The organism is Bacillus sp. FSL H8-0534 (genome assembly GCF_038005885.1).
Taxonomy (GTDB): domain Bacteria; phylum Bacillota; class Bacilli; order Bacillales; family Bacillaceae_G; genus Bacillus_A; species Bacillus_A pseudomycoides.
On sequence record NZ_JBBOUC010000001.1, the window covers coordinates 1730146 to 1787816 of the forward strand.

The 57671-nt window shown below is 36.3% G+C and carries 53 protein-coding genes, 1 tRNA gene and 1 pseudogene (1 of these 55 running past the window's edge); 12 read left to right on the plus strand and 43 right to left on the minus strand.

Going from position 1 to position 57671, the window contains the following annotated elements; translation table 11 throughout:
• The 7 genes from MHH71_RS09115 to MHH71_RS09145 all read right to left on the minus strand — a co-directional run.
• A protein-coding gene (locus tag MHH71_RS09115) for a phosphatase PAP2 family protein (protein ID WP_006094077.1) crosses the window boundary here: on the minus strand, positions 1 to 139 show its start. Its footprint begins 509 nt before the window's first position; 139 of the gene's 648 nt are visible here — the first part of the coding sequence; its start codon is at positions 137 to 139; its stop codon lies beyond the left edge, outside the window.
• Positions 140 to 364: 225 nt separating this feature from the next.
• Positions 365 to 1414 carry a polyamine ABC transporter substrate-binding protein gene (locus MHH71_RS09120; RefSeq protein WP_003196038.1) on the minus strand — a complete coding sequence of 350 codons (1050 nt, stop codon included), beginning with the start codon at positions 1412 to 1414 and terminating at the stop codon, positions 365 to 367.
• Positions 1415 to 1449: 35 nt separating this feature from the next.
• Complete coding sequence (gene potC / locus MHH71_RS09125) at positions 1450 to 2250, minus strand: spermidine/putrescine ABC transporter permease PotC (RefSeq protein WP_003206425.1); 801 nt, start codon at positions 2248 to 2250, stop codon at positions 1450 to 1452.
• Between the two features lie 6 nt (positions 2251 to 2256).
• Positions 2257 to 3102, minus strand: a complete 846-nt coding sequence (potB, locus tag MHH71_RS09130; RefSeq protein WP_018764143.1) for a spermidine/putrescine ABC transporter permease PotB — start codon at positions 3100 to 3102, stop codon at positions 2257 to 2259.
• A complete protein-coding gene (gene potA / locus MHH71_RS09135) occupies positions 3099 to 4082 on the minus strand; it encodes a spermidine/putrescine ABC transporter ATP-binding protein PotA (RefSeq protein WP_006094076.1) in 984 nt (327 codons plus the stop codon). Before potA ends, potB begins: the two co-directional genes overlap by 4 nt.
• Before the next feature lie 235 nt (positions 4083 to 4317).
• On the minus strand, positions 4318 to 5685 hold the full coding sequence (locus MHH71_RS09140; RefSeq protein WP_006094075.1) for an aldehyde dehydrogenase: 1368 nt from the start codon (positions 5683 to 5685) through the stop codon (positions 4318 to 4320).
• A gap of 328 nt (positions 5686 to 6013) precedes the next feature.
• Complete coding sequence (locus tag MHH71_RS09145) at positions 6014 to 8401, minus strand: immune inhibitor A domain-containing protein (RefSeq protein ID WP_006094074.1); 2388 nt, start codon at positions 8399 to 8401, stop codon at positions 6014 to 6016.
• Between the two features lie 367 nt (positions 8402 to 8768).
• On the opposite strand from MHH71_RS09145, the gene MHH71_RS09150 reads away from it, so the two are divergent.
• Both MHH71_RS09150 and MHH71_RS09155 read left to right on the plus strand, forming a co-directional pair.
• On the plus strand, positions 8769 to 8900 hold the full coding sequence (locus tag MHH71_RS09150; protein ID WP_003196032.1) for an anti-repressor SinI family protein: 132 nt from the start codon (positions 8769 to 8771) through the stop codon (positions 8898 to 8900).
• Between the two features lie 82 nt (positions 8901 to 8982).
• Positions 8983 to 9306, plus strand: coding sequence for a helix-turn-helix domain-containing protein (locus tag MHH71_RS09155; protein WP_003196031.1), 324 nt, complete (start codon positions 8983 to 8985; stop codon positions 9304 to 9306).
• 96 nt (positions 9307 to 9402) lie between these two features.
• Here MHH71_RS09155 and calY read toward each other — a convergent pair whose 3' ends face one another.
• The 9 genes and pseudogenes from calY to MHH71_RS09200 form a co-directional block, all read right to left on the minus strand.
• A complete protein-coding gene (calY, locus tag MHH71_RS09160) occupies positions 9403 to 9996 on the minus strand; it encodes a biofilm matrix protein CalY (RefSeq protein WP_003196030.1) in 594 nt (197 codons plus the stop codon).
• Between the two features lie 230 nt (positions 9997 to 10226).
• The gene (locus MHH71_RS09165) at positions 10227 to 10895 is read right to left on the minus strand and encodes a TasA family protein (RefSeq protein ID WP_033798749.1); all 669 of its coding nucleotides are present in this window, start codon (positions 10893 to 10895) and stop codon (positions 10227 to 10229) included.
• Positions 10896 to 10968: 73 nt separating this feature from the next.
• Positions 10969 to 11559, minus strand: coding sequence for a CalY family protein (locus MHH71_RS09170; protein ID WP_006094072.1), 591 nt, complete (start codon positions 11557 to 11559; stop codon positions 10969 to 10971).
• A 161-nt stretch (positions 11560 to 11720) separates the two neighbouring features.
• On the minus strand, positions 11721 to 12560 hold the full coding sequence (locus tag MHH71_RS09175; protein WP_033798748.1) for a DUF4047 domain-containing protein: 840 nt from the start codon (positions 12558 to 12560) through the stop codon (positions 11721 to 11723).
• Positions 12561 to 12801: 241 nt separating this feature from the next.
• Positions 12802 to 12985 (minus strand): annotated as a pseudogene (locus MHH71_RS09180) (TasA family protein); the annotation flags it as partial.
• Between the two features lie 67 nt (positions 12986 to 13052).
• Positions 13053 to 13628 carry a signal peptidase I SipW gene (gene sipW / locus MHH71_RS09185; protein WP_016113886.1) on the minus strand — a complete coding sequence of 192 codons (576 nt, stop codon included), beginning with the start codon at positions 13626 to 13628 and terminating at the stop codon, positions 13053 to 13055.
• Between the two features lie 135 nt (positions 13629 to 13763).
• Positions 13764 to 15032, minus strand: a complete 1269-nt coding sequence (locus MHH71_RS09190) for a D-alanyl-D-alanine carboxypeptidase family protein (RefSeq protein WP_033798747.1) — start codon at positions 15030 to 15032, stop codon at positions 13764 to 13766.
• Between the two features lie 160 nt (positions 15033 to 15192).
• A complete protein-coding gene (locus tag MHH71_RS09195; RefSeq protein WP_006094068.1) occupies positions 15193 to 15414 on the minus strand; it encodes a hypothetical protein in 222 nt (73 codons plus the stop codon).
• A 118-nt stretch (positions 15415 to 15532) separates the two neighbouring features.
• Complete coding sequence (locus MHH71_RS09200; RefSeq protein WP_033798746.1) at positions 15533 to 16075, minus strand: hypothetical protein; 543 nt, start codon at positions 16073 to 16075, stop codon at positions 15533 to 15535.
• Positions 16076 to 16379: 304 nt separating this feature from the next.
• On the opposite strand from MHH71_RS09200, the gene MHH71_RS09205 reads away from it, so the two are divergent.
• From MHH71_RS09205 to MHH71_RS09215, 3 genes are all read left to right on the plus strand, one after another.
• A tRNA-Val gene (locus MHH71_RS09205) sits at positions 16380 to 16452 on the plus strand.
• A gap of 171 nt (positions 16453 to 16623) precedes the next feature.
• Positions 16624 to 17544 (plus strand): tyrosine-type recombinase/integrase, encoded by a 921-nt coding sequence (locus tag MHH71_RS09210; RefSeq protein ID WP_006094066.1) that lies wholly within the window; start codon positions 16624 to 16626, stop codon positions 17542 to 17544.
• Between the two features lie 157 nt (positions 17545 to 17701).
• Positions 17702 to 18484, plus strand: a complete 783-nt coding sequence (locus MHH71_RS09215; protein WP_006094065.1) for a helix-turn-helix domain-containing protein — start codon at positions 17702 to 17704, stop codon at positions 18482 to 18484.
• Between the two features lie 790 nt (positions 18485 to 19274).
• Here the strand turns inward: MHH71_RS09215 and MHH71_RS09220 are convergent.
• The 8 genes from MHH71_RS09220 to MHH71_RS09255 all read right to left on the minus strand — a co-directional run bounded on the left by MHH71_RS09220 (position 19275) and on the right by MHH71_RS09255 (position 25189).
• Entirely contained in the window at positions 19275 to 19409 is a 135-nt protein-coding gene (locus tag MHH71_RS09220) for a hypothetical protein (protein ID WP_018781079.1), read from the minus strand.
• Entirely contained in the window at positions 19406 to 20500 is a 1095-nt protein-coding gene (locus MHH71_RS09225) for a response regulator aspartate phosphatase (RefSeq protein WP_006094061.1), read from the minus strand. The genes MHH71_RS09220 and MHH71_RS09225 overlap by 4 nt, the downstream gene beginning before the upstream one ends.
• 583 nt (positions 20501 to 21083) lie before the next feature.
• The gene (locus MHH71_RS09230) at positions 21084 to 21746 is read right to left on the minus strand and encodes an HGGxSTG domain-containing protein (RefSeq protein WP_006094060.1); all 663 of its coding nucleotides are present in this window, start codon (positions 21744 to 21746) and stop codon (positions 21084 to 21086) included.
• Between the two features lie 13 nt (positions 21747 to 21759).
• On the minus strand, positions 21760 to 22446 hold the full coding sequence (locus tag MHH71_RS09235) for a hypothetical protein (RefSeq protein WP_006094059.1): 687 nt from the start codon (positions 22444 to 22446) through the stop codon (positions 21760 to 21762).
• A gap of 75 nt (positions 22447 to 22521) precedes the next feature.
• Positions 22522 to 23199: a hypothetical protein gene (locus MHH71_RS09240; protein WP_006094052.1), complete on the minus strand. Its 678-nt coding sequence runs from the start codon at positions 23197 to 23199 to the stop codon at positions 22522 to 22524.
• Between the two features lie 95 nt (positions 23200 to 23294).
• On the minus strand, positions 23295 to 24035 hold the full coding sequence (locus MHH71_RS09245) for a phage repressor protein/antirepressor Ant (RefSeq protein WP_006094051.1): 741 nt from the start codon (positions 24033 to 24035) through the stop codon (positions 23295 to 23297).
• Between the two features lie 96 nt (positions 24036 to 24131).
• A complete protein-coding gene (locus MHH71_RS09250; protein ID WP_006094050.1) occupies positions 24132 to 24950 on the minus strand; it encodes a MarR family transcriptional regulator in 819 nt (272 codons plus the stop codon).
• Positions 24951 to 24979: 29 nt separating this feature from the next.
• Entirely contained in the window at positions 24980 to 25189 is a 210-nt protein-coding gene (locus MHH71_RS09255) for a helix-turn-helix domain-containing protein (RefSeq protein ID WP_018781086.1), read from the minus strand.
• 1622 nt (positions 25190 to 26811) lie between these two features.
• Here MHH71_RS09255 and MHH71_RS09260 point away from each other — a divergent pair.
• Positions 26812 to 27123: a hypothetical protein gene (locus MHH71_RS09260; RefSeq protein WP_033798745.1), complete on the plus strand. Its 312-nt coding sequence runs from the start codon at positions 26812 to 26814 to the stop codon at positions 27121 to 27123.
• A gap of 15 nt (positions 27124 to 27138) precedes the next feature.
• Positions 27139 to 27537, plus strand: a complete 399-nt coding sequence (locus tag MHH71_RS09265; protein ID WP_018781090.1) for a hypothetical protein — start codon at positions 27139 to 27141, stop codon at positions 27535 to 27537.
• A gap of 119 nt (positions 27538 to 27656) precedes the next feature.
• Here the strand turns inward: MHH71_RS09265 and MHH71_RS09270 are convergent, their stop codons facing one another.
• The 17 genes from MHH71_RS09270 to MHH71_RS09350 all read right to left on the minus strand — a co-directional run bounded on the left by MHH71_RS09270 (position 27657) and on the right by MHH71_RS09350 (position 44404).
• The gene (locus MHH71_RS09270; RefSeq protein ID WP_006094041.1) at positions 27657 to 27845 is read right to left on the minus strand and encodes a hypothetical protein; all 189 of its coding nucleotides are present in this window, start codon (positions 27843 to 27845) and stop codon (positions 27657 to 27659) included.
• Between the two features lie 93 nt (positions 27846 to 27938).
• Positions 27939 to 28274 carry a hypothetical protein gene (locus tag MHH71_RS09275; RefSeq protein WP_033798744.1) on the minus strand — a complete coding sequence of 112 codons (336 nt, stop codon included), beginning with the start codon at positions 28272 to 28274 and terminating at the stop codon, positions 27939 to 27941.
• Positions 28275 to 28717: 443 nt separating this feature from the next.
• On the minus strand, positions 28718 to 29842 hold the full coding sequence (gene grrM, locus MHH71_RS09280) for a cyclophane-forming radical SAM/SPASM peptide maturase GrrM/OscB (RefSeq protein ID WP_139358557.1): 1125 nt from the start codon (positions 29840 to 29842) through the stop codon (positions 28718 to 28720).
• Positions 29839 to 30042: a hypothetical protein gene (locus tag MHH71_RS09285; protein WP_018781094.1), complete on the minus strand. Its 204-nt coding sequence runs from the start codon at positions 30040 to 30042 to the stop codon at positions 29839 to 29841. Before MHH71_RS09285 ends, grrM begins: the two co-directional genes overlap by 4 nt.
• 2031 nt (positions 30043 to 32073) lie before the next feature.
• A complete protein-coding gene (locus MHH71_RS09290; RefSeq protein ID WP_006094033.1) occupies positions 32074 to 32646 on the minus strand; it encodes a recombinase family protein in 573 nt (190 codons plus the stop codon).
• A 584-nt stretch (positions 32647 to 33230) separates the two neighbouring features.
• Complete coding sequence (locus MHH71_RS09295) at positions 33231 to 33578, minus strand: hypothetical protein (RefSeq protein ID WP_018781095.1); 348 nt, start codon at positions 33576 to 33578, stop codon at positions 33231 to 33233.
• Between the two features lie 33 nt (positions 33579 to 33611).
• Positions 33612 to 35231, minus strand: a complete 1620-nt coding sequence (locus MHH71_RS09300) for an EndoU domain-containing protein (RefSeq protein WP_033798743.1) — start codon at positions 35229 to 35231, stop codon at positions 33612 to 33614.
• Entirely contained in the window at positions 35228 to 35590 is a 363-nt protein-coding gene (locus tag MHH71_RS09305; RefSeq protein WP_006094028.1) for a DUF3958 family protein, read from the minus strand. The genes MHH71_RS09300 and MHH71_RS09305 overlap by 4 nt, the downstream gene beginning before the upstream one ends.
• Before the next feature lie 40 nt (positions 35591 to 35630).
• Positions 35631 to 35906, minus strand: coding sequence for a TIGR04197 family type VII secretion effector (locus MHH71_RS09310; RefSeq protein WP_006094016.1), 276 nt, complete (start codon positions 35904 to 35906; stop codon positions 35631 to 35633).
• A gap of 593 nt (positions 35907 to 36499) precedes the next feature.
• Positions 36500 to 36769 carry a DUF1292 domain-containing protein gene (locus tag MHH71_RS09315; protein ID WP_006094014.1) on the minus strand — a complete coding sequence of 90 codons (270 nt, stop codon included), beginning with the start codon at positions 36767 to 36769 and terminating at the stop codon, positions 36500 to 36502.
• Between the two features lie 243 nt (positions 36770 to 37012).
• A complete protein-coding gene (locus MHH71_RS09320; RefSeq protein ID WP_033798742.1) occupies positions 37013 to 38257 on the minus strand; it encodes an anaerobic sulfatase maturase in 1245 nt (414 codons plus the stop codon).
• A 49-nt stretch (positions 38258 to 38306) separates the two neighbouring features.
• Complete coding sequence (locus MHH71_RS09325) at positions 38307 to 40529, minus strand: arylsulfatase (protein WP_033798741.1); 2223 nt, start codon at positions 40527 to 40529, stop codon at positions 38307 to 38309.
• Between the two features lie 445 nt (positions 40530 to 40974).
• Positions 40975 to 41628: a hypothetical protein gene (locus MHH71_RS09330; protein ID WP_006094010.1), complete on the minus strand. Its 654-nt coding sequence runs from the start codon at positions 41626 to 41628 to the stop codon at positions 40975 to 40977.
• A gap of 316 nt (positions 41629 to 41944) precedes the next feature.
• Positions 41945 to 43348, minus strand: a complete 1404-nt coding sequence (locus MHH71_RS09335; RefSeq protein WP_078211411.1) for a 3D domain-containing protein — start codon at positions 43346 to 43348, stop codon at positions 41945 to 41947.
• A gap of 220 nt (positions 43349 to 43568) precedes the next feature.
• The gene (locus tag MHH71_RS09340) at positions 43569 to 43754 is read right to left on the minus strand and encodes a DUF3976 domain-containing protein (RefSeq protein ID WP_006094007.1); all 186 of its coding nucleotides are present in this window, start codon (positions 43752 to 43754) and stop codon (positions 43569 to 43571) included.
• Between the two features lie 46 nt (positions 43755 to 43800).
• A complete protein-coding gene (locus tag MHH71_RS09345) occupies positions 43801 to 44127 on the minus strand; it encodes a permease (RefSeq protein WP_231398654.1) in 327 nt (108 codons plus the stop codon).
• Between the two features lie 70 nt (positions 44128 to 44197).
• Positions 44198 to 44404 (minus strand): helix-turn-helix transcriptional regulator, encoded by a 207-nt coding sequence (locus MHH71_RS09350; RefSeq protein ID WP_018764075.1) that lies wholly within the window; start codon positions 44402 to 44404, stop codon positions 44198 to 44200.
• Between the two features lie 881 nt (positions 44405 to 45285).
• Here MHH71_RS09350 and MHH71_RS09355 point away from each other — a divergent pair.
• From MHH71_RS09355 to MHH71_RS09375, 5 genes are all read left to right on the plus strand, one after another.
• The gene (locus MHH71_RS09355; RefSeq protein ID WP_006094003.1) at positions 45286 to 48171 is read left to right on the plus strand and encodes a 2-oxoglutarate dehydrogenase E1 component; all 2886 of its coding nucleotides are present in this window, start codon (positions 45286 to 45288) and stop codon (positions 48169 to 48171) included.
• Between the two features lie 156 nt (positions 48172 to 48327).
• On the plus strand, positions 48328 to 49572 hold the full coding sequence (gene odhB / locus MHH71_RS09360) for a 2-oxoglutarate dehydrogenase complex dihydrolipoyllysine-residue succinyltransferase (RefSeq protein ID WP_006094002.1): 1245 nt from the start codon (positions 48328 to 48330) through the stop codon (positions 49570 to 49572).
• Positions 49573 to 49929: 357 nt separating this feature from the next.
• Positions 49930 to 51849, plus strand: coding sequence for a putative thiazole-containing bacteriocin maturation protein (locus MHH71_RS09365; protein WP_018781104.1), 1920 nt, complete (start codon positions 49930 to 49932; stop codon positions 51847 to 51849).
• Entirely contained in the window at positions 51849 to 53798 is a 1950-nt protein-coding gene (locus MHH71_RS09370) for a TOMM precursor leader peptide-binding protein (RefSeq protein WP_006094000.1), read from the plus strand. The genes MHH71_RS09365 and MHH71_RS09370 overlap by 1 nt, the downstream gene beginning before the upstream one ends.
• Before the next feature lie 22 nt (positions 53799 to 53820).
• Positions 53821 to 55386: a SagB family peptide dehydrogenase gene (locus MHH71_RS09375; protein ID WP_006093999.1), complete on the plus strand. Its 1566-nt coding sequence runs from the start codon at positions 53821 to 53823 to the stop codon at positions 55384 to 55386.
• Positions 55387 to 55654: 268 nt separating this feature from the next.
• Here MHH71_RS09375 and MHH71_RS09380 read toward each other — a convergent pair whose 3' ends face one another.
• Positions 55655 to 56065, minus strand: coding sequence for a DUF3908 family protein (locus tag MHH71_RS09380; RefSeq protein WP_003203224.1), 411 nt, complete (start codon positions 56063 to 56065; stop codon positions 55655 to 55657).
• A 186-nt stretch (positions 56066 to 56251) separates the two neighbouring features.
• Positions 56252 to 57586, minus strand: coding sequence for an FAD-dependent oxidoreductase (locus tag MHH71_RS09385; protein ID WP_006093998.1), 1335 nt, complete (start codon positions 57584 to 57586; stop codon positions 56252 to 56254).
• Positions 57587 to 57671: the final 85 nt, after the last annotated feature.

Here is a 57671-nt window from a genome sequence, read left to right on the forward strand (position 1 = left end):
GTAATCCTCTTACAAGATCTTTCACATATATATCAAGTGTTGTTACACCATCTGCTTGTACTCTCCAAGCAATGAGAGCAAATGCAGCAAACAACAAGAGAATACAAGCAAGCCCATATCGATGTAATTTTCGTTTCAAATTTTTCCTCCTATTATGAAAAAATGCGGTTCCTATTTAGAAACCGCATTTTATTATATATCCAGTTTGTTTTTCCAACACATAAATCGCGGCTATGAAAATAAAAAGGAATCTCCACTCATTTTCTCCCTTTGTTTTCACGCGGCATGGGGCGAAAAAAGGATCCGACCGCTTCTATGCCCGGCCGTACCCTCTCTCCCACCTAAAAGATTCAGTTCTCTGTTTCTATTTTCCTTTTGTTTTTAACTCTGTCCAGTAACGATCATACTCTTTTAATTTATTGTCTACATCAACAAGCCACTCTGTACGAGCTAATTCGTCTTTCGATAAGAAAATCATATGATTATCACGATACTCTTTACTGTGAAGTTCCCATGCTTTTTCATTTGGATTACTATATCCAATGGATTCATAGTTTTTTACACTTACTTTTTCATCCATTAAGTAGTTCATAAACTTCTCGGCAAGATCTTTATGTTTCGCACCTTTTGGAATTGCTAATGTATCCGCCCAAATTGTACCGCCTTCTTTTGGAACAACATACTCTACATCTTTATTATCTTTTGCAATGAACGCTGCATCTCCAGACCAGACTGTTCCAATCCAAGCATCCTCTGTAATAAACTTTTGTTTAATATTATCTGTATCAAATGCAAGTAAGTTAGGAAGTAATTTTTGCAAGTCAGCAGCTGCTGTCTTTAACTCTGCATCATTTTGTGTGCTGTTTGAAAATCCATTCTTTTTCAGACCCACTCCTAACACTTCACGAGAATCATTTAATAAAGTAACATGTCCTTTATATTTCTCATTCCATAAGTCGCTCCAACTTGTTGGCGCTTCTTTTACATACTTTTTATTGTAAGCAATTCCTGTTACACCCCAAGTGTATACAAGCGAGTATTTATTCTCTGGATCAAATGAAGGTGTTTTAAAATTTGAAACAAGATTTTTTACATTTGGAATGTTCTTCTTGTCCAATGGCTCTAATAAATCCATTTTTGCCATCGTTTTAACCATGTAATCTGACGGTTGAATTAAATCATATTTTGCACCACCAGCTTGTAATTTCGCAAGCATTTCTTCGTTACTTGCGTATTTATCATAGTTAATTTTCACGTTATATTTTTTTTCAAAATCCTTTAACACTTGCTCATCAAAGTTATCAGCCCAGCTATAAATATTTAGCTCCTCTTTCTTTTCACCACAGCCAGCAAGTACACCGGCAACAAGGCTAAAGCTAATTGCTGCACCAGCTATTGTTTTCATCCATTTCATCGATTCATTGCCTCCTCGTTCTTTGTAATTCTCTCTTATAATGGAAGATGTCCTCCAGAGTTTTCTTCACCATCTGCACCTTTATTACGGAATATTTCCGATGCAACCATTAATCCAACAATAACAACAATTAATATTGTAGAAAGAGCATTAATTTCAGGTGTTACTCCGCGTTTCACCATACTGTAAATATATAATGGCAATGTTGTTGATCCTGGTCCAGACACGAAGAAACTAATCACAAAATCATCGATTGATAATGTAAATGTTAATAATGCCGCTGAAATAACCCCAGGTGCAATTCCTGGAAACGTTACATAACGAAACGTTTGCCATGGGGTTGCACCTAAATCATTCGCCGCTTCTTCTAAATCACGTCCCATACCAGAAAGACGTGCTGCTAAAATCACAACAACAAACGAAATACTAAATGTAATATGTGCAATAATAATGGTAACTTGTCCAAGTTCCATCCCAATTTGACTAAATAAAATGAGTAATGATAATCCCATTAAGATATCCGGAATTAGAATCGGTAAATATACAAGACCATTAATTGCTCCTTCAAAACGATATTTATAACGATGTAATGCAACAGCAAAAATCACGCCAAGAACCGTTGTCACAACTGTCGTCACGATTGCAATTGTAATACTATTTACAAATGCATCAATGACATCTTGCTTTTGAAACAAATCTGTATACCAATGGAAGGTAAATCCTTCCCATTCTGCGTTAATACGCGAATCGTTAAAAGAATATACCATTAGAACCATCATTGGAAAATACAAGAACAATAAAATCAACCAAGAATAAGATACTAAAAACTTCTTCATCTTTGTCTATTCCCCTCCGTTTCCGTATTTATATACTTTCGTCGCACGATAATATAAGTAAATTAACAGAACAGAGAACAGAACAACAATAATTGATAATGCAGATCCAAATGGCCAGTCACGCGCACCTAAGAATTGGTTTTGAATCACGTTTCCGATCAATGCTACTTTTGATCCACCCATGACGTCTGATACAACAAACATTCCGATAGATGAAACAAATACTAGAATCGAACCAGTAGCGACCCCTGACATCGTCATTGGCAATGTCACATTCCAAAATGCCTTCATTGGTGTTGCCCCTAGATCATATGCTGCTTCTAACTTACGTTTATCAAGCTGCTCAATCGCTGCATACACTGGTAAAATCATAAATGGAAGTAAAGAATATACCATTCCTAATATTACAGATGGTGTATTATATAATAAATTTAAAGGTTCATTAATAATGCCTAACTTCAGCAATAATGTATTTACAAGACCTTGTGAACGTAAAATAACAATCCATGCATATGAGCGCACAAGAAAGTTAATCCAAAACGGAATCGTTGCTAATAATAGAAGAATAGAACGATATTTACGATCAACAATTGTAATTGTATATGCAAATGGATAACCAATGAGTAAGCAAAGTACTGTTGTAATAACTGCAATTTTCACTGTTTCCCATAATGTATTCATATACAACGGATCAAACACGCGCGATATATTATCTAATGTAAATTGCATTTCCACTGTCCCGTATGCTCCACGCTGTAAGAACGCAAATGCTAATACGAATACAAGCGGAAATAAAAAGAAGATTAGCAACCATGTAACTGTAGGTAATGCGAGTAGTTTCCCTTTTTTCAATTTAAGGTCACCTCATCCTCTTGCTCCCAGCCTACATATACATTATCACCGATACTCCACTGCGCTGCTTCTTCGGCAGTTTGATATGCCATTAATAGTTCTGATGTTTTTTCATCGCGTACATAAAGCTTTTCCATATTTCCAACAAATTCAACATCTTCAATATGCCCAAGATGGTATTCTTTTAAAATCGGTTGCTCAACCGAACGTATTTTTACATTTTCAGGGCGCACTGCTACGTAGCTTTCCCCATTTTTTATAATATTATTTTCACCAATGAACGTCGCAACAAACAACGTTTTCGGTTCTTTATAAATTTCCTTTGGCGTTCCGATTTGCTCAATATGTCCTTTATTCATAACAACAATTCGATCACTCATACTCATTGCTTCTTCTTGATCGTGTGTTACATAAATGAACGTAATTCCTAAATTACGCTGCAAATTTTTCAATTCACGCTGCAAATCTTTTCTCAACTTAAAATCAAGCGCTCCAAGTGGTTCATCCAGTAATAACACACGCGGATTATTTACGATTGCTCTTGCAATTGCAACACGCTGTTGTTGTCCACCAGAAAGTTTTGCAGGCTTACGATTACGGAATTCAAGGAGCTGCGTTAAGCGCATCGCTTCTTCTGCACGTTCTTTTTGTTCTGCCGCTGATACTTTTTGCATCTTCATACCAAAACAAATATTTTTCTCCACCGTCATATGTGGAAATAATGCATAATGCTGGAACACTAGGTTCATATGACGCTTATAAGGTGGTAAATCGTTAATTCTATCCTCATCAAGTAAGAGATTCCCTTTTGTAGGAGTTTCAAAACCTGCAATCATACGAAGTAACGTTGTTTTCCCACACCCACTCGGTCCAAGAATTGTTAAAAATTCTCCTTCTTTAATATCTAAAGAAAGTGGTGGTATAATCACTTGATCTCCAAAATGTTTTTCTACTGCTTCAACTTTAATAATCTTTTTCATTTTCCCGTCCTATCTACCTCAAATTTTTAATCTTTATATTCATGAATAAATATTAGTTTTCTATCAATTCTTTTGTTTCGATCCAAACAAAAACGATTGTTTAACAGCGTCCTTATCTATTCTTTATGTAGTATGTTTGATTCATTTTCGCATGATACATATGTCGAACAGAAAAACCCCTTCAGGCGAGAAGGGGTTTTTATCATACGGCTACGCCTACTGATAAACACCATCATCATTTTAACAACTTTCGTATGAATTTTAAAGCACTTTTTGTAGAAGAATAACGAATTTTCATATCAAATACTGTAGATTGGGATAAAATGCTTTTATAGTGTGAAAATGTGCGAAAACTTTGTTTTCCATGATAACTTCCTAATCCACTGCTCCCAACACCACCAAAGGGTAGATATGGCGTAGCAAGATGATATACAACGTCATTTATACACCCACCGCCATATGAGACATTACGTGTAATTTGTCTTTGAATTTCTTTACTCTCTGAAAATACATATAAAGCTAATGATTTAGGTTGTCGCTGAATTCTTTCCACGATGTCTTCTATTTTCTCATACTCTATAATCGGCAAAATCGGACCGAAAATTTCATCTTCCATAACGGAATCCTGCCATGTAATATTCGTTATAATACTAGGCTCAATATGCAGAGTTTCCTCATTATATTTCCCACCAATTTCAACCCTACCATCTTGTAAGAAAGAACATAATCTTTCAAAATGACGTTTACTGACAATCCGAACGTAATTTTCATTTTGCAGTGGTTTTTCGCCATATTGATTTTTAATTTCAATTCGTAGTGCTTCAATAAATTGTTCTTTTACAGAAGAATGAACATATATGTAATCAGGTGCAACACATGTTTGTCCCGCATTCAAGAATTTCCCCCAAACTATGCGCCTTGCTGCTATTTCTAACTTTGCATCATTATGCACAATACATGGGCTCTTTCCACCAAGCTCTAACGTAAGGGGAATCAAACTTTTAGCTGCCGCCTCCATAACAATTTTACCCACTCCAACGCTACCGGTGAAAAAAATATAATCAAACGGCTCTTTTAACAGTGCTGTACTCTCCTCAATACCGCCTTCAACAACCGCAACAAGTTCAGCCGGAAATAACTCTTGTAACATATTTGCAAGAAGACTAGAAACATTAGGTGTCAATTCTGACGGCTTTAATACAACCGTGTTTCCAGCGGCTATTGCCCCTACAAGGGGTGCAACCGCAAGTTGAAAGGGATAATTCCACGGAGCCATTACAAGGGTAACACCATAAGGCTCTGGAACCACTTTTCCTTTCGAACCAACATGTGTAAGTGCGGTACGAACGCGCTTCGGCTTACTCCATGAAGAAAGATGTTTCACTAAAAATGAAATTTCCTTTAATACGTATCCAACCTCTGTCGTAAATGATTCATGATCTGATTTATTTAGATCCAATTTTAACGCTTGAAAAATATCAGATTCAAAACGCTGAATCCCTTCATATAATCTTTTTAAATGTTGCTTTCTTTCTTCTATATTTCTTGTGTGACCTTTATAAAAATATGACTTTTGCTCGTTCACAATAGAAGTGATATCCATCTACTATCCCCACCTTCTATATTTACATTGCCATTTCAACATATACATTACTGTTATGAAAACAAAAAGTGACCTACACTCATTTTCTCTCTTTGTTTTCACTTGGCATGGGGCAGGAAAAAGATCTGACCGCTTCTATGCTTGGACGGATCCTCTCTACCACCTTAAAAAAAGGTTGTATATTGATTCTTCAATATATATTCCACCTTTTACTTAACATTTTCCTATTCTTAAAGTTTAATTATATACGAGTTTGCATTTCATATAAAATACATTTGCTCATAAAAAAAGCTGTTGAAAGGAAAACCTTCAACAGCTTCTTCATAAATTAACGATATAAGCGAACTGCACCTGCAGACTTATCATCCGATTGGCCAACTACTTCAAATTTCAGGCCAAGTTTTGGTAAAATGCGTCCTGCATCTGGAATTTGCTTATTAATATAAGCTTTAGAATCGTCGAACTTCGCAACACCTGGTAGTCCACTGTATTCAAATGTTCCACGAGTTGGTGATACAACTTTCCATGCTGGTGTTTGATCGAAAGAGAACGCTGCATCAGCAATTTGATAACGTGTGCTATCTTTAAATGTTGGCTTACCATTTAAAGTTCCTGCAATTGCTTCAGGATGAGAATCAACTACACCAAGGAATCCGTATCCTGGATGCACGCCAACCCAGTTATCTGTATAGCTTGAGTCTGCATACCATACAACCATACCTGTGTTATATACTGGACCGCGAGCATATTTTAACGCTTCATCAGCACCAGCAGAGTTTCTCCACTCTACATAGTAGTTGTGCTTTTTCTTTTCAATTCCAGTAGAAGCAACGAAGCCATCTAGTTTGAATTTTGGTGTACCTTCTGCATCATCAGAGAATACAACATTACCATCTACTGTTAATGTTGCATTATCAAGAGTAAATCCATCTAATGCTAAACCACCATCAGTAATATATTCAAATACAAGCTTCACTTTCTTACCTTTAAATTGGCTTAAATCATAAGATTTGTCTACCCATTTTCCAAGAGTGGTATCTGCACCACCTTTTACATTTTTATTACCAATTGTATCGATTAATGTTTTCGACCCATCTTCTGCTACTGCATGTACTTCTAAGAGATCATAGTCTGTTTCAATTTCATATAATGATTTGTAATCAAACTTTGCATTTGTTGCATTTGTTAAATCAAATAAAGGTGTTTCTAATGTTGTATGAAGATCATCACCTTTTGTACTATAGTAGTACTTCTTACCAAACGCAGGCTGAATTCCTTTTACATCTTTATCCGGTAAATTAACACGGATCAGACCTGGGCGATCCGTTTTTGTTACGCTTTGATCTAAGTATGTTGCATAACCAATTCCTCGGTTTAACTTATCATAATCTAATTCCACAATATTCGCCCAGTTTCCACCAATTGTTTTTTGGAAGAACTCTTTGTTTTGCGGAGAGAAACTTGTTGGCGTTGTTCCAGCAATTTTACCTGCCCAGCTACCGCCACTCATAATAGACCATGACTGAACTGGCTCGCCGCCGCCAGAATATTTTGTATCATACTCATCTGGAAGACCTAAATCATGACCATACTCATGCGCGAATACACCAACTGCTCCATCTTCTGGTTCAATTGTGTAGTCAAACGCTGCCATTTTCCCATTCCAGTATGGTACTTTTGATTTTGTACCTTCTATTTCATATGGTTTTTGACCAACTGTCCAACGATGTGACCAAATTGCATCATCACCCAATTTGCCACCACCAGCTTCTTGTCCAACACCAGCATGGATAACCATTAAGTGGTCAATCAAGCCATCTGGTTGATTTTGATTGCCATCTTTATTTACATCATATTGATCAAATTGATCGAATTCTGATAAATCAAGACCGCTATCTACCGCTGCTTTTAATGCATCTTTGATCAGGTCACGAGGTCCTAGTGGTCCTTTATTATCATGACCATCTCCAGCATCTGCGCCGTAATCAGCAGCTTTTCCTGGAACTGTTAACCACTTTGTAACTGTTCCATCTACTGTATAGCTACCGCCAGATTGTTCCTCATAATACTTCTTAAATGTTTCAATTTTGCTTCCATCATCTAATGCAAATGGTTCGTCACCAAATAACATTTTTTGATAATGTTCTTGGTTAAAATCACTAGAATACATATAACCAGGTTCTTTATCAATATTGTTATGTTTGAAGTCAGCATACTCTACAAGTAAAACAAGTACTTTGTCTTTACGAACGTTTCCATTATACTCTTTTGCCTTTGCAGAAGTAGTTGGCACTTTACCATTTAATGCGCCTTTAGCGGGAACTGCTCCAGCTCCATTACCATTTGCTGGTGTTTCTAATTTTTCTTTTGTATCTGCCTTTGCATCTTTAACCTTCTTCAGGAAATCAGACGCTTCTTTTGTAACAGAATCCCCAGTTGTTTCTTCTTTTCCAGGTTTGTCACCCTTCTTTTTCTCTACATACTTTTCGACAGCTTTCTTTGTTTCTTCATTTGAAGCTGATGAATCAATCACTCCTCGGTTTTTAAGAGCATTAGCTAAGCGCTCTTCTGGAATTAAATGATCATCAATTGGACTTGTAGGTACTGTTTTTGCAGGTGTTTCTGCATAAACAGACTGGCTACCAGCCCCAAATGAGCAACTAAGAACAGCTGCTACAGCAAGTGTTGATAACACTTTAAACGGTTTCTTTTTCATCCCTTTTTTCCTCCCCCAATAAAATATGTACCAATATTTAGATAATAATAAAAATTCAGTAATTTTTCAATATTTTGTTTGATTTTGTGCTATTTTGTAACTTTTGTAACATTTTTGTAAAAATTACATGTTTTCCACAAAAATATTTCTCCATATATCAGTTATTTCTGAAGATATTGATAATTTTTGATAAAACTATTACAATTTCTTTATAGAATGACAAAACAATAACTTTTTATTGATTTTACCTACAAAATATACAATAAATTAACATTATTTTTACCAAATTAACTTTTCGAAATATTATAATGTGTTTAAAAGGTTGTTTATTTTGTACGATTCATTACATATTAGGGAGGAATACACTTTGTACAAAGAAAAGGCAGATACGCTAGATCAGGATTGGATTGATTTAATGCTTGAAGCTTTAGATGCTGGGATTGCTATTCAAGATATCGAACACTTTTTCCAACGTATGAACCAGCCTACCAGAAACTAGCAGAGGCGTTCTTTTTAACGAAATTTGTGTTATAATAATGACATCATAAGCCGACTACATACTTACAGAAAGGTGCACAAAGATGATAGGAGAACGTATAAAACGCCTTCGGTTGCAAAGAGGGATTTCTTTAACAGAACTTGCTGAAAAAGCAGGTGTTGCAAAGTCTTATATTAGTTCCATTGAACGTAATTTACAAAAGAACCCTTCCATTCAATTTCTTGAAAAAATTGCTAATGTTCTGCAAATTCCCGTGGATACGCTCCTTCATGACGAAATACCATCCGAAAATCAATTGGATTCGGAATGGACACATCTCGTCAAAGAAGCCATGAACTCCGGTGTATCAAAAGAACAATTTCGTGAATTTTTAGAGTTTACAAAATGGAAGAGAAATCAGAAATAATATATACGAAAAGAAGTGCATACTGGGGGGCACTCTTTTTTTAGTTACAAAAAAAGCGGGGAATCCCCGCTTTTTTGTCTGTTATTTCCTTATTGATTATCTCTCTTCGCCTTCAGTTTGGTTTGCATTGAATGTCCATTCTAAGTTTAATTTATCGCCTTGGAATTTATTTTGATCTTGACCATTTTCTTCAAATACAAATTGTACCCATAGGTAGTCTTCTGTTCCAGCTTCTAAGCCACCCTTTTCACCCCACTCTGGAGCAAAGATGTCTTTTGCTAGAAGATCTGGATCAGCATTTTGTAAGTCTGCTAATGTTGTTTCATATACAGGCTCGCTTTGTTTATCCCAGTTCCAAATAAATTTCACTTTAATATGCTTACCGAAATCTTCCCCAGCGTTATCGCCTTTCGCATCTGTAACTGAATATTTCGTTGCTAATTTAACATCTTTAATTGCTAACGTGCCGCTGTTCTTTAATAAGAATTCTTTCTTAACAGAATCGCCTGGTTTAAGGTCCTTAATATCTACAATTGTTTGAGGGTCCAAAGTAAGATCTAATGTACCCGCTGCAAACGTATTGTTCGATACTTCTTTGTCACTAAAGTAAGCGAATGTTCCTCCACCGATTAAAGATAATCCCAATGCCGCTGAAGCGACTCCCATACCTAATTTTTTCTTTAAACTCACTGTAAATTCCCCCTAGCTATTTTTTTTATTGTTATCTCTTAATGTAGGATAAGAGGTATAACCAATAGAACGCCTGTTATTTTTCTACGGCCAATGTATGTACAATACCCCTTGAATTTATCTGTTCTTTAAAAGCTACCTTATGTTCATTATAAAGAACGTAGAGGTGTAATTGCAACTATAAAATAATATTAATTTTGAAACTATTCTCTATTCATCCTTAAAAAGACTTAATCCTTCCGATACTTCATTTGAATATACTTTTTATAAAAATATAATCCACACCATACTAAGCCAAACCCTATTAAAATCATACTGCTTTGCTGCGTACCTGTACGTGGTAGCTGCCAGTTACTATTAGAATTTATGGATGCAGGAGGTTGCATTTGATTGATTCCCATTTCATTTTCGGTACCCTCACCATTGCCGGTTGGTCCCTCTGCATAAAAAATAAATTTTACTATTGTTTGTAATCCTTGATACTCATTTCCTAACTCTTTAGGAACATGTATCGTATAGATAAGCTCGTCAGTTCTATTAACTGCTAATGTACGCTTTTCCATACTTTGAAGTTCTTTTAGACTTCCCTCGTACAGCACTCCTTGTTTATCTTTTACAGTGACCGTAAGAGCTTCATATAATTTCGTAGACCCCTCTGAAGCCTCGCTCTTTATACTATATGATAATTTCTTTGTTCCTTCATTACTAATACGTATACTTCGATTTGCCCAGTCTCCTGGCTTCATATTTGAAACATGAAATAGTACTTCTTTGGGCTCAAGACTTATATCTATTTCTCGCCGCTCCTCTGCATACACTTGGTCAATATTTTTTGTAATACCAATGAAAACTACTAGAATCAGACATATACTCATGATAAATAACCACTTCTTATTCATGTGCATCCCTCATATAACAAGAATTGGTATGAAAAAAAGGCAGGAAAAACCTACCTTTTTTCTATCAATCCTATTATTTTTCTGACCCTTCTGTTTGTTCTGCTTCAAATGTCCATTTCAACTCAAGTTTATCACCTTGGAATTGATTTTGATCTTGCTTATTATCTACAAATTCATATTGTACCCAAAGATAATCGGAATCACCATGCTTCAAACCACCCTTTTCAGCAAACCAACCTGCAAAAATACTTTCTTCCACTGCATCTGGAGACATAGCCTTTAAATCCGCCAATGTCGTTGAGAAAATAGGCTCACTTAATTTATCCCAATTCCAGAAGAAATTCACACGGATATGCTTACCAAAGTCTTCTGAATTATCTCCTTTTGAATCTATTACATTATAATTAGTTAATAATTTCACAGTTTTTATATCTAATGAACCATTATTGACAAGCTTAAAGTCACGTGTCATTTTATCCCCTGGCTTAATATTATCAACATCAATAATCGTAGTTGGATCTACAGAAAGATCTAATGTACCTGCTGCAAATGTATTATTTGATACTTCCTTATCACTAAAGTATGCAAATGTTCCTCCACCAATTAAAGATAGTCCTAACGCAGCTGATGCAACACCCATTCCTAATTTTTTCTTAATTCCCATTCCATATTCCCCCTGAACTTCATTTTTTTATGTTAACCTCTACATTTGTAGAAGGTATAACCCAAAAATCAGTGGTTTTCATGTACAGCGCTTGAATCTTGTTTCTGCACTTCTTCTTTATTCTCTTCAGGCTGTTATAATACTGGATTGGTCTTTTTCGCTTATTGAGCTTGATTGACTTGTTCTTGTTTAGGGTTTGACGGTTGCTTTATTTCTTCTTGTTTGTTTGATTTTTTTTGCTCAGAAGAAGGTACGACTTGTTCTTGTGTAGGGTTTGATGGTTGCTTTGTTTCTTCTTGGCTGTTTGACTCTTTTTGCCCAGAAGACGGTACGACTTGTTCTTGCGTAGGGTTTGATGGTTGCTTTATTTCTTCCTGGCTGTTTGACTCTTTTTGCTCAGAAGAAGGTACGACTTGTTCTTGCTCTGTTTTTCCAGACGTGTTATTAACCTGTTGCGCTTTTTTCTCTTCTATTTTCTTTTGTAGGGTTAGAATAAATTCTTCCATTTTTTGTACTGATATTTGCTTATCAACATTATCCTTAATACTCCCTACTTTAGTAAAACCCGCTTGTACATATTGAAGCACTTGCTTACTTGAATCGCTATTATTTACTCTTACATTTTCTACTGATTGCTTATAATAATCTTCTATTTCTGTATATATGTGTTGCAAGGCTTCACGTTCCACTTTCACTTTTTCAAACTGTTCTCTCCATTGCTGCGCTTTTTGTTCGAGTACTTCTACAGAATCAGCTTGCGTTTCCTTATTCATTCCTTCAGTTCCATTTAAAATCAAATTCTCATGCTGTTGCGTTTCTTTCACCAAAGTATCAATCGTTTTTGGAAATACAATTGCAGTTGAAACAGTAGAATGTATTTTTGTCTCATTTACAAAAGCAGCCTCTGTATACGTAACTACTTGTGATCCCATATAGAAAGCTATTGAACACATACATGGTAACATGAGTATTGTTTTTATTTTTTTTGATGATTTCATCATTCCAACCTCTCCCATTACTCGCATTCAATTCTCTATAAAGAACATAATTTCATTATATAGAATAAAATCCGAAAATCAAATAAAAAATATAGAATTTTTTTACATTTTTGTGGCATATGGCCTTTTTGCATGGTAAAAAACCTAATTCTATCAATCTAATCTCTCGTATACATATCTCCGTATAATAGTTCGAAAATAATATATATAAATAGACTATCAATTTGATAGCCTATTTATATAATTATTTCTCGCTACCAACTGTTTGCTGTGCATCAAATGTCCATTTCAGCTCAAGCGTATCTCCTTGGAATCGATTTTAATTTTTTTCCATTATCTACAAACTCAAATTTCACTTTAAATGTATTCTTGTTTCCCGCCTTAATTCCCTTCTCCTTTAATAACTCCAAAAGTGCATCATTATTAACTGGTATTGAAGGTTTCTCCAATAATATCTTTATATTTATAATCTCTAAAATGGAGAAAATAACGGAATTATACAGATTGTCCTACATCTGCAGATTTCTTTTTCTTTTCGCTATCAATGCTACGGATTGCACTAAAAATAGAAATTGCAGAGTACCCAAGTAAACATATGCCTGGAATAATTAAAAGTAAGGCTGCTCCTGCTTTTGAATTCGCATAATTCAACAAATACCCCACATATGGAACTGTAATATTTCCATATTTCCCAATAACATTTTCTGCTAAGACTGGTTTTAAATCCGGCCCATTATTATTGTCACCTTTCGTTTCATACATTACTTTCCCATTTACGTTTTTCACATCAATAATACGGTGAGTTACAATTTTTTTATCGCTTTCTTTAAAAGTAATTACATCGTCTTTTTTATATTTAGATCCATCTTTCGTTGGTTCGATTGCAATAATTGACCCTGTTAAAAATGTTGGTTCCATCGATCCAGATAGTACTGTTTTAAATTGATATCCCATTACAGTCGGATCCCCGCCGCTTGCTTTTGATGAGATGACAATAAACGCTAAAAAAACCATTAACGCAAATAAAACAAATGAGATGACGTTACTCATAATCTTCCAAACTAGTTTCATCATTATCTCCTCCTCTTTATTATGTATATGCACGTAAAAACTAGGATATCCTAAGTTGTTCTTAAAAAAGAACTCAAGTCAATACTATAATGAACGAATGAAAAACGCAATAAAAAATAGGCAATTGATCATTGCCTATTCCACTTCTGAAACCGCATTCTTTTTAGCTCGTCTTACCACATATAAACCGATTATTATTAAAGCAATAATTCCAACTCCAATACTTACCATCAACCCAAAAGGATACGTAGGTTCAGCTGGCTTTATATTTTTTTTCGGCATTGCAAATGTAACATCTTCCTTAGAAAGAACATTAATACTTTCAATCTTTTGATTGTTTTTCGTCACGTCTACTATTCCAATTACATCCCCGCGATGAATCCCCTTTTGATATAGTTTTTCTTTATCAACCGGAGCCGTTCTAAAGACTGTTTTTACATTCTTACCTTCATCTTTCTTCAACATCAATTCTGCACTTTTTTCAAGTTCACAATCTATATTTTTATCTAAATATGTTGCTTTCTGATGCCAATTATTTTTATCTAAAACCATTTGCTTAGCAAATTGTGAGAAAGAATGATCTGCAATTTGACGCATATCTTCGTAAATCTCTGGTCTTTGTGACGCCATCACAACATTGACAATACGATTACCATCTTTCTCATTTAATAATACAAGTGTATTGCGTGCTTCATTTGTAAAACCTGTTTTTCCACCAATACTATATGGATTTTCGAAATAAGTAGCCTTATTAAAAATAGAAACCGTTTGTCTAGATGTTGTAACCGTTGTTCGTTTCGTATTCATAGCTTGTAAAATCTCAGGGTATTGTTGAACCCCTCTCGTGATCATTGCCATATCATATGCCGTCGTATAATGATTCGGATCATGTAAACCATTCGGCGTTACAAAATGACTATCCTTTGCTCCTAACTGCTTCGCTTTCTCGTTCATCATATTCGCAAAGTTTTCTATACTTCCGCCAATACGTTCACCAATTGCATACGCAACATCATTTGCACTTAATACCATTAAAATTGTTAGTGCTGTATTACGATTGATTGTTTCACCTACCTGAAATTCAAGTTGATAATTACTCTTTTCCTGATCTAATGCAGGTTGTGAAAACGTAAATTGCTCCTCTGGCTTCGTATGCTCCATTAATAAAATAGCAGTCAATACTTTCGTCATGCTTGCCGGAAATGCATGTTGATGTGCATTTTTGTCATACAAAACATCCCCTGTTTTTGCATCAATTGAAACTGCAAACTGTCCAAACACATTTGGACCCGGACCAGGTGCCGGCACTGGTTCAGTTCCAGTTTCAGCGTACAATGTCATAGGCGTTAAAAAGAATAAACAAATCACCATAACAAAAACCGAAATTTTCTTACAATTCACCATATGACTCTCCCTTTTCTATTTTCTTTTGCCTTATATACTAATTCTACCAATCCGACATTAAATTGGTATTTAAATGGAAAATTAATTGCCGTTTTTCACTATATCATAATTTTACAAGAAAAGACATAATCATACGCATAAAAATAAGAAGGACTCATTCTTACTTGTCCTTCTCATCAGCCAATAAATCTATTAAATTATTCCCTGCTTCCTCTTCTGTAATCTCATCGGTCATTCCCATGAAGGACCAACCCTTTGAATCTACCCATTCAATAAACTCATCTAAAAACTCATCATGAGAGACATCAACATCAAGAATCGCACCATTTATTGAGATCGTTCTATTTCTAGATACACGTATCTTGAAAGATTTTCTTACCATTTGTATATACCTCTTTAATCTATAAAGTATTTATAAACCTATTTTCTGTTTCTGTTATACCCTATTTCCACGAAATTGTAAAAAGAAGATCCTACCAAAACAAATATAAATTTAATATTTATTTGCTATGTTGCTTAATATAATCCTCATAAGTAGGTATTGCACTAGCATCACCAGCACCAGCTTTTGCACTGTTAAACACATCTCTCGCTTCCAATCTGTTTTGTCCGATATCAAGATCATGTAAAATACGGTGAACATATACTAAAGCTGTTGTATCATGATTTTGAATTGAAATATGAAGCAATTTTCTAGCTCGGTCTAAATCTTCCTTTAAATTGCCTTTAGTCAACGAGGCAGCTTCTTTTAAAGTGGTATCAATTAACTTGAATCCCCATTCGTTCACTTCCCAATCTGGAGCATCGGTCTTCTCTAGATTTTCATACCTTTCCCAACCAGTAATCGTATTTAAATCACTATGCGTTTCTCTTATCTTCATTCCAATATCTTTTGATTTATCTACCTCTTCGATTTGCTCAGTCTTTTCAGCATTCATTTCTTTCTTATCTGTTTTATAAAACAACATAATGCCACCGAATATTAATCCAAATAAAACAAGATACCCAACAAGAATAATTCCTTTTCCGCTCCTTCTAAACAATGTGACACGCCCCTTCAAATTATGTCCTATTTTAAATTATATCAATTTTAAATTGTATTATAGGATAAAATTAATATTCAACTTGATGAAACGCAAAAAATCACTTCAGCTTCATGAATGAGTAATTCTCTTACTATTTACTATTAAACTACATGAAAATGTGCTCCCAACAAAATATAAATGTGTTATTCTACCAGGTTCCATTTTAAACATTGTAGTTAAAAACTATTGTAAGGTGCCACTTAAGTTTGTATAATAAAATCAACAGAATTATCAGACATATATGAATTATCACTTTTATCATGATCCCGTAGCTCAGCAGGGAGAGCGCCACCTTGACAGGGTGGAGGTCGTGAGTTCGAGCCTCTCCGGGATCATAAAACTTAATAGTATCAAGGCTTGAGAGGACATTCTCAAAAGCTAAAACTGTGGAGGTCTCCATCAGACACCACAAGTTAAAAGAGGACTACTTCTAGTCAGCTAATCAGCTGGCTCAGAGGTAGTCCTCTTTTTTGTTTCTATAAAACTAAGAAAGGACTGATAAGAAAATGCTACTTAAGTTTGCTATGAAGGATTTCAAAGAGGAAAAAGAGTTCGCTAATCTGTCTCCTCGTACAATTCAATCTTATATGGCTACCCTACATGAGTTCCAAGAGTTCTGCTCTGAGCGTGAACTCATTGATACACGAGACATTAGAGAAGCAACTGTTAAGAGCTACCTCATGTATTGCCAAAAGACAAGAGGGAACAACGTAGTAACTAGAAATACCAAGCTTCACCATCTCAAGATTTTCTTTAATTATTTACAACATGAGGACATTATCAGCGAGAAAGAAAACCCTATTCGTAAAATGAAACTGGCTAAAGAGGACATAAAAATTGAGGTCTTCCAAGATGAACATATCAAGCAAATGCTTCGCTACTATAGGAGACTCAAAACTAGGAATAAAAGCTTCTATGCTTATCGAGACCATACCATTATTATCTTCCTTTTAGGAACTGGCTCAAGGCTTGGTGAGCTTATTAATATCCGCTGGAGTGAGTTGGACTTAGTAAACCAAACAGTAACCCTATTCGGTAAAGCTCGCAAGCAACAAACTGTCCCTCTTACAAACAAGCTTGTAAAGGAGTTTTGTGAGTACAAAGTGTTCATGGAGCGTGAACTAGGCAGGTTACCCGAGTACGTGTTCACCACACGAGAAGGGAAACAGATGAGTCCTAACTCAGTGAAGCTCATATTTAAAAGACTCAAACAAGTAATGAACTTCTCAGATGTTCGCTTATCAGCTCATACTTTTCGTCATACTTTTGCTCATCGTTGCTTAATGGCTGGAATGGACGTTTTTACTCTCCAAAGAATGCTAAGACATAGCAATTTGAGAATGACTGAGAGGTATCTTTCTCTTTGGGGAACAGCCTTGAGAGAGCAAAACGATAAGTTCAATCCACTTAATTCACTTGAGATTTAAGACAAATAAAAAGAGAACCCTGCTAGTTTGGCGACCGAACAGGGTTCTCTACAGCTACTAAAGAAACTCGAAGGAGCTTCCTTGTTTGCTATTGTATCATGCTCATTGGTACTAGCTCAAGGGGTGTTCCTTCTTAATTACATAGGAGGAAAAGAGCATGAAGAAATTAAGACAATATGAAAGCTTTCAGTCTGTTGCTGAGATGGACAAAACTATTGATCGCACTCTTAAGGAATATAATTTAAAGGACAGCGAACGAGTGATACTTCTAAAGCTATCAAACTACTCATGTAAGTTCGTTGGAGTTAGCTACCTGAAGAATAATACATTAGCAGACCTAACAGGATACTCTAAGCGTACTGTTCAGCGTGCCCTCAAACGTTTCAGCGAATTAGGAATCATTACTCGTATTGAGCAGTTTAAACCTGTTAGTGGTGGCTACTCAGCGTTTATCTGTGTAATTAATCCTTTCGAGCGTCACCATGCGTTGGCATCTTGCAAAGAAGTTGCTGAGCCTACTCTTGAGCAACTTGAGGAGCCATCTCACGAAGAAGAAGCCATTACACTTAAAGCTAAAAGCTCTAAAGAATTAAAGATACGTAATAGCGCATCTGTTAATATCGACGAGTTAGATGTATCTTATTTGACTAACTCATGTGTACCAATGGAATTTATCAATACAGTATCCCCTTTCTTTTATACAGCTAAGGAAATCTATGCTATGTGGGGAAAAGTTAAATTGGCAGCTTACAAGTATGCACCTGATTTAGTTGATACAACCGAGATAGCAATCTCAGCATTTAAACAATCTGTATTTGCTCTGAAGATGAACAAAATTAGAAAAGGCTTCAAAGGCTACTTGTTTGGCGTTCTCGCAAAGATGATGTCTGTTGGGCAAAGAAGGCTTAAGTGTGAGCTGTTTGATTTCCTACAAGGTTAACCTGAAGAGCGCCCTCTATCGAGTCACTAGCGTTTCACACATTGTTATTACTGATAAGTAATAATCCCTAGCAACTGGTTTCTGTCCTTCTCAGCATTAACCCTTGAGGTGGTGCTATTAAGTATATTCTTGATTGCATGCTAAGGGTGGTAAACTATCAGGTTCTTGTTCGAGCTTGTACGGCTTCTAAGGATATTTGTACTCGTTTCATTGTCTGCTGGAATGCCACACCAGAGAGAACAACCTCTCACATTGACTTATAAGACGCTTTATGAGAGCAACCGATTTGTATCCAACCAAAAGAAAACTCCACAGTCAAACTTATAGATGTCTCTAATAAAATTTCGTCTATTTTATCATTCTTATGAAAATAAATTAAAAAACTTTCCAATTATCTATTGATGGTTCTAGAACCTTTAGATTATGATCTACTCAAGCCACTAAGGAAACGAGGTGAGCCATTGGAAAGTAAACAACAAAAGTTTTACGGTAAAGTCAAAGACTTCTATGAACTAGATACAATTGAGGACGCTAAAAGGTTTTATACCGCTTTTATTCAACTCAACAAGATACATACAATAGACAAAGCGGATAAGATCGATAAAATGCTAACTCACATGTACGCTGGCAAGAAGTTAACAGATTAACCGAAAACCAAACAAAAGCAAAGGAGCGTTCACCTACAGTAATCCCCCTCGGATATCCTAATTTAATGATACTCCACTTCTGATTTTGCACAAAAATAAAGCAAGGATTTCTCCCTGCTTCTGTTAATTCTTTATTAAAGAGATCAACCTCCAGTGTTTCCATCTGCCATAGTTTTCACTAGGGTAGTAGTTTGCTGCTCATCTACTGTAGTATATACTCCAAGTGTTAGCGTCAAAATTGTTACAATTCCCATTAAACCAAGTATCACTTTCTTCATTTTAGTGCCTCCTTCTTGTGAACTTCTTTTTTAGCTTCATAACTTAAATAAAAGTACTTACTTCCTTGTTCAAAGTTACCTTCATTGTGGTACTGCACAGCCACTACTTCAGTATACTCTTGAACATACTCCCATAGTTGTTCTCTTTTAAAGTAATCCATTCCTGCTAAAACTACTTTTTCTAACTCTTGAGCTGGTATATTTTGAACCATAGATTTTAAAATTATCAATCGGTACTGATACTCATTGTTTTCTAGTTGTTTACATATTGTTAAACCTTTTTCGATAAGCTCCAAAGCAATTTCTGTTTGACCTAATTTAAATTGCTCTCTAGCTTCAACAAATAGAGCTCTGTAATTCGTTGGCATTTTTTCATTAACTTCAGATAAATAACGAATAGCCAATGAAGAGAGGTTTTGACTTGCATACATTAAACCTAGATTTTGGCGAACCATAAGGATAAAGTGCTCTTCCTCTATCTTTTGAAAAGTATTCATTGCAGAAGTCAAATGCTCCTCAGCCAATTCCCATTCTCTTAAATGAACACAAGCTAGTCCATAAAGGTTATTACAAAAAGCAAGATTTAACTCATTGCCATCATGTTTAGAGAATATCTCTTTAGCTTTCGTTACATGAGTAATTGCTAACAGCGCTTGATAAACATGATAACGGAATGTAGCTAATTTATAGTAAAACTCTGCATGTTCAAGTTCATCAGAAATATACCTTAGAAGAGATTCAGCTTTCTCATAGTGCTCTTTAGCTAAAGTATATTCACCAATTGCATTAGAGTGGATAGCTTTAAAAAAATGATAATAGTACGCTAGCGAGCTATTTGTTGGTACACCATAAAGGTCGATTTCATCAAAACTATCTTTAGATACTCTCAAGTTATCAATTAAGTAATTGTATCGAAAATCGAGAAGTAAGTAATGCTGCAATAACTCTGAGTTGTCTTTAACCTCATTAACTTTCGCCTCCACTTTTAATTTTAAATCCCTTGCTTTATCTAAATGTCTCGAGCGAATCTCTAAATACCATTCGTTTAATAATTGGATTACTTGCTCATTCCCCTTTGTTTGAACGTTCATAAATAACCTCCTCATCCTTTTTATATAAAAACTCCCTATAATAAACAATAGCAAAATTTGAATAAACAAAAAAGGCTATATTTCTATTTCTCAAGAATATTCAGAATAAAATATTTTTAAATATAACTCCTTAGCTACAAACCTTATTTCCCCAAGATCACATGCACACAAAGAAAGGAGCAACCTTTTAGGCTCTCCTCTTTAGCATTACAACTCTCCATACTCACTCTCTAGGAGACGTAAATTGGCTTTCTCCTCAGCTTGGCCTCCTTGGTATTCTAGCTCAGTTACTTCACTTACAGTTAATCTGAGCGGGATAACTATAGAGTTAAATATGTTAGAATACACGCTAAGTAGCTTTTGCTTCACAGAATCGATATCCTCCTCAGAGCTAGGTAAGTAATGTGTCTGCTCATAAGCATCTCCTCCTTAAGCTCGCTTAGTAGCTTGTTTGTATTTATTGTGAGGCTTGAAAGCTTCTCTCTTGTAGTCAAATTCACTAATTTCCTAGGATTTAACACTGAGGACGACTGTTTTTCTACCTGCAAAGTGTGCCTAGTGGGTCGCCATCTCATATATTTACTTACTGTTCATTTCCCATGTCAAATAACGCATTAAGATCTACTTTACTAGCGTTATCTTTATGTTCCTTAGATTGCTTAAACTTTTGGTTCAATCCTAGGGACTCAGCGAAACGGATAAGTTTTACCTCAGTATCGTTGTAAGCTTTGCTATCTCGCAAGAAGTCCTTAGAGTCCATTCTCATAGATTTAACAGTATTGATAGCAAATCGGTCTACGAGTACAAGGTTAAACGGATCGACCTCATAGTTTTCAATGTAGTAATCCATTAACCCGTTGTACAAGTCAGTCTCCCCTTGAGATAGCATCTCTTTGAATTCTTTTGAGTAAGCTCCGTGAATAAGGTTAGCTCTGGGGTTTAAATTTGCCATAGCTTTCTTCCTCCCCTCCTCAGTTTTTTGCCCGGTAGACTTACCGCCATGGAACGGACATTTTCCATTAGTAGAACCATCCTCTTTAATGTGTGGCTTTCTCAGGCACAACCTACCGTCACCCTTGATAGCACCGCATATAGTCGGTTCCTTCTTGAGCTGGCTACGGAGTTTCTTGAGAGCTTCCTGATTGTCTTTCTCCTTGGCAACCGCAACCTTCTCAGCTAAAGCTTTCAGTCTTGGATCATCTAATTTAGATGGTCTAGCTCCTTTTCTTGGTGCTGGTTTATTCATTAGTATCACCTCGTTAGTTACTCCAATGTAGATTACTTGTGTATTCTGCATAGAACTTGTCAAATTCTTCTTGAGCCTTCTTGGCAGCTTCAATCTCACGAGTTGTCGGCTTCTTAGGTGCTTCTCGCTTATTGAATTCCTTAGTTAACGGTTTTAGCCCTAACTCCAATCGTTGAGCCTTATTTCGTATCTCTGAGTATTGTAATAGTAGATTTGCTTCTCGTGAGAGAATATCAGCTTTACGCTGTAGATCAGCTATCGAGTTGCCGTTCTCATGGAATAGTTGAGCGGTTTTAACTTGAGGGAAGGCCACTAGAGGAACCTCACGTAGCTTCTCAGGTTTACCTTCATTGTTTGTGTAGAATGAGATAGAGAGTTTCTTCATTAACTTTTTGGAGATACGTTCTTTAGTGAACTCATCGATTACTCGCAGTTTGCCAATAAGCTTATCCCCTTGAACTTTTACCTCTTCAAGAAAGCCTACAGTATCCTTGATTGACTCTGAGTGATCTAACTGAATAGGTATCTGCTCCTCAGCATTAAAATTATTGGCTAACCTCTGTAGATCTACTACCTCATACTTTTGACCTCTGTGAGTGCCTACCGAGAACAATTCAGCGTCTTTCACTAGGTCTTCACCTTGTTTAATACCTTCTGAAAAGGACTCGATTAAATTCAATTCGTGTCGTTTGTAACTCATGTGTTTTCACCTCTGTAGTTTAATAGATTGCCTGCCTCACCAGTGCCACCAGCAAGGCAGAGTTGCTGTCAGTTATTATTTGTTAGTTTCTGCTTTAAAGTGTTTCATTAAGCTGTTACCCTTCTCAGTTAACTCAATGCCATGCTTATTGAGGACGGTCAACATTGCTTGTAGAGCTTCAATAACAATCGCCTCACCTTTCTTATCTGACTCGCTATTAATCTCTTTACCTAACTCCTGAATGTACTTGAACTCTTCACTATCTGGATGGAATGACTTAGTTTCTCCAAAGCCGAATGCCAAGCCTAAATCCTCGTAGCCTTTACCTGCAAAGCAATCTTTACCTAGTCGCTCTGCAAAGTCTGATAAGTGATAAGTAGCTTTATCCTTAGCAGAAGCCTCAATATGTTCTTTCTTCACTTGCTCACCTTTTGAGTGTACGTAGGCTTGCTGTGCTTCCTGGCGTTGTTCTCTAGCTTTATCTAGCTCAGCTTGCACTGATTGAACCTCGTTGTTTAACTCCCCTAGTTGCTTCTCACCTTTTGCTTTTGTATTTAAGTTTGCGTTGCTAGGGTCAATCAGAATAGTTGCCTCGATGATATTCATAGCATTGTTGATTTTAGAGATAGTACTTTGTAGCTCATTCCGTTTAGTTTCCAAGGAAACAACTAGCTCATCAACTTTATTTAAATCGCTCTGTGCAGCCTCTACAGTTTTAACCTTTTTGTTTGAGCCGAATAATTTGTTTAACATAAATGATCACATCTCCTTAGTTTTAATTAGTTTGGGTTCGCCACCTCATGGGGAATTATGAGGATTAATATTTTAGAAGTTGTACTACGTGGGGATTACTGAGTAATAATTCCTAACTGTTGAGCAATCCAATAGCGTCCCAACTCGGAGAACAACATTTGAAGTCCGAACGCTGTAGTTTGGTATCTGATGTAATTCTCATCTCTTAGGAATGAATACTCTGCTTTGTGGAGGTAATTCTTTTTTCTGCTCTTATAGATAATTTTCTTATCCACTAACTTGTTATACAACCCTTGAGGTGATCGCATACCAAATATCTTTGCTACCTCGGTTGCTGTGTAGTATCCTTCTGTGGAAAGAACCTTGTCAGTGTATTCAACCTTTGGAACTTGTATCTTAATAGTCTCCTCAGCTTGCTTAAGTTGTACATTCTTTCTTTCGAGTGTTCTCTGAGCTAGCAATAACGCTTTAGCCATGATAGCTTGTTCATCATCTTCCTCAGTTGTTACAAGATAGCCACCATCTTTACGGATACTAGGTAGCACCTCACTGGTAATCCATTTCTTAAAGGCTTTAGCTTGTGGCTTGCGACTCGTTAGAATTAAACCGTAGAGACCTGACTCGTTAATAAGTGTTACTTCTCTGTTTTGACCTGCTACATAAATTGTGTGTAAGAGCTTTTCATCATCGTCCAGCCCTCTAGTAGCGGTGTATGCGTCCCTAAACTCTAAAATGTCTGATACATCTTTAGCTACAAAGTAAATTTCTTCTCCTTGTTTGATACTTCTAACTTGTCCTAATTCTTCATGGTCAAACACTAGTAAGTTATTCATCATGATTTATCTCCTTTGTTTTTCCCTTAAGGTGATACTATTAGGGTTTTACTTTTGAAATTTCTCTGTGGTAATGTTACGGTGATGAATTCTGTAGTTTTATTTCTTGAAGTTATCTTTAGAGAAGGAGGCTTTCTCGATATTATCCAGTAGTTCCTCCAAAGTAATCTTTTTAGCTTGACGACTTACTGCTTTAGGATCTAAACAGATAGCTTCTGTGACCGACTTAATCTCTACAATCAAGCGATTCTTCCCTAACTCGTCCATTAACTTTTTAACAGTAGGCCGAGACAGTCCAAGCAACCCCTCTAGGTGCTTACGCTTTAAGAGTACAATCCTACTAGTTTCTTCCTCATCAGGATTCTCAACAATTAAGTTAGTATTCCAACTCATATAAGAAAGCATCATTCCAAACAACCCTAGAGCATTTAACGAGATAGACTTTGCTTTCTCTTGTAGGTGAGCTTTGAAGATTTTAACTACCTTGTATTCCTCTTTTAATTTCTCACAAACAAATACTGCGTCAGTCATATTTACATAAGTTGTTTTCCCTACCGTCTCACGAGTGATTAATCCATTAGATTCTAATTCTGATAGGGTTTTATTAACTTGAGAACGTGTTTTATCTAAGCTTGCTACCAAGTGTTTAACTGTTAGTAGATCACCTTTCTCAGTGAACAATTTCCCACCTCGATTAATTTTCATACAAGTTGCTAAATAAAGTAATACTCCATGCTGCTGTAAAGTTAAATTCTCTTTGATTACTTTGAAATTATCTCGTTTCATCATGATAAAATGTCTCCCATCTCGTTGGCTCATACTATTTAGGTATTTCTTTCGGGCTTCCTTTTGAGCTAGACTCACAAGTTCATATCCTGCTTCGACTAATTCTTTACCTGTCATTTCTGTAGTAACCATTTAGTTTTCTCCTCCCTGCTTTCCCTTTTTTAGTATTCTTCTTTTCTAAATGTTAGCAATTCATTAGCTTCTTTAATGTTTAACGCTATAGCAATCTTATTGACCGTTCTCATTGTTACAGGTTCTCCGTAAGCCATTCTACTAAGATTAGCCTTGTGAATCCCTGTTTTATCACTGAGTTGATCTAATGTGATTCCTCTCTTGCAAGTTAATCTTTTGATATCTACATAGAATCCCATCTCGTAGCCTCCTATATATTATTTGTTGTTAATTTGTTTAGTTTCGCTTGTTTACCAACTACTCTCCAAAAAGGGAGCCAGCTCAAGGGGGATCGAACTGACTAACCAAGCAATGGAGGTAACTTACAACAAAAAGCTTCACAGCGAACTCATGAGGAAGAAAGGTGATAAACCTCAATCAGCATCCGCTAATAAGAAGCAACTCAATATATCCCTAGAGATGAACTCTACCAACCTACAAATAATTTATTTATAAGCTAGTTAGAATCCACCTCGAAGCATTAAATTAGAAAAAGTCTTTTTTTGTGCCCTCATAAGTGTAGATAGCAAAACTGTGACAAAACTCTTAAATTTTTGTCCTCATAAAAGATGTACGGAAAGTGTTACAAGACTCTTAAATTCACCTTACATAAACTAATATGAGTCTTGTGTGACAAAAGAGTTAGCATTCTTTGGAGGAAAATAATTTTCCTCATTTTTCCCCTTCATAACTGTAGTTACCAGAAGAGTTGCATATCAGAGAATACTATATTGTGAGATATAGCTTTTTCTCTTTCTGGTCCTTCATATATATAAATAGAAAAACTGTGACAAAACTCTTAAATTTTGTCCTCATACAGTAATCACTACAAGTGTCACATTTTTCAAGTCATTCCCTGTCGAACTTACCCTCTGCGTCCGACTCATGAATCGCCAAACCTTTGGTACTACTGGTTTTATACTTATTGAAAACTTTTCGAATAGTTTTACTCATGTATTGCCTTTAGGTGTTTGAAACGTTAAGTGGTCTCTGAGCGAAACTATATGAGAAAAACTTTTGAGGTTGCTGTCTCGTGTCGCTCTACTGTTTTGAATTAGTAATCTAAATACGGTAATTGAAATTCAACAGCGGTAACCTAAAAGTCACACCTCGTGGTTCACTCGAGAATGCAAAAAAAAGAGAACCTATTGGCTCTCCTTCTCAAATTCGTATTTATCTTTTCCAGTTAACATATCATCTTCGAACATTAACATGACACCACTAACCGATTGATCTCCCTTATACTCAAGAATTATGTACTCAGAAGTTTGTTTTTGGCTGTAATACTGAGATGATATCGTTCTTTTGCTTAATCTCTTCGTGTAACTTCTTTTTATTCTCATTTAACTCCATAACCATCATTCTCTTTAGATTATCAGATAACCCTGTAAAGTGTTTCTCGATAAACTCAGTCTCGCTAGTCTCAACTACATAACCTTTATTTTGTCGTAAGCTTGGTAGTACTTCATTAAATACCCATCTTTCGAAGCGTTATGCACTAGGTAGTTTTGACTTTATAATTAAGCGATTCAAGTTCCACTCGTTGATGTACTCTTTCTCTTGAGTACCTCCTTCGGTAAGGACTGAGCGAATCGTGCCCCCTCACCTAAGCAGTTTTTTCTAATAGCCCTCTAAGGATCTTCTTTGCTGTACCTTAGAATTAAAGCGCCCGATTGTTGAAAATCAATATACAAATCACATTCAAGAAAACCACCTGTTACTTGAACAAAAGGGATGGGCTAATACGCCATATCCATACATAAAGTACTTTCATATCGAATATATTCAATTGAAAAGTTGAAACTCTAATGGGGGGAATTTTATGCCGGTAGTATATCCTCAAGGATATCAACGACCTATACTTCATGACCTTATGAAATTTAAGCAGTTGATTGTAGACGAGATGATGCGTTCAAGATTTACAAATATAAATTTTTATCAACAAGGTGTTATTGGTGAAAGCGAAACAAACGGTGCTACTGTCATAATACAATTTTTTATGGTTTCAGGACCAAATCGATACTATCAAATTATGGTTGGTTCTGGAAACACTCTAGAAGATGCCCAAAGTGTGGTTCATGCTGTTGAGCTTATAGCCCGGCGAATAGAATATCCAAGCTATATTATTGATTAACTAGGAGGGAATTCTATGGCAGTACCATTAATCACGTATATCTCGACTCGGCATGTTGGCAGCTTCGGTTCGTCCCCCTCCTCGGCGGGAGTATCTGGGCAATTACTTTCTGGTAAAACAAAAGTTGGCAGAGTGCGGAGTATTATTGCAGGTAACTTGGAAAAAATGGGATTTTCTAATGTTAGTAGAAGTGATTCTCCTCATTTTCATTTTCCACCAACAGTTTATCCTCAAAAAGGTTGGGTAGTAGGTTATAAAGACGATTGCATGCTTTACGTTACCCATTTTCCTATGGAAAATGAAATATTCTTAGAAATTACAATGGCTAGTTGTAACACTATTGAAAAGACCCACAGTATGGTTAATGAGGTTGCCGCGATGCTTCGTACAATTCGCGGAATCACATTCCCGTGAGCCGTTTACATCAAAAATTAAACAACTATATTTTTAACCCCGTTCTAAATTTAGGACGGGATTATGCTTGTCTGATTCTTTCGAGTATAAAAAAGAGCCCACCTCTATAGGTAAGCTCCTTAGTTTTTCTTCGAGTAGATCTCGCTAGCTTGTTCCATCTCAAGCATGATTCTCTTTCCATCTTCCATATCTCTTTGGATTAATCTTTTTATGTAAGTGCTAAAATACTGCTGCTTAGCTGCGTAGTGATATAGGTCAAACTCCATAGGATCTGCTACGTTAAACGCTACCGATTTTACTTTCTTCATAGTTAAAACTCCCTTTCTCATTTTAATGTTTATTTATAAAATCCAGAACAAGTACCGCATTGAATCCCTTTCTAGATGTCACCTCAGTCATACTTATAAATCACATATACTTTGAAAACAATTCATTAACCCTTGAGTTTGAATCTTATTAAATCGAAATCCACCTCTTGTCTTCTTAGATACTATAGAAATCCCAAAACAACCATCATTTAACGCTTGAAATTTCATCATTTTTCCCTCGTCATCTATAAGATCCATAGATTTATTACCATGTAGAATACTTATAAATTTATGAGCGTCCCTTTCTAAGAATACAAGATGAATAAGTCTCCTATACTCATCAGTAATAAAAAAGTTTATTGAACCTAATGTATATTCAACTTTTAAGGTAGTGCCCCACAAATCTTCATATTCCAAGACAGGAATCACTTTATGTCACCTCCCAATATAAACGATTATAGAGTTGTCTGAACTAAAAAGAAACAACCTTATAGTCATTTTTTACGATTGGTCTGCTGAGGTAATACTGCACTAATATTTAATAGAAAAAACTCGTTCAAACCGAGGATCTTACACCTCGATAGCCGAAAAGTTACGAAGATGACTGTGTAAAATGATAATAAAGTTATTTAGTTTTAAAACCTATAACACGTATAACCCCGTTCTGATTTTTTTATTAAAAGTCAGGAAGATAATTACAAAACCCTATAATTAAGTATTCAATTATAATGTCACATATTATATAGGGTAAAAAGAAAAGGATAGATGCAAGCAGGTTTAATCCCTGTTCATCTATCCTTTTTGTACAACATATGACCTCATTACATTTTCGTTTTTAAAATCAAAAGTCTCCCGGAATCATGGATAAATGATCATTCCGACAACTTATTGATGACAACAGAAGCGAGTATTTGCTTGTGAAGGATGCAAGTGATTGTTTCTGTACTAGAGATGGAACCATTCTCAAAGTATTTGTTTGAAGGAGATCCACCCCCACATAAATCAAAATAAAGACATGTATCAGCGCAGTTCTTAACGCCATTTTCAATTTCAACTTGTAGTTTCAAATAAATATCATTGTTTATAATATGCTCGAAAGAATCCAGACTGTTTATATTTCCAACTATAAAATTATTAAGTTCTTTATTGCTGCTACCCGCAAATTCAGGAGAATTCGTTGTAATACTACCATTCTTTTGAATCGTAACGATACGCAGCTTTTGTATTTCGTCAGGAACACAATAAAAATGACGGTCTTTGAGTTTGATATTTATAGCAGAGCACATATTTTGAAATTCTCGAATCGTGATTTTATCACGATGTTGTTGCCATAAGTCAAAAAGACGTGACATAAAAGAATTATACATCCGAGTAATATTTTCCAATTTTCCGGAGTTAAGAGATGTTGAATGGTTACTATTTTCAATTTCTTCTACATTAAATCCGACCCATTTAAAGTCATTTTCATAAAAAAAATAAAAAATTTCCTCCGGATAATGGAGACTTTCTTTAGTAAGAACACATATTGCTCCAAAATCAAGTCCGTACTCTTTTAAAAGATTGACACCGCGCATGGCTATATGATGACTCCCTTTACCAGACCAATCCTTACGATTTTGGTTATGTAGAAATTCAGGACCATCCATACTTATACCAATTTTAAAATGGTTCTCTTTAAAAAATTCACACCATTTTGCTGATAGTAAAGTGCCATTCGTTTGAACGGAATTGATCACTTTCCGATTTTCAATATTATACTTCTTAATATAATCGATTATTTTCTCATAAAAGGATATTCCTACTGTTAAAGGTTCTCCTGCATGCCATAGATACTCGATATGGTCACTAACAATCGTGCTGCTTAGAGTTTTTGAAAATATATTTTCCAGTGTAGAATCTTCAATGATCATTGAATTTTGTCTTTCGGGAACATAGCAATAACTACAATTCAGATTACAAAGCGAAGAAGGCTGAATGACAATTAAATTAACTGTCATATAGAATTTCCCCATGTTTTATACCAGTGGCCATGGTCAGTAAAAGTATCGTTCCAGTTACTCCACCGTGGGTCTGAAGAATACGAAGAAGTCGTAAAAGAAAATGAAAGTCCCTTATCCTTACTAATTTTCTCTAATTGTTTAAGTAATTCATCCCGACGTTTTACAGGGAAGTTTGGATCATAGAATTTTTCATCCAAGTTTTATTCACTCCTTCCTTTTTAGTCACTACTCCATGTTATGTGCTTTTTCCTTATGGTATAACTATGGAAATTAATTAGGAACCGACCTTTGTGAAGTATTGTACTTAAATTAAACTGCTTCTATAGTTTAAGTACATTTCTTCAAAATCTCATACAAAAATAATATAAATATCCGGTATTATTTGGAGGTTTTTATTCAACAAAAGGGCCATTTAATTGAATAAGAGGTGATACTTTACCTGTATCACCTCTTAAAAATTCCGAAATATTTCGCTACCCATTTTGAATTATTTTCTGCAAGGTTCAGGCGTTGTACAAGTTCTTTTTTGGACAACTTCATGTATTTTCTTTGGATGTTCTCAACAATTCAATTTGGTTTTATTTTACGAAAATAAATATCTTCCATAGTAGCATTAAAGCTTTATTAAATTAGTTAACCTAGTTAATTATGTAAAAAAAATGCGTCGATTCTTCAAATACGCGAAAAAAAAACGCGTCGATTCAAAGTAGACCAATCCCTTGCAGCTCTAAGGTTTAACCCTATTTCAATCAGAAAAACCTTCTTTATTCTTATAGACTACATAGCTATCTCGTGGTACCTAATTCGACTCCCCCTCCTTAATCCCATCTCAAGTAGCAAACAAAAAGAGCTATACCAACTAAGCAAACCATACAGTTTACTCATCAGCACAGCTCCAAGTTTTACTCATATGTAATTTATATGGGTTCAACTAAAGTAGATCGTACTTCCTCAAACAAAAAAATAAAATATCTGAGGAGGAAAGCCTTTAAGGTAAATTCACAAGGTTACTTCTTGTCGAGAATCGACTAGCCTTACTTGTGGAGTTAATCCTAATTTATTCCCATCTCGTATATATAAAATATTTCAAATATCTTACGAGACGAAATCCTTTAGTTTAACTAACTTGGTCACCTCAGTAGTTCTTTTTTATTTTCGTTTACTGAGTATTACTAATTAGTCCACCTCATAAGGTCATTTATATTTATTTATCTATGAGATGGACTAATAGGTTTAAATAATTAGATACACCTAAGAGTCACTAATTAGGTTAACCTAAGAGCGCCAGCTTGTAAGTTATTTATCTTTATTTACGAACACTAACTAAATTAGATCAACCAATAAGCTTTAACTTCTAGTTTCCTGTATAGGATACTGTGAGGCTACAACTTTTTTAGTCTTCCCTTGAGCTGGTATTCAGTAGGCAAAACTATACAAATCCCCTGAGGTGTGTTCTACCATGCTTCCTCCTCCCTGTTTTAATCACCAAAGTTTTACTCAAAAATTTAGTTCTAAAAAATTTTTAACTCTAAAATTCAATTTATAAGCTATAACTCTAGGTGGTAAGCAAGGTAGGTGAAAACTCAAGAGGTTCCCCCTCAAATGGCGGCTAACGAGGTAAAAACTAACTGGTTGTACTCCTCTGTAATCACATTCAGTAAATACGATATAATTTACTCATAGGTATACTTTCTAAATATGGCTACTATCGAATATATATACATACCTGGATGTTATGATATTTATATATTTAACAAACCAGATATAGATTAACCTTGTGGAATGGGTAACTGGTGAGCACCTGATGAGGTGATACTCAAACCTTTCCCAATAACCTTAACCTCACACGATCCTCTCCACGAGCTGGACTAACGAGGCAAGCCTTCACAAGGTTTCACCTCACAAGTACATACATATGAGATGGTAAAATGTTGTTACCTTCTAAGATGACTACATAGTGTCGTTCTCTCATGGTATAACTACATGGTACGCTCTCGTGTGGTATCACTATAAAGGTACAGCTACAGGAGTATAACTATTGGTATGTGCCAGCAGGATCACTACAGAGGTGTAGCTCTAGTAGAGAGTGACAACTTGTCACCTTCTCAGAAGTAGTCTAATGAGCAGTACTTGTGTAGCCAATACCTACCACTATGAGGTGCAGCTACATTGTCCGTACTCGCATACAAACAAAAAAAGAAACAGCGAGGTAGCAACTTAATTGTCACCTATCTCGTAGTTCCTTCTTGTAATTTTCTCTTATTAATCTCTTTATATAGCTTACCTTGAGATATCCCCACTTGACTAACAATGTCCTTGATGGAATATTCTCCAGAGTCATACATCTGTAAAGCTACCCTTATTTTGTCATTATCGAGTTGAGGTCTACCTAGTTTAACTCCCCGTTTCTTTGCGCTTGCCAGTCCTTCTTTTGTTCGTTCTGCTATTAAGTCCCTTTCAAGTTGACTAATTACTGCCATCATAGAGAACATAGCTTTTCCAGTCGGCGTTGAAGTATCCATATTTTCCTTTAATGATATGAAAGTAACACCCATATTATTTAACTCCTCAACAGTTGTAAGGATATCAAGAGTGTTTCTCCCTAGTCTGCTAATAGCTTCTACAATAACGGTATCACCTTCTCGTACTGTATCCATGAGCTGGGTTAGTCCTGCTCGATCTTTTTTAGTTCCTGTATATTTCTCTTGGATTAATCTATCATAGCCATACTTATTGAGTGCTTCCAGTTGTCTATCAAGTAACTGCTCATCAGTTGAAACCCTAGCATAAGCGATTCTCATCAGGTTTCTCCCCCTTACATTTATTGTGCTTTTAATGTAACATGAGAGCTCACTAAGTGTAAATGTTTTATGTAATCTTTTATGTAATAACTTTATGTAACATACAAAAGGCTTAACGGTAAGGTTTGCTTCCCTAGTTAAATGATTACACTTATTTATCGTTTTATGTAATCTTGGAGTATACTACAGAGCTGGCTACCTCAGATTTACACAACATAGAGCTATCACTACATTGGTTACTATATAGTTCTGATATGAGTTTAGCTAAAAAGGATCGCATCGAGGTTGGAGTTTACCTATTTAACACACCTCGGAACATTACCTGTGAGTGTCCTACGAGTAATAAAAAGCCAATTAGAATACCTTTAAATCACTTATATAGTGACCTAGAAGTTATTCTAATCGGCTTCTCTTGTTTAAGATGCAGGCCTGATTCGTTATACACAAAAGTGAATTTATCGAGGGGGAGGTTTTCGGGATTTTGGTTCGCCGGGTGTCTGGAAAATCCGTGCTATAGATAGTATGTGGTATGTAAAATAATTTAAAAGGCTGACTTCTGTATGAAGTCAGCCTTTTAAATTATTTTACTCCTGTGTTTTCTCTTTTTTAAACTCTTTTTGTTTGTCCAGCCAAATATTAATTAAATGTACTAATTCAACCGTTTCTATCTCACAAAATTCACCTTTACCATCTTCAGCTAAATTGTCTAGGACAATAGTTGTATCTCTTCGAATTTCTAAACCACAAATGTTGCCATTTACTTCTCCATAATCCTTTTCCCCGTTTAAAACACTATGTATCTCTTCTAAAATCCAATCTCCAAATGCAGAAACTTCAACATATAAAAAGGTTCCAACAAGTTTAATTTCCTTTGGTACCCTCATGATTAATATTTCATCATCAAGCACTTCAAAAGTATATTTATATTTCATTTCTATCATACTCCCTTATATTAAAAATAGAATTTATTCTTTTGGGAAAGCAGAGATAATTTTCCCGTTGTCAGCTATATACATGATAATTTCTATACCGTCTAGACCTACTCCTTTATATGTATTATCGATTACAAGTCTTTTATTATTGTATGCTTCATTTATATTATCTACAATTTTCTGTGGACTCCAATCTTTAGGGAAAAATGTAGAGTATCCCCTATTTGCAGTCTTAGGGACTCCATTTACTTCTACCTTAGCTTTATATACTCCCTGATTATTTACTGTTCTTTCTGTTCCCGCAACTATTTTTCCTGGTGTATTCTCTAATGCTTCAGTGTGATAGCCAACTGCTTTACCAATGCCATTTATTTCACCCTCTAGAATATGCTTAAGTCCTCTTCTCGTGAATTTTTCTGTTCCTCTTAAGCTAGACATGATTTGTCTATTAGAGAGTGATGGAGTATGGTTTCTTCCACCAGAATTAGCGAACTGATAAGTGGATAGTTTTTCTTCAGTTTGTTTAAAATCAGGTATAGCAAATCTAGAACGTATATTATTTCCACCAGCAAAAGCAAAACGATCCCCCATTTGTAAATTACCAATAGTATGAGAAATAACTTCTGGAATTTTATCTTTTGCTATTTTAGTTGTCACTTTACCCAATTTACTTGCTTTACTTAATCCTTTATCGCCAATAACACCTACTGCAACTTGTGTTAAAGCATAACTTCCCCATTTCGCACGACTTTCAGCATCTCCATTTATTACATCATTAATAAATGAGTCTGACACTACATTATACATGGTACTAAGGGTATCAATAGGATGCAACGCAGCATTCCCCATGTTTTCCCACGTTTCCCGCTTACCAAGCGCTTTAAATCCTTCTATGGTGTCTCCAATTGCTTCTCCTGCACCTTCTATAGTGCCATCTATAACTTTTCGGAAAGTAGATTTTTCAGGTAACTTACCACACATTGCCCCTTCTTCAATTGAACTACTCTTTAGATGGTTTTCAGCCTGACGTGCCCTTTCTTCTGTAATCGATTGAATAGAGGTTGTCCACTCCATATTCAATCCTTGTGTACTAAATGTACCACTTACAGGACTAAAACCTTTCCCACTTTGGACTTCAGCCAAACCCGTCGCAATGCTAGCGGCTAATTGAATTGCTGTACTATAATTATTACTAGATGTTTGGTTAAACTCATACAGGTGATCTAACTTTTCTTGCAGTTTTTTCCTCATAGCAGTGAAAAGATTCGCCATAGCGTCCATACCTGGAATTGGTATAGTTTGAATGATGGCTTCCATACTTGCTTTCATTCGATCAATTTCTTGAATTTGTTCTAATATTTCTTGTTCAATTACATCAGTTGAAGCTACCTTTGATTGAAATTGACTTGGAAAGGCATCATTCTGACGGATTAATTCTTCACATAAGTAAATGATTCCCTGTGCTAAAGGACGAAAGGTTTGTACAAAAAATGCTTTCGCACTATCATAAGTCTGCCCTTGTAAAACAGTATCAATTGCAAAAGCGTCAATCGACTGAATGGCTTGTTCCATACCTTGAATGGTAGCGGTACATACAGCGTTCATGCTTTGAGTTTGGCTTTGTACTTCTCCCAAATACATATTTAAACTCATGCATTGACCTCCCTTGCTAATTGTTGTTGCTGATAGGAAAGGTCGTTTTCTAAATCACTAAGGTCTCGTCTTTCTTTAAGCAACGTTTCTTTTTGGTTTTCCAATTCGAATGTAAGTTTTCGCTCAATGTGCCCTGCTTCTTGACGCATATTCATAAAAAAATGAGATAACTCTTTATCCCCATGCCAAGTTTCGAAAATTCGATTAAATAAACGATTGCTTCGACTTTTCCATTCGTGAAAATCTGTTTCCGCTTGTTCCTGTGTTTGAATCGCAGATTGATTCCGATCCTGTTCTTCGAATATACTTTGTAATTTTTGATTTAATTGATGGATTTGTTCTTCAATATCTTGACTCATCTTTTTCCTCCTATCGTTTTACTTTACGTAGGTTGTCACATTAGCGAAAAGTATTTTGAAGTTCGTTATCCATTCTCTCAAACTCGTTAGCTACCGAATGAATATTATCAACCGCTTGTTGAAAGGCGGCAGAAAATTGTTTCGTTAAATCTAAAACTTGTTGGTTCGCTTCTTGTGCTTTGGAGTTAACAGATAGCGTAGTACGCGTCGCCTTTTTTATAGAACGATTTGTCGCACTTTGGATTGTATCCGAAGCTACTCTCATCTGCGTAGCGATTTGTTGTGCCGCTTGAAAATTACTTTGAAATTGTCCCATTGTTTAAATCCTTTCTACTATGTTCATGGAGAATTATACCATATTTCTAAGTTTCTCCATTAGGAATGATGTTGGTAATGAAAAAGGATATATAGTTAAGGTGAATCTAACCTCTTCACCTAGATTCTTTATTTCATCTTTAATAGTACGTATTGTACAAGAAACCAATATAAATATACTATCTACATAGAAAGCTACAAATCACCTGAGAAGTACAACTCAAAAATTTCCCCTGTGGAGGTTGTTGCAAAAAGTACTTGACCAATGAATATAACTCCTTTAGTATTTTCCGTAAGAAACTCTAATTGAAGTGGTTCTCAATGAAGATAATAACTTGAGAGCCTTGATACATATAAGTTTTACTGATCCTAAACCTCTACAGTTAACTGAAAGGTTCCCTTGACAGGGTGGAGGTCGTGAGTTCGAGCCTCTCCGGGGTCATAAAATACGGTAAAATAGCGTTCTACCAATTGGTAGAACGCTATTTTTATGCGATGATTTATTCGTTGATTTAGCCATTTAGGAAATATTTTTCAACCATATATACACAAAGAGAGGGCATATATTTATCCCTCTCTTCTGTCCAACCAATATTAATCTTGCTCATCCATCATTTCCTCAAACGCAGCAGACACTTTTTCAAACTCCTTGTCACTCTCGATGTATGACAATTCACCATCATCTTCTACTCTTAAAAAGAAGATATCAATGTCTTCATCTGTTTCCTTTTGAAGGTCCTCTACAAAGCCGACAGCAATGTATTCTGCTCCTTCGACATTCATCGTTCCCAGCACTTCAACTTCCTGCTCCTGATCACTCTCATCGCTAAGGGTAAAAATTTCGCCTACTTCAATTTCCTCCATATGCGTACTCCTCCTTTCATACTCTAAAAAATAGAGCGTTCAAATCGCATACCTACTAACATATCTTTCCATAAAAAATCAAATCAATGCGCAAAAAACAACAAATTCTTGCTGCTTCAGCGTAAATACCCATCCAAAAAGATATCATTCGTGAATATAAACTAACATATTTCGTATTAGATAATTGGATCAACTAAAGTAATTAAAGTCCCAACGGTTTCAAAAAATTAGAAATATCCTATTTTAGATTTTCGAAAGACCTCCTTGATCCATAATTATTTCTTTTATATAGGAAGCAGGGAAGCCATCTTGTAACAGCTGTTTCATCATTTTCATATAAGGGTTAATATGCTTAAAATATTTCTTATAGGATGCACATAGATAATTTAATCCTGGCTCATTTTGATTTGAAACTAGAAATCTATTTTTAGGACATTCACCATGACAAGCGAATCGAACCTCGCAATTTCTACACACTAAGGGCAGTGTATCTCGCTTCTTCTTACCAAAGGCAAGCTGTGATGGGGAATTTATCATATTTACTAATCCGTCTGTAATATTTCCTAATCGATATTCAGGATAAACGTAATGATCACAAGAAAACAGATCACCATTATGTTCCATAGCGACCGCTCTACCACACTCTTTTGCAAAAATACAGACTGGTGACGGAATTCCGATCCAGGAAGCTAATGCCCATTCAAAATTCATAACATAAATCGTCCCTACATCATGCTGCACCCACTCAGTGAATATTTGAATTAGAAACTCTCCATACATTTCTGGTTCTACTGTCCAAGGAGTTACTGTCTGTTGCGCTTCTTCCTTACATAGAGAAGGAGGAGTTGCATGACGCAGAGACAGCTCTGCCGCTCCTTGATTCACCTCTCTTTCTACAATAGGGATAAACTGTATATATTGAATGCCTTGCTGCTTAAAAAAACGATAGATTTCTAGAGGTCTATAAGAGGAATGTCTCGTAACACAAGTAAGTATGTTAAATTCTACGCCATGTTTCTTTAACATGACAATTGTCTTCATTACCAATTCAAATGTGGGTTTCCCCCCGCGATCAATTCGGTACATATCATGAATATGCTCGGGTCCATCTAAACTTAGACCAACCAAAAAATGATGAACTGAAAAGAATTCACACCAACGATCATTTAATAATGTTCCATTCGTTTGAATCGTATTTGTGATTTGTTTACCGTCCGCATACTTGTTTTGAAGAGATATAGCCTTATGAAAGAAATCTAATCCCATTAATGTTGGTTCCCCTCCCTGCCAAGCAAAGACAATTTCTTGCGTGTCTTGGGAGGCGATATACTGTTTAATATACGACTCTAAAACAGAATCAGACATTCGAAAGGAATGCTCATTAGGAAAATAAATTTCCTTTTCAGTATAATAACAGTACTTACAATCCAGGTTACATATCGGACCCGTTGGTTTCACCAGAATATGAAAACTGTTGCACCTACCCATTCCATTACCTCTTTCCTCTAAATGGATACTTCCAATCTTCACAGGTCATTTAACGAGAAATAATTTTCCCATTTATATTAATATGGATGGAATCTCTTTTGTTCTGTTTAAAAAACTGGCTATATTCTTGGTCATCATGCAGTTCAATGACCACTCTCTCGATTTGTCCACTAAACGGAAATTCCGGCACTGGGTAGTTAGAGCTCACGGCTGTTAATCGATCCCGGCCTATATCTAATCCCTCAGCAGAAATAAGAAATGGTAATGTACGAGGCATATAAAGTGTGCCAACCTGCTGATCATTGATATAAAGAATACCCGTTCCTTGATTTAATAGTTCTTTTTTAAATTCAAATCGTATAGTTGAATATCCAACAGGTACTTGGGCAGAAGATTGAATTTTATAGACAGTGCCAACGTAATTATATTCATAAAATAGGTAGTTATCTTTTATATATATTGTATAACCACTTGAATAGCTTCCATGAGCAATCAATACACCTTCTGTTGTACGACTTGAACGAAAGATTGGAACTGTAATTGAATAAGAAGAAAATGTTACTTTTGGAGCAGTGCTTGATGGCAAATGAGCCATTCCAGGATAGAAGATAAATATTGTTCTCCCTTCCTGCAAGCCTTCATACCCTTTCCTAAACGGATTATAATTTAATGGTAAAACACCGTACTTCTTAGCTTCCTCCCACCATATCGTTTGAAGCTCTTTTAATTTCCTTGGATATTTTTTTGCTAGATTATACTTTTGCGAAAAATCTTGGTTTACATTGTATAACTCCCAATGATCTTCATTAAAAGGTATACCTGTTTCATGATAAGTAACGGCAACCCATCCATCTTGCCAAATAGCCCGGTGTCCGAGCATTTCAAAGTACTGTGTTTTTCTCTTTGATGGGACATTCGGTTCTGTAAATGTATCTAGCATACTTATACCATGAAGCGGCATCTGCGGAACACCTTCATACACCCCAGGAGCCTCAATATCTAGGAGGTCTAGTATAGTAGGAGTAATATCAATAGCATGATAAAATTGGGAGCGAATTGATCCAGGGTCTGGAATACTTTGAGGACATTGAATGATGAGGGGAACATGTGTCCCTCCAAAAAAGGTATTTTGCTTATAATATTTAAAAGGTGTATTACAAGCTTGCGCCCATCCTTTAGGATAATTGGGGCTCGTGAAAGGTCCTCCTATTTCATCTATATGATCAAACATCATATCCACACTTTCCTGGATTCCATTTAAGTATGCAGAATCATTAATAGAACCATTCCAGCTTCCTTCTTGACTACCTCCGTTATCAGAAAGTAAAACAATTATGGTGTTATCTAACTTGTTTTTTGATTTTAAAAAATAGAGCAGTCTGCCAATTTGCTGATCAGTGTGTGTTAGAAAGCCAGCATAGGTCTGTTGAAATTTGATAAACAGTTCTTTTTCTTTCGTTGTCAGTTCGTCCCATGGCTTAATCCCTGGATTGCGTTCAACGAGTTCTGTATAAGGCGGAATGACTCCCATCTCCTTCTGTCGCTCAAATCGCTCTTCCCTTATCTCATCCCATCCTTTATCGTAAACTCCCTTATATTTCTCTATAAATTCTCTTGGTACTTGATGAGGCTCATGCTGTGCCCCGAAGGCTAAATACAGAAAGAAGGGACGGTCTGGAGTAACAGAAGTATGATCAATCAAAAATTCCAGCGTTTTATCAACCAGATCCTCTGATAAATGATAATTTGATTTATCAGGCTTCTGTACACGATGATTATCGTATACTAAATCCGGCGCATACTGATCAGTCTTAGCTAATAAAAAGCCATAATATCGTTGAAATCCTTTTGAAAGTGGCCAATTTTCAAAAGGACCACTTGATGCCACTTCATGACCAGGAACGAGATGCCATTTTCCAACCATATATGTAGCCATCCCATTCAGCTTTAAGATCTCAGCTAAAGTAGCAGCAGTATCTGAAATTCTCCCTCGTTTATTCGGGTATTGAGGTCCAAAGTCTACTTCAGTTATTAACCCGACCCCGACCGAGTGGCAGTTACGACCTGTTAGAAGACAAGCGCGAGTAGGAGAACACAAAGGAGTTACATTAAAGTTATTGTACCGCAGACCGTTTTCCGCTAACGAATCAATATTAGGCGTTTCAATCTCTGAACCAAAGCAACCTAAAGCCGAGTAACCCACATCATCTAGAACAATATATATTACATTGAGAGCAGCTTTTTTGTCGGAACTTTCAACCCCTGTCCTCATCCCCATTACCACCTATCCTTTCATAGTACAAGGTTTGTAAACAATGAATAGTATATATTAAGAAATTTATTAAGGGGACGATTTCATAATGAGTAACTACTAAAAAAAGAAGCTTTTTTTACATGACGATTCCTTCGACTATCCTTTTTTATTCTGATAATCATCGTGTACTTTTAAATATACCCTCGTTAAACCTCACTTATTTATGGTACAGCTCACCACATCAACTACTGTATATAATTGTAAAATACCAACATAAAATGAATGCCCAAATAAGCCAGATGTCGAAAAACATCTGGCTTATTTAGGTTAAATTGATAGCTATAAATATAAGTAGCGTTTTGTTTTGTCTAGAACATGAAAAAGAGGTACAGTCACATTACGTAGGATTTATATCGTTCAGTGTAAGCTATTGGTAGCCACGAGACTACTCTCCTGATCACAATTATTGAATCGCTTGAAATGTAGCACCGCCGCGAGTATCGATAATATCTCCATCGACTATAGCAACCACATAACTTTCTAGTCCAAAGTCTCCTTCACCTAAAATCACATTCACCTTTGTACCTCCAGATGAACTATATACAAAGAGGTTGCTCTTACCAGTTATCTTATATCTACCTGCAGGAATATCTTTTCCTACAGACCAATAGCCTGCACCAAGTTTCTTAGGCTCTTGCTGTTTCAATACAACACCTTCCGTAAGCTTCTGCAGCTCAGCTTTCTTAGCGTTGATATCACCATCTAGTTTGCTTATCTCTGACTTTTTACCATCCAGTTCAGATTGCTTGTTCTTAATTTCATTCTCGATGTTTGTCTTGTTCTCTAATAATTTTTTAGCCCCTTCGAATTCCGCAGAGCGAAGCTTTAACTCTGCATTCACCTTGTCCAAACCTTCTTTTGTAGTCTTTAATTCTTTTTCTGTCTTATCCAGTGAATTCTCTTTCTGTTCGATATTACTAACTAGACTCTTATATGTAGTAACCTTACCATTTACTTCTGCATCACCAGGAATCGTACCTACATTGTAAGCTATAGTGGAAGCAACAACAATCGCTCCAACCGCTCCCCATAATGCTTTTGATTTCAATAGTTTCATAAGGTATCCTCTCTTTTTTCATCTTTTATATTAATATTTTATTAATTTTCAGAGATAAACGAGATGTTAGTTTTATGAATATTCTTAATCTTAAAAATATATTCGTCGGATTTTGAAGGAAAAAGATTGTAACTACAAAATGCACATATTTCGAAGAAGCCTGATTTTCTTATGACTTTACAAATAGAGAATTTGGTGCGTCAACACTAAACAAAACAGCTTCTTCAAGTCTTCGCTTGAAAAAGCTGTTTCTAATAAAAACATATTACTATAGTAATAATGATTTTTTACAATATGTACATTAACTACAATGACTTTAAGGTAATACATATACCTTTACTGTTCTAACTCCCCAGTTCCAAACTCCCTGCTTTGAAGGTATAAATACGTCTATTTTATTCCCTTTAATAGCTCCACCAGTATCCCTAGCTCCAGCTGGTCCATATCCCTCTACATATACATTCGAGCCAAGTGGAATAACTGAAGTATCCACAGCAATCACTTTTAAATTTGGATTAGCAGTTAAATCATCTCCCATACTCGTATAAACATGTTCACCGGGCTTTGCACCATTTTCTGCTGGGTCGTTTGAGTATGCTGTTGATCTAACCGTTAGCTCACGCGTATTTCCTATCCATTTTCCACTATCTTTGAAATAATTCATTTTTTCGTCAATCTTATTCCAACCTGTTTTCATCGTTCCACCGGCTGCTTCGTCTAAGTAATACCAACTACTCCATTCTTTCAACCAGCCTGTTTTCATCGCTCCACCAGCTACCGCATCCAAGTAATACCAATTCACTCCGTATTTCAACCAACCTGTTTTCATTGCTCCGCTGGCTGCCGCATCCAAGTAGTACCAACTACCACCTGTTTTCAACCAACCTGTCTTCATTGCCCCGCTAACTGCTTCATCCAAGTAATACCAATTTTCTCCGTATTTCAACCAGCCTGTCTTCATTGCCCCACTAGCTGCTTCATCCAAGTAATACCAATTTTCTCCGTATTTCAACCACCCTGTTTTCATCGCTCCGCTGGCTGCCGCATCCAAGTAGTACCAACTACCACCTGTTTTCAACCAGCCTGTCTTCATTGCCCCGCTAGCTACTTCATCCAAGTAATACCAATTTTCTCCGTATTTCAACCAATCTGTTTTCATCGCTCCGCCAGCTGCTTCATCTAAGTAATACCAATTTTCTCCGTATTTCAACCAACCTGTTTTCATCACTCCGCCAGCTGCTTCATCTAAGTAATACCAATTCGTTCCTTCTTTCAACCAACCTGTTTTCATCGCTCCGCTGGTTGCTTCATCTAAGTAATACCAATTCGTTCCTTCTTTCAACCAACCTGTTTTCATCGCTCCGCTGGTTGCTTCATCTAAGTAATACCAATTCGTTCCTTCTTTCAACCAACCTGTTTTCATCGCTCCGCTGGCTGCTTCATCTAGGTAATACCAATTCGTTCCTTCTTTCAACCAACCTGTTTTCATCGCTCCGCCAGCTGCTTCATCTAAGTAATACCAATTCGTTCCTTCTTTCAACCAACCTGTTTTTTTACTACCATTTTCATAATAAAACCATTCACCATTTTCTAATTTCCATCCAGCTTGTTGAGTAGAATCTTGCGTTATGTTATTTGATGTTTCTGCTAAACTAGCAATCGGTTGGAAACCGAAGCCCAGAACCATAGCTAAAGAAAGTGCTGTAATTTGTTTTTTCATAAATTCATTCCTTTTTCCTAAATTTGACCATTGACTAAATTGTCATACTATGTATAAGTATAATTGTTTCTAAGATAAGAATAAGAGTAGTAACAAAAATGTAATAAAAATAAAACAGAATGAAATCCAGATGCAAACTTATTGCATACTGGACTTGATTCTGTTTTATTCCTGCTATCTTCTACCTCTTTTACTAGCTTATAAAACAGGGTTTTTCTATTTATAATTTCTTACTCACCAATACCACCAACACAATAATCCCCACAAACATCGCCACTAAACATCCAATCAGTTTATAAAAACCTCTCTTTGTCAGCGTATTATCTTTCGTAATATCTTTGCGAACGAAGAAATACATGAATAGCATTAAAATAATACTTATACCAAACGCATAAAGAAATTGCATTTTTTCTCCTTCCTATATGTAAGACCTATAATTCATTATTTTCCACTTAATATCTTTTAGATAAAACAACAAACGAAATAAAAACCGTACTAATTGTTAAAGCAGCTAACATATTAAGTAATTCTCCAGCTGTCAATATAATGATTTCTAAATGTAACCCAATTGAAAAAATAATGAAATATATCAATAATGCAAAGAAAGAATAAAACATCCCTTTTTGACGGATTAACTTCATCCTTTCGTCTTTCTCTTTAAATTGTGGGTGAAGATAACTTAAACAAAAGCACATAATCATCATCGATGCTAATGTATAAGTCGGAGTTGGCGGCGCAGAATGTGTCATAATCCCTGCCAATATCATGAATCCACTCATAATTTAAAAAAACATTCCAATAATCAAAAAGTACTTCTGTGAATAATTCATTAATATTCCCCCTTCTCTATCATTCCCGTTCTTTCCCTTCATAAATAAATACATTCTCAATGGTTGTCTGAAATGCTTTCGCAATTTCGAATGCTAAAGGAAGTGATGGATCATATTTTCCTTTTTCAATTGAAATAATCGTCTGTCTAGAAACACCAAGTTTTTCGGCTAACTTCTCTTGAGACAGTCCCAATTTTTTTCTGTATTCTACCATTTTGTTTTCCAAGGAAAATCCCCCCTCCTCCTTGAACAGAGTATAAATGTAAAGCAACCTTTACGTCAAGTATCCTTTACATTTTTTACATAACTTTTCCAATCCTTCTTACTCCCGCCTTTTCTTTTTGATCACGACTATTGTCATAACTAAAATGGAATCCTATAAAGAGCGAACATCACGATATGTTCCATCTCTAACATATAGTTAACTTTATTTGTATAGATGGTTTTCATTATATTTATCCCTCTGTAATGAGAAAAATTAATATTGTTATCTGCACTTTATCTTTTTAAAATATTACATTTTTTCTCCTATACGAATGAAGCTGGCTACCCTTTTTAAGCTATTTTCTGCTATATTTGCAAAAACTAACGATTTATGAACCATTTTCAAATCATAATCATCACTTACAAGCAAATTTTTCTTTTTTCCTTTCAATATTTAACACTATTGAAATAAAGTTAACGATAAATTCATAATTTTTTATTTTTTATACTATATCCTGTTATATTGTTGTATAATATTCTTGAAAGCGCTTATTATTTTAATATACATAAATCAAACCATATTTTAACGAAACATTCTTACAATTTATTTTATATTTTCATATGGAAGATTTCGTTCCAAGTGCGGATGTACCAGATGAAATCACCTATTTTTTCCTTAAAATTACTTTATAACATGAAAGATTAACTTGGGTGATAAGTAATTGTGAATGTTTTTTTACAAAACGGATAAGTAATAATGTTTGGTATTATGTAAATTATCGTAATAACATAAGAGTAAAGATAACATTTACATTCATTACTGGTTGATCAATTATGAAAAGAGCAAAATGCATTCTTTCGCATTATGAAAGAAGGATTACATGCATTGGGAGGTTTAAACAAATGACGAGGAAGAATACAACGACAAACCCTTGGGCCAAATTCCATGGTCCGAACCTTGGCTATGTTATTGAACAGTATGATCGTTACGTGACAGGAGAAGGTTCTGTTGATCCGGAATTACAAGAGCTTTTTGAAACTTTTGGAGCTCCTCCATTCCAAGCAGATGTCGTAACAGGGGACAACAAGGAAACAAATTTTTCTCCTCAAAACACAGGAAACATTGAAAAAATTCTTAAAGTCGTTCAACTTGTTGAGCATATCCGTTCATTCGGTCATACATCGGCTCATATTAATCCAATGGAAGAGCCTGCTGATGGACAATCTCTCATCGAGAAAGCAATGAATGAATTGAGCGATGTAGATTTGAAAGCGATTCCAGCTAAAACAGTATGGGCAGATGCACCAAATGATGTTCACACAGCTTTTGATGTAATTAATAGATTAAAAGATGTTTACACAAAATCTTTAGCCTATGAATTCTCGCATATACAAGATAGTGAAGAACGCGCGTGGTTGCATCAAATGGTGGAATCAAATTCCCTGCGTCAACCATTAACAAATAAAAAACGAACTGCTCTCTTAAAACGCTTAACAGCTGTTGAAGGTTTCGAGCAATTTTTGCATAAAACATTCGTTGGCCAAAAACGTTTCTCCATCGAAGGCGTTGATATGCTTGTACCTGTACTAGATGAAATTATTTTAGAAGGTGCTAAAGGCGGCGTAAACGATGTCATGATTGGTATGGCTCACCGCGGTCGTCTAAGCGTACTCGCTCATGTATTAGAAAAACCATATAGTCACATGTTCGCAGAATTCAAACATGCAACTATTGAATCTGATAAATCACAAGATGTAATAAATAGTAGTGTCGGCTGGACTGGCGATGTGAAATACCATTTAGGTAGAGAACAAGTTGTCGGATCTGAAGAAGCTAGCACACGCGTTACATTAGCAAATAACCCAAGTCACCTTGAGTTTGTTAACCCAGTTGTTGAAGGTTATGCACGTGCTGCTCAAGAAGATCGTAAACAAGCTGGTTATCCTGAACAAGACGTTTCAAAATCATTCGTAATTTTAGTTCATGGTGATGCTGCATTCCCTGGGCAAGGTATTGTATCTGAAACATTGAACTTAAGCAGATTGAATGCATACCAAACTGGTGGAACAATTCATGTTATCGCGAATAACGCAATCGGCTTTACGACTGATAGCTATGATTCTCGTTCTACGAAATATTCAAGTGATCTTGCGAAAGGATTCGATATTCCAATCGTTCACGTGAATGCTGATGATCCTGAAGCTTGTCTTGCTGCTGCTAACCTTGCAATTCAATATCGTATGCTGTTCAAAAAAGACTTCTTAATCGATTTAATCGGTTACCGTCGTTACGGTCATAACGAAATGGATGATCCAGCAGTTACGCAACCACAAGTTTATAAAAAAATTAAAAATCATCCAACTGTAAGAGCTTTATATGCAAGCCAATTAGAAGCTGCAGGCGTTCTAAATGCAGATGAGGTTGAAACAATTACTCAGTTTATACAAGAAGAGTTAAAAGCTGAATATGCACAAGTACCACCAGCAGATACAAGTGACGCAGCAATTCACGTTAAAGTTCCAGACGTTGTTGCGAAAGGAATTCAGCCGATTGATACTGGTCTTCCACTTGAAACACTTCGCGCAATTAACGAAGGGCTTTTAACTTGGCCAGAAGGCTTTAACGTATATCCGAAAGTGAAGAAGATTCTTGAGCGCCGTAAAGATGCTCTTGAAGAGAACGGTAAAATTGAATGGGCACTTGCTGAATCTTTAGCATTCGCTTCTATTTTACAAGAAGGTACGCCAATTCGTTTAACTGGTCAAGATTCACAGCGTGGTACGTTCGCACACCGTCATATCGTACTGCATGATACAGAAACAAACGAAACATATTCACCATTACATCGCCTGCCGAATATACGCGCATCGTTCTCTGTTCATAACAGTCCGTTATCAGAAGCTGCTGTTGTCGGCTATGAATACGGTTATAATGTATTCGCTCCAGAAACTTTAGTTATGTGGGAAGCGCAATACGGTGATTTCTCAAATACTGCGCAAGCATTATTTGATCAATATGTTTCATCAGGAAGAGCAAAATGGGGACAAAAATCAGGTCTAGTTCTTCTTTTACCTCATGGTTATGAAGGTCAAGGACCAGAGCACTCTAGTGCACGTCCAGAGCGTTTCTTACAACTAGCTGCAGAAAATAACTGGACTGTTGCAAACTTAACAAGCGCGGCACAATACTTCCATATCTTGCGCCGTCAAGCATCAATCCTTGGTACGGAGGCTGTTCGTCCATTAGTAATCATGACACCAAAAAGCTTATTGCGTCACCCACTTACAGCTTCATCAGGTAGCCAGTTAAGTGAAGGACGTTTCCAACCTGCGTTAGAGCAAGAAAACCTTGGCATAAAACCAAACAAAGTAAAACGTCTTGTCTTAACAACTGGTAAAATGGCAATTGATTTAGCGGCAGAGATTGAATCCGGGAAACATGAGTACAATTTAGATGAAGTTCATATTGTTCGTATTGAGCAATTGTACCCATTCCCTGCTGAAAAAGTTCAATCTATTATGAAACGCTTTAAAAACTTAGAAGAAATTATTTGGGTACAAGAAGAACCAAGAAACATGGGTGCATGGCATTACATGGCTCCAATTCTGTTTGAACTTGCTGGCGATAAATTAAAAACAGGCTACATTGGACGCCCAGACCGTTCAAGTCCTTCAGGTGGCGATCCACATGCACACCGAGCAGAACAAGAACTTATCGTTGCACACGCATTAGATACAAAGTATAACTTTCGTCAAGATAAACAAGAAATAGAAGTTTATAGCAACTAAAAACGAAAGTGATTTGCTCTAGCTCATGCGGGCAGAGTTCCTTACACCCGAGAACGTAAAGAATTTCTGCCCAATCAAGCTGGAAACTTTGAGATTACCGAAGAAAAAAGAAGACAAAACACACACCGTTAGGCAAATAAGGGGAGGACATTTAAAATGATCGAAATTAAAGTACCTGAGCTTGCAGAATCTATTTCAGAAGGAACTATCTCACAATGGCTTATCAATGTAGGCGACAAAGTTGAGAAAGGTGGCAGCGTTGTTGAGCTTGAAACGGATAAAGTCAATGTTGAAATCATTGCAGAAGATTCAGGTATTGTATCACAACTACTAGGAGAGCCTGGAGATACAGTTGAAGTTGGCGACATCATTGCAATTTTAGATGCAAACGGCGCTGCAGTAAGTACACCTGCTCCAGCAGCAGCTCCAGAACAACCAAAACAAGAAGTTACTGAAGCACCAAAAGCTGAGGCTCCAAAAACAGCTTTACAAGGTCTTCCAAATACAGATCGCCCTATCGCATCACCTGCTGCTAGAAAAATGGCACGTGAATTAGGAATCGACTTAAATGAAGTACGCAGCACTGATCCACTTGGCCGTGTAAGACCACACGATGTACAAGCACATGCTGCTGCACCAAAAGCTGAGCCAAAACAAGAAAAAACAAGTCCAAAACCAGCTGCAAAAACTGAATTTGAAAAACCAGTTGAGCGCGTAAAAATGTCCCGCCGCCGTCAAACAATTGCAAAACGTCTTGTAGAAGTTCAGCAAACATCTGCAATGTTAACAACATTTAACGAAGTTGATATGACTGCAATCATGGAATTACGTAAAGAACGTAAAGATTCATTCGAGAAAAAACATGATGTTCGTCTTGGCTTTATGTCATTCTTCACAAAAGCAGTTGTTGCAGCGTTAAAACAATTCCCATTGTTAAATGCTGAAATCCAAGGTGACGAGCTTATCATTAAAAAATTCTATGATATCGGAATCGCTGTAGCAGCTCCAGATGGATTAGTTGTTCCAGTTGTACGCGATGCAAACCAATTGAACTTTGCTGAAATCGAAAGCGAAATTCGTGAACTAGGTAAAAAAGCACGCGATAACAAACTTACATTAAAAGAACTACAAGGTGGTACATTTACAATTACAAACGGTGGTGTGTTCGGCTCCCTTATGTCAACACCAATCCTAAACAGCCCACAAGTAGGTATTCTTGGAATGCATAAAATTCAAGTAAGACCAGTTGCAATCGATGCAGAACGTATGGAAAACCGTCCGATGATGTACATTGCTCTATCTTACGACCACCGCATCGTCGATGGTAAAGAAGCAGTTAGCTTCCTTGTTGCTGTTAAAGAGATGCTTGAAGATCCAAAATCATTATTATTAGAAGGTTGATAGACTTTCTAAATCATACTGGCTACATGAAAGAATCGATTGATTCTTTCATGTAGCTTTTTTTATATAAATTAAAAACCGGACATAAACCCTTTCTTTTTAGGGGGAAGAGAGCATCCGGCCATGCATAGAAGCGATCAGATCCCCTTCCTGCCCCATGTCAACAAATGAAAACAAGTAGCGATCCCCTTTTCTTCTTCGTAGCAGCGACTTATATATCGAAAAATCAAAATGAGTTTATATATTACACGGATACGCTAAAATACTAATAATCTTTTAGAACTCATAAAGGACAACTCACAATACATACACTGATAACGTATGTCTAGAACAAATTTACTGATAAGGAGGAACACAATGAGTACTCTCACAGCTTCCACAAAGCTAAAAATGAACAAGGATACCTTTTTCCTCCCCGACTCAAACGGGGGTGTCTATTTTCGAAACAACTCCAGTTCATTCCGAATGCAAGGTAATGGTATCTATGAATGGATTGAAAAATTAATGCCTATGTTTAATGGAGAACATACTTTGGAAGAACTAACAAGCGGACTCCCCCTCCCTTATCAAAATAGAGTTTTTGAACTTGGAGAACTTTTGCACGAAAATGGTTTTGTACGTGATGTAAGTCAAGATTCCCCTCACCAGTTAGAGGATGCCTTACTTGAGAGATACGCATCGCAAATCGATTTTTTAGAGACTTCCTCTCATTCAGGTGCCTTGAAATTTCAAATGTATCGACAAGCGAAGGTCTTAGCAATTGGATCTGGCTCTATTTTCACTTCATTAGTTTATTCTTTACTTGAATCTGGTTTACCTGAGTTTCACTGTCTTATTACCGACTCTACCGCAACAAATCGCTCTCGATTAATTGAGATTGTACAAAAAGCCCATGATGCTGATCAAAATGTACTTGTTCAAGAAATAGATACAACGATAGATCGTTCCTTGCAGGAAATTTTTCAACATTTTGATTGGATTCTATATGTATCTCAAAATGGAAATATTGAAAAATTAAGAGCGATCCACGCGATTTGTAGAGAAGAAAAGAAAAACTTTCTTCCTGCTTTATGTTTGGAGCAAGTAGGCTTAGCTGGTCCTGTCATTACTACAGAATCTGAAGAATGCTGGGAATCTGCATGGCGACGCGTACATGAGACTGCCCTTCAAAAAGATCAACTATTAGAGCCTTTCTCTCCAATCGCTGGGGCTATGTTAGCAAACATTATCGTTTTTGAGTTATTCAAAAATATTACAGGCGCTTCAAATAGAGAGCAAAATAAACAATTCTTTTTACTAAATTTTGAAACGCTAGAAGGCAGCTGGCACACTTTCATCAAACACCCACTTATAACAACAAAAAACTTTACAATAGAAACGATACAAGACATTGATGAAACTCTCAAAAGACATTCAAACCAAAGCCCTTCGAATGAACTTTTTCGCTTTTTTGACCAATTAACCTCAAACAAATCTGGAATTTTTCACATATGGGATGAACAAGACCTAAAACAATTACCGTTATCTCAGTGCTATGCTCAAGTTCCGAATCCATTATCAGAAGGACCTACTACGCTCCTGCCTACCATAATTTGCGGCGGATTGACTCATGATGAAGCACGCCGCGAAGCAGGTCTAACCGGAATTGAAACATATGTAACTCAAATGGTTCATTTCCTTATTCCTGAACAAGATGGATTCATTGGAATTGGGGCTGGGGAAACAATGTTAGAGGGCGTGTACCGTGCACTACAAAATCATTTAACACACACATTACAAATGAGGCAGTTGACCAAAACAGAAGAAATTACACAACTACAATTAACAGAGATTCACGACAAACACTGCCAATTTTATTTACGTGCACTCTCCGCGATACATGGGGAACCAATGGTAGGAATTGGTGAAGATGTGCTAGGTTTTCCTGTGGTTTGGATCGGTGTACACAACCAGTGGTACGGTAGTACTGACTTAAATATAACATTAGCACTAAGAAATGCATTACAACAAGTACTACTTCATGTCCAAAATCAAGAAGTTCCCTATAAATCCAATATATTATTGGACTCCTCTATCCTTTTACACAGTGCAGAATCGTTTAGGGTTGAAATACAAAAAGAAGAAGAAATGCCACAATTAGAATCCTTGCAATTAGCCTTACAAAATTTAAAAGAGCATAAACTTCATCCCTTCGTCCTCGACCTAGCAATTGAACCCTTTTTAAAAGAAGGATTAGGCGGTGTAGTTGGTGTGGTAATCAAAGAGGAGGTAGAATGATGAATCGAAAAATATTAATCATAGGAGATGGCATACTAGCAGACTATGTAAATCAACAATTATCCGCTCACTATCCAATTATTCATCAACATACACTTGAAGAAAAACTCCCAGAAAATATCTATCTTGCTCTCGTATTACACGATGGTTCTCCTCCCTCTATACATCATGAAGCTGAAGAAATATTTCGCTCCGCTAACATTCCATGGCTTCGGGGCTTTACTTCATTTGGTGAGGGTATCATTGGTCCTTATGTTAGACCCGATAAGGCAGGGTGCTCCCATTGTGCTGATGCACGGCGTTTCATAGCTGGCTTTGACCAAAAAGAAATGTGGGAGCTACAGCGGAAATATTCCTTAAAAACAGATGATGCCATACAGCGAGATGTATGTGCAACGCAAACTGGGTTACTACAAATGTGTCAGCTTATTCATGCTGAAACGGAGAAGATAGTAACAAAAGGGCATACCTCTTTAGCTGAAGAACTAATTTTACTTAACATGCAAACCTTTCAATGTTCACGTCATTCATTTCTTCCTGATCCTCTATGCCCAATGTGTAGCACATTACCTGATGACACTGCAACGGATGCCTACATTTCACTCCAATCAAGTTTTAAAACTGGCAATGACAGTTATCGTTGTCGTTCTATTGAAGATTTAAATACATTTTTGACTAAAGATTATTTAGATTATCGGACTGGACTTTTAAATGGGAAAATGCAGCATTCCTTATTACCATTTGCTGATGTTATTGTAAATATGCCGTTACTTTTAGGAAATGAAGGAGTTGCAGGCCGAACACATTCATTCAAGGCGAGCGAAGCAACTGCTATTTTAGAAGGGTTAGAGAGATATTGTGGAATGACCCCTCGCGGGAAACGGACAAATGTTCATGGTAGCTACCGAGAGTTAGAAGATACAGCCATCAATCCTCTCACAATCGGTGTACATACAGATGAACATTATAAAAAAACAGATTTCCCATTTAAACCGTTTGATCCTGATTATCCTCAAGACTGGGTATGGGGTTATTCTTTATCACAAAATCGTCCCATCTTAGTTCCAGAATCGATTGCATATTATAGCCTAGGACACAGGGACGCTTTTGTTTATGAAACTTCAAACGGCTGTGCAATTGGAGGTAGTTTAGAAGAAGCGATTTTCCATGGCATTTTAGAAATAGTCGAACGCGATGCTTTCTTGCTAACTTGGTATGCACAATTACCACTTCCCCGCCTTGATCTAGCTTCTGCGGACGACGTGGAACTACAATTGATGATTGAACGAATGCGCACGATTACAGGCTATGATTTACATGTTTTTGATGCAACGATGGAGCATGGTATTCCAAGTATATGGGCAATTGCAAAAAATACAAAACAAGATGGAATGAATCTCGTCTGTGCAGGTGGTGCCCACATGGAACCAATGCGAGCTGTTAAAAATGCTATCCATGAATTAGCGGGTATGTTACTTACAATGGATGAAAAATTTGAAGCAAGTAAACAAAAATACGAACAATGTTTACGTGATCCCTATCTTGTCACCCAAATGGATGATCATAGTATGGTATATGGTTTACCAGAAGCCGAAGAACGCCTTCAATTTTTATTGAATAACAATCGGTCTGTACAAACATTTCAACAAATGAATCAGTTAAGATCTATCGATAGGGATCTAACTTCGGACCTTCGCCATCTTTTAGATCGACTACATCACTCAGGCCTTGAAGTCATCGTCATTGACCAAACTGTTCCTCTCATACGAAAGAACGGATTATATTGTGTGAAAGTACTAATTCCTGGTATGTTACCAATGACATTTGGACATCAACTTACTCGCACAACAGGACTACAAAGAGTACTTACCGTACCACTGGAACTTGGATATACCAATGAGCCACTTACATTTGAACAACTTAATCCACATCCTCATCCGTTTCCATAAGTCACAATAAGGAGGTAGATTGATGCAACTAGAAACATTTCTACACCATTTGCATTTTTCCATTGATGAAATCATGCCCCAAGACAAGGAAATTAACTGGGCTGATGCCCCCCTTCCCTATAAACTATACCGTAATCTACCTGTCATTCCTCTTTCTCTAGAGGTACCGCTAACATTGCGAGATCAAAATCTGTCTAAAGAACCCACTCTCGAGCAAATCGGACATTGTCTCTGGTATACATTTGGCCTAACTCAATTGTGTCAGCCTTCCCTCGGCTTAGAAGAACAAAATACAACAAATATATACCGAAGATTTATTCCTTCTGGAGGAGCTCTATATCCAAATGAACTATATTTGTATTTAAAAATGTATCATTGTCCACAGGGAATCTATCATTATGACGCAGCACATCATCGTCTCGTATTACTGCGTGAAGGAAATTTTGACTCTTATCTCACGGAGGCACTTGGAAATCGCTGCAATCTATCTGCTTGCTTCGGCACCGCCTTTGTATCAACAATGTTTTGGAAAAATTTCTTTAAATATAATAACTTTTCCTATCGTCTCCAAGGTCTAGATACTGGTGTCCTCATCGGCCAATTACTAGAAGTCTCTAAACAATTCGGCTATACATCTGGTGTATATTTTCAATTTCTTGATAGAGCCATTAATCATTTACTCGGACTATCGGAGCAAGAAGAAAGTGTGTATGCAGTTATCCCATTATCTAACCACCCTGCAGAAGAATGGTTTCATCCAAATAATACAGTCGCAAACGTTACTTCTTATGAACTCTCACAGCAGCTTCCTATTTTAGAGCATGAACATTTTGTTCGCTCAAAGAACTTTACTGATCACCCTCTAATAACAACAATGAATGCAGCATCTATGCTAGATTCAACTGAACAATTTCGAACTGTGACAGAAGAGGCAACTGTTCCACATCACACACAAACTTTGACACTCCCCAGAGTAGAGCGATTATCATACGATTTCGCAACAGCTTGTCAAAAACGTTATTCACCTGATTTAGATTTTGTCTTAAGGAAAATAAGCGATACGCAACTAGCTACTTTGCTTCAAGAAGCAACTCTTTCCTTTCCTTATCAAAATGATTTAGACGGAGCACATATAAAGAAAAAATCACGTGTCTCACTATACGGATGCTTTTATAACGTAGACGGTTTGCCAAATGGTGCCTATTCCTACGACAGTAATGCTCATACATTAGAAAAAATTCAATTAGGAGATCTCCGCTATCCTTTACAATCCGGTATGACAATGGACAATGTAAATCTCTTTCAAGTACCACTCTGTTTACATGTAATAGGAAATAAAGATTATTTAAAAAACGATTTAGGTTATAGAGGATATCGAATTCAACAAATGGAAGCTGGAATGCTCGTCCAAAAACTTGTCTTAGCAGCCTCAGCTATGGATATGGGAGGTCACCCGCTCTTAGGATTTGATGCAAACTTATGTGACAAACTGTATGAAACTGATACAAAAAGAAAAACGACCCTTATTCAAATTCCAGTTGGTCCCTATCGCCATCGCACTTGGTTAAAAGGATATTTGCATAGCTAAAAACACGCCCTGCGCTCAGTACACTGTGCTGGCAAAGGGCGTGTTTTTGAAGGGATTTTATATAAATCCATTTTGATTTTTCAACATGTAAATTGCTGCTACGAAAAACAAAAGGTACCTTACACTCGCTTTCTCCCTCTGTTTTCACTTGGCATGGGGCAGAAAAAGGATCTGACCGCTTCTATGCATGGCTGGATGCTCTCTCCTACCTAAAAAGAAGGGGTTTTGTCGTTTTTAATTTGGATTTATATAAGACCTGCTTTCACTACTAAATTACTTTAAAGATACTCTTAATCTGTCTTGCAAACAACCAATTCTTCGTTCCGCAGTTATCATTTAAACTATCTAGCATAATAGAATTCCCATTAGAGAACTTCAACTCTAATGTTGTATTTTTATCATTTGTTTTTAGGCTTATATCTGTAATATTCTCATACTTTAATTTTTCAACTTTAATATACTCTTCTTGCACCTGACCAATGACAACATGATCTTGGAAAAAGAAGAACACTTCCGCTTTTTTTCCAAAGCAAAATACATTTTTCGGGTAAATTAATGTAGCGTTATCAATCGCAATGCATAGTTCCTTTATTTCTTGGACAATTTCTCCAAAGTCCTCCTCATGTCTTGCGTTTGACTCTGCAATCCACTCTTCTACTGTTCTCATATTTATTGCCATTTCTTATCCTCCATCATCATTCATTACTAGCTTGTTTCTATCGTATTTTTATGTATGTAAAAAATAAATACTATATGAAAATATAATAGATACGTACTACATTTTTCAAGGACAAATATGATTTTATATATCTTTTTTATAATTCGGTGTTTTCGAAATAAAAAAATAGCACTTCTATAAGAAGTACTATTCCGCTCGCCGCGCTGCTTGTTGAACTGGATCCCAAACACTGTTATATGGCGGTGCATAACTTAAATCGACATCTTCTAAATCATGAATGCTCATTTTATGAAAGAGCGCCATTGCAATAACATCGATTCGTTTATCCACGCCTTCTTCTCCGATCACTTGTCCGCCTAATAGTTGTTTTGTATCAGAACGATACACTAATTTCACATAAAGCGGCGTTGCATTTGGATAATAGCCAGCCATACTGGTTGCATCTACTTTCACCGTTTTATATGGTATTTTCAATCCGCTTGCTTCTTTTTCACTTAAACCCGTTCTCGCTAAAGTGAGTCCCATAAATTTAATAATGCTCGTACCGAGAGTGCCTTTAAACGCTCTTCGTTTATCAACCATATTCAATCCTGCAAGACGCCCTTGCTTATTTGCAGTTGTACCGATTGGAATATGATCATGCGTTTCTTTTATGATGTGATAATGCGTTGCACAATCTCCTGCTGCATAGATATCTTCCACATTCGTTTGCATATAAGCATTTACTTCTATAGCCCCTTTTTTGTTCGTACGAATCGCTGTTCCGTTAACAAACTCTGTGTTTGGCTGCACGCCAACTGATACTAGAATGAGATCCGTTTTATACGTTCCTTTATCTGTTTCAACAAATTCAACTTTCTCTTTCCCCTTAAATGCTTTTACATTTTCATTTGTTAAAATTTCAATATTATATTTTGCTGCTTCTTCATGTATATATGCTGCCATATCGGCATCATAAATTGTGCCAATATGTTCATTTCGCTCAATCATTCGCACCTTTTTCCCAAGCTCTCCAAATGTTTCAGCCATTTCAAGACCAATTGCCCCGCCGCCAATAATGGTTACTTGCTCAACATTCTGTTCCTGTAAGGTCTCCAATATTCTATGGGCATCCGGAATTGTTTTTAAAAGATGAACACCTTGCAGGTTGTTTCCTTCCCAGTCCGGCATAACAGGTCTAACTCCTGTCGCAATTAGCAAGCGATCATATTTATATTGAAATGCCTCGTTTTCACTTGTATGTATACCATGCACAATTTTGTTTTCAGTATCAATTTTCGTTACTTCATGGTGTGTTTTCGCATCAATTCCATACTTATCACGAAATGTGCTAATGTCTCGTGCAATTAATTTTTCAGTAGCAGCAATCACACCGCTAATAACGTACGGAAGTCCACACTGCGCATATGAATATATTTCACCTTTTTCTAACGTTACAACTTTTGCTTCTTTATCATTTCTAACAATTTGCATAGCCGCACTCATGCCAGCTGCATCTCCGCCAATGATTACATAGTTCACAAAATCACTCCTTTGTACAGTCTCTATCGTTTACATTCTCCAGATTCACTGTAAATAAATCCTTTTTTCTATAAGTAGCTTATAC

What these genes read in the sequence shown, in the direction of transcription:
- MHH71_RS09120 (WP_003196038.1), bottom strand. Translation starts at nt 1,414, where the DNA reads ATGAAATGGATGAAAACAATAGCTGGTGCAGCAATTAGCTTTAGCCTT.
- potC (WP_003206425.1), bottom strand. Translation starts at nt 2,250, where the DNA reads ATGAAGAAGTTTTTAGTATCTTATTCTTGGTTGATTTTATTGTTCTTG.
- potA (WP_006094076.1), bottom strand. Translation starts at nt 4,082, where the DNA reads ATGAAAAAGATTATTAAAGTTGAAGCAGTAGAAAAACATTTTGGAGAT.
- MHH71_RS09140 (WP_006094075.1), bottom strand. Translation starts at nt 5,685, where the DNA reads ATGGATATCACTTCTATTGTGAACGAGCAAAAGTCATATTTTTATAAA.
- MHH71_RS09145 (WP_006094074.1), bottom strand. Translation starts at nt 8,401, where the DNA reads ATGAAAAAGAAACCGTTTAAAGTGTTATCAACACTTGCTGTAGCAGCT.
- MHH71_RS09155 (WP_003196031.1), top strand. Translation starts at nt 8,983, where the DNA reads ATGATAGGAGAACGTATAAAACGCCTTCGGTTGCAAAGAGGGATTTCT.
- MHH71_RS09165 (WP_033798749.1), bottom strand. Translation starts at nt 10,895, where the DNA reads ATGAATAAGAAGTGGTTATTTATCATGAGTATATGTCTGATTCTAGTA.
- MHH71_RS09170 (WP_006094072.1), bottom strand. Translation starts at nt 11,559, where the DNA reads ATGGGAATTAAGAAAAAATTAGGAATGGGTGTTGCATCAGCTGCGTTA.
- MHH71_RS09175 (WP_033798748.1), bottom strand. Translation starts at nt 12,560, where the DNA reads ATGATGAAATCATCAAAAAAAATAAAAACAATACTCATGTTACCATGT.
- sipW (WP_016113886.1), bottom strand. Translation starts at nt 13,628, where the DNA reads ATGAAACTAGTTTGGAAGATTATGAGTAACGTCATCTCATTTGTTTTA.
- MHH71_RS09190 (WP_033798747.1), bottom strand. Translation starts at nt 15,032, where the DNA reads ATGGTGAATTGTAAGAAAATTTCGGTTTTTGTTATGGTGATTTGTTTA.
- MHH71_RS09195 (WP_006094068.1), bottom strand. Translation starts at nt 15,414, where the DNA reads ATGGTAAGAAAATCTTTCAAGATACGTGTATCTAGAAATAGAACGATC.
- MHH71_RS09210 (WP_006094066.1), top strand. Translation starts at nt 16,624, where the DNA reads ATGCTACTTAAGTTTGCTATGAAGGATTTCAAAGAGGAAAAAGAGTTC.
- MHH71_RS09215 (WP_006094065.1), top strand. Translation starts at nt 17,702, where the DNA reads ATGAAGAAATTAAGACAATATGAAAGCTTTCAGTCTGTTGCTGAGATG.
- MHH71_RS09220 (WP_018781079.1), bottom strand. Translation starts at nt 19,409, where the DNA reads ATGAAGAAAGTGATACTTGGTTTAATGGGAATTGTAACAATTTTGACG.
- MHH71_RS09225 (WP_006094061.1), bottom strand. Translation starts at nt 20,500, where the DNA reads ATGAACGTTCAAACAAAGGGGAATGAGCAAGTAATCCAATTATTAAAC.
- MHH71_RS09230 (WP_006094060.1), bottom strand. Translation starts at nt 21,746, where the DNA reads ATGAATAAACCAGCACCAAGAAAAGGAGCTAGACCATCTAAATTAGAT.
- MHH71_RS09235 (WP_006094059.1), bottom strand. Translation starts at nt 22,446, where the DNA reads ATGAGTTACAAACGACACGAATTGAATTTAATCGAGTCCTTTTCAGAA.
- MHH71_RS09240 (WP_006094052.1), bottom strand. Translation starts at nt 23,199, where the DNA reads ATGTTAAACAAATTATTCGGCTCAAACAAAAAGGTTAAAACTGTAGAG.
- MHH71_RS09245 (WP_006094051.1), bottom strand. Translation starts at nt 24,035, where the DNA reads ATGATGAATAACTTACTAGTGTTTGACCATGAAGAATTAGGACAAGTT.
- MHH71_RS09250 (WP_006094050.1), bottom strand. Translation starts at nt 24,950, where the DNA reads ATGGTTACTACAGAAATGACAGGTAAAGAATTAGTCGAAGCAGGATAT.
- MHH71_RS09255 (WP_018781086.1), bottom strand. Translation starts at nt 25,189, where the DNA reads ATGGGATTCTATGTAGATATCAAAAGATTAACTTGCAAGAGAGGAATC.
- MHH71_RS09260 (WP_033798745.1), top strand. Translation starts at nt 26,812, where the DNA reads ATGCCGGTAGTATATCCTCAAGGATATCAACGACCTATACTTCATGAC.
- MHH71_RS09265 (WP_018781090.1), top strand. Translation starts at nt 27,139, where the DNA reads ATGGCAGTACCATTAATCACGTATATCTCGACTCGGCATGTTGGCAGC.
- MHH71_RS09270 (WP_006094041.1), bottom strand. Translation starts at nt 27,845, where the DNA reads ATGAAGAAAGTAAAATCGGTAGCGTTTAACGTAGCAGATCCTATGGAG.
- grrM (WP_139358557.1), bottom strand. Translation starts at nt 29,842, where the DNA reads ATGACAGTTAATTTAATTGTCATTCAGCCTTCTTCGCTTTGTAATCTG.
- MHH71_RS09290 (WP_006094033.1), bottom strand. Translation starts at nt 32,646, where the DNA reads ATGAGAATCGCTTATGCTAGGGTTTCAACTGATGAGCAGTTACTTGAT.
- MHH71_RS09295 (WP_018781095.1), bottom strand. Translation starts at nt 33,578, where the DNA reads ATGAAATATAAATATACTTTTGAAGTGCTTGATGATGAAATATTAATC.
- MHH71_RS09300 (WP_033798743.1), bottom strand. Translation starts at nt 35,231, where the DNA reads ATGAGTTTAAATATGTATTTGGGAGAAGTACAAAGCCAAACTCAAAGC.
- MHH71_RS09305 (WP_006094028.1), bottom strand. Translation starts at nt 35,590, where the DNA reads ATGAGTCAAGATATTGAAGAACAAATCCATCAATTAAATCAAAAATTA.
- MHH71_RS09310 (WP_006094016.1), bottom strand. Translation starts at nt 35,906, where the DNA reads ATGGGACAATTTCAAAGTAATTTTCAAGCGGCACAACAAATCGCTACG.
- MHH71_RS09315 (WP_006094014.1), bottom strand. Translation starts at nt 36,769, where the DNA reads ATGGAGGAAATTGAAGTAGGCGAAATTTTTACCCTTAGCGATGAGAGT.
- MHH71_RS09320 (WP_033798742.1), bottom strand. Translation starts at nt 38,257, where the DNA reads ATGGGTAGGTGCAACAGTTTTCATATTCTGGTGAAACCAACGGGTCCG.
- MHH71_RS09325 (WP_033798741.1), bottom strand. Translation starts at nt 40,529, where the DNA reads ATGAGGACAGGGGTTGAAAGTTCCGACAAAAAAGCTGCTCTCAATGTA.
- MHH71_RS09330 (WP_006094010.1), bottom strand. Translation starts at nt 41,628, where the DNA reads ATGAAACTATTGAAATCAAAAGCATTATGGGGAGCGGTTGGAGCGATT.
- MHH71_RS09335 (WP_078211411.1), bottom strand. Translation starts at nt 43,348, where the DNA reads ATGAAAAAACAAATTACAGCACTTTCTTTAGCTATGGTTCTGGGCTTC.
- MHH71_RS09340 (WP_006094007.1), bottom strand. Translation starts at nt 43,754, where the DNA reads ATGCAATTTCTTTATGCGTTTGGTATAAGTATTATTTTAATGCTATTC.
- MHH71_RS09345 (WP_231398654.1), bottom strand. Translation starts at nt 44,127, where the DNA reads ATGAGTGGATTCATGATATTGGCAGGGATTATGACACATTCTGCGCCG.
- MHH71_RS09355 (WP_006094003.1), top strand. Translation starts at nt 45,286, where the DNA reads ATGACGAGGAAGAATACAACGACAAACCCTTGGGCCAAATTCCATGGT.
- odhB (WP_006094002.1), top strand. Translation starts at nt 48,328, where the DNA reads ATGATCGAAATTAAAGTACCTGAGCTTGCAGAATCTATTTCAGAAGGA.
- MHH71_RS09365 (WP_018781104.1), top strand. Translation starts at nt 49,930, where the DNA reads ATGAGTACTCTCACAGCTTCCACAAAGCTAAAAATGAACAAGGATACC.
- MHH71_RS09370 (WP_006094000.1), top strand. Translation starts at nt 51,849, where the DNA reads ATGAATCGAAAAATATTAATCATAGGAGATGGCATACTAGCAGACTAT.
- MHH71_RS09375 (WP_006093999.1), top strand. Translation starts at nt 53,821, where the DNA reads ATGCAACTAGAAACATTTCTACACCATTTGCATTTTTCCATTGATGAA.
- MHH71_RS09380 (WP_003203224.1), bottom strand. Translation starts at nt 56,065, where the DNA reads ATGGCAATAAATATGAGAACAGTAGAAGAGTGGATTGCAGAGTCAAAC.